The organism is Rhodococcoides kyotonense (genome assembly GCF_900188125.1).
In the GTDB taxonomy this organism is placed as follows: Bacteria; Actinomycetota; Actinomycetes; order Mycobacteriales; family Mycobacteriaceae; genus Rhodococcoides; species Rhodococcoides kyotonense.
This window is the reverse complement of record NZ_FZOW01000002.1, coordinates 57,158-113,606: the sequence shown is the minus strand read 5'-3', so window position 1 is coordinate 113,606 and position 56,449 is coordinate 57,158. Positions and strand designations below refer to the sequence as shown.

The following is a 56,449-nucleotide window of genomic DNA, read 5'->3' as shown; positions in this document are numbered from 1 at the left end:
CCTCGTGGATCCGCAGGCCTGCCTTCTCGGCGATGACGAGAAGTTCGGTGTCGAAGAACCACCCGGTGTCTTGAACCAGCGGAAGGAGCTCCCGCGCGACGTCGGTGCGCATCGCCTTGAAGCCGCACTGGGCGTCGGAGAAACGGGCACGAAGCGACGTACGCAAAATCAGGTTGTAACTGCGGGAGATGAACTCGCGCTTGGCACCACGCACGACGCGCGACGACCGAGCGAGCCTGGATCCGATCGCCAGATCCGAGTGTCCCGACATCAGAGGCGCGATCAACGGCATCAACGCGTTCAAATCGGTAGACAGGTCCACGTCCATGTACGCCACGACATCGGCTTCCGACGCCATCCACACTGCCTTCAGTGCTCGACCACGGCCCTTCTCCTCGAGGTGGTGCACGTGCACACCATCGATCTCGGCGGCCAGCCGATGCGCGACGTCGAGAGTGCCGTCGGTGCTGGCATTGTCGGCGATGGTGATCCGGGACCGAAACGGGATGGCCTCGTCCAGATGTGCGTGCAGCCGGCGGATGCATTGTTCCAGGTCGGCTTCCTCGTTGTAGACGGGAATGACCACTTCGAGCGTGGCGGCCTGAACCGAGTTGGGCTCGCGGCCGGCAGCTCGGAGTAGCGAGTTCGATGTCATGGGATCAAGACTCGACCCGTCCCCTGCGACCACCCTGGATCCGAGCTGGCAGTTTGCTGTATGCGGCAAGCCACCCGTGCGCGCATGGTGACAGCGGGCGCCAACTATGCGCGCACAGGCGGTGCAGCCGCATACTGTGTCAGTCATGGCATCCGTGTTCAGCAAGATCATCAGCGGCGAGATCCCCGGACGATTCGTGTGGGAGGACGACGACGTCGTGGCGTTCCTGACCATCGCACCGGTGACGCAGGGCCACACCCTGATCGTCCCCCGCGAGGAGATCGACCAGTGGCAGGACATCGACGGCGCGGTCTTCGGCACGTTGACGGCCGTCGCGCAGAAGGTCGGTCAGGCGGTGCGCGCAGGATTCGACGCGCCCCGCGCCGGATTCCTGATCGCCGGACTCGAAGTTCCACACCTGCACCTGCACGTGTTCCCGGCCTATGACATGGGCAACTTCGACATCTCGAAGGCCGATCCCAACCCGTCCGCCGAATCACTCGACGAGGCCGCGTCGAAGATCAAGGCAGCTCTCACCTACTTGGGCTACGGGGCGAACGTCCCTACCTGATCGGCTACCGACCATGACCACCACCGATCCAGCTGTGCTGCAGAGACGTTCCCTGTGGATTGCCGCCGCAGGCACCCTGCTCACGCTCGTCGCGTTCACGGCACCGCTCGCGACGATCAATCCGACTGCAGCCACGCTCGGCAGTGACGCATCGGGCAGAACGTGGATCCTCAGTTCGATGAGCATCGGCCTCGGTGCGGCACTTCTGACGGCGGGCACGGTCGCCGACGACTTCGGTAGGCGTCGCACCTTCGTCGTCGGCGCTGTCGTTCTCGCACTCGGGTCGCTCCTGAGCGCCGTCGCACCGAACACCGTCGTGTTCGTAGCTGCACGAGTTCTCCAAGGCCTCGGCGGCGCGGCACTCGTCGCGTCCAGTTTGGGCATCATCGCGCACACTCACCCGGCCGGCCCTCTTCGGGCCCGCGCGAGCGGTATCTGGGGCGCAAGCGTCGGCGCCGGGATTGCCCTTGGCCCACTCGTGTCCGCTGGATTCGATCGAATCGCGACATGGCGCGACGCCTACATCGTTCTCGCGATCGGAAGCGCCGCCCTCGCCGTGGCTGCGCACCGACTCGTCGCCGAATCCAGGACCGACACCCCACGCGGCCTCGACCCCGCAGGCGCCGTACTGCTCGGCCTCGGAGTCAGTGCATTTCTCGCCGCGCTCACCGAGGGGAGGCAGGGATGGACCGACCCGTTGCCGATCGGATTGTTCGCCGCGTCCGGCGCCCTGCTCATCGCGTTCGTGGCCCTCGAATTGCGCAGCAAGGCAGCGATGTTGGACCTGACGCTGTTCACCGCACCCCCGTTCGTCGCCGCGACGTTCGCGGCATTGACGACCGGTTCGGGAGTGATCGCGCTGATGTCGTTCATGCCCGGCTTCCTCGGAAACGCCTACGGCATCACTGCTGTGGGAGCAGCATTCCTACTGTTCGCATGGTCTGGTACGTCCGTCGTTGCCGCCCTGCTCGCGCGTCGACTTCCGACACGCATCTCCGGACGCACTCAGCTGGCGGCAGGTCTCGTGGGAGTAGCTGTCGGGCAACTGTTTCTACTCGGCCTGTCCGAAACCTCGACGTGGACAAGGCTTCTTCCTGGTCTTCTGCTCGCGGGTGTGTCGAGCGGAGTTCTCAATGCGGCACTGGGCCGGGAAGCAGTCGCCAGCGTTCCACCGGGCCGTGCCGGAATGGGGAGCGGCGCCAACAACACCGCCCGCTACGTCGGATCGGCTGTCGGCGTGACGATCGTTGCGGTACTTGCCGTTCCGACCGGTACGCCCACCGTCGCGGGCCTGGTCCAAGGATGGAACAGCGCGGTCCTGTTCACCACGGCGGCGTCGATCGTCGGCGCCTTGGTGGTCCTGGCGACGAATGCTAGACGACCCTCGGCAACTCCACGCGAAAAGTAGCTCCTTCGCCGGGGACGCTGTCCACGGTCACCGACCCGTCGTGCGCCGCAACCAAAGCCGCGACGATGGACAGACCGAGCCCGCTGCCTCCGCTTTCTCGCGTACGGGAGTTGTCCGTTCTGTAGAACCGCTCGAACACGTGCTCGGACTCGTCGATGGACAGACCGGGGCCGGTATCGCGTACTTCGAGCAACACCGACGTGTCGGTCGTTCCGACACAGATCTCGATGGACGCAGTCGACGGCGTGTGCCGAATCGCATTGCCCACCAGGTTGGCCAAGACCTGTCTCAGCCTGGCGTCGTCGCCGACCACTTCTGGTATCCCAGGCCCCGGCAGCACTTCGAGCGATATGTCCCGTTCCGGAGCAACGGCTTTGGCGTCGTGCACCGCGTCGGCGGCGATCGACAACACGTCGACGGGCTTCGTCTCGAGGGGACGCTGCGCATCGAGACGGGCCAGCATCAGCAGGTCTTCGACGAGCAGCCCCATGCGGGCCGATTCGCCTTCGATGCGGTTCATCAACAGCGTGATGTCGCTCATCGCACCCTGCCGATACAGCTCGGCGAAACCGCGAATCGTCGTCAGCGGGGTGCGCAGTTCGTGACTCGCGTCGGCGATGAAGCGTCGCATCTTGTTCTCCGACGCGCGAGCCGCCTCCTCCGATGCCTCGCTGGCTGCGAACGCACGCTGGATCTGAGACAGCATGCCGTTCAATGCCAACGAGAGCTTGCCGATCTCGGTCCTCGAACCTCGCTCCGGAACCCGCTCGTGCAGATCACCTGCAGCAATCGCGGCGGCGGTCTCCTCTACCGCGACGAGGGGCCTCAGACTCCGCCGGACGACGAAGTACGTGAGGACGGCAAGTACGCCGAGAACGATTGCGCCGATGACCACTTGCAGAACGACCAACCGGTCGACGGTGATCTTCGTCGGCGTCAGACTCTGCGCGACGACGGTGGTTCCGTCGGCGTTGCTGACCGTGATCGCGCGCCATTGCGTATCGCCGCCGTCGATCGATCCGACCGTCACCGGACGCGTGGAGTCCAACCCGTCGACGTCCGGGGTGTCGTTGCTTGCGTTCTCCTGGAACTCGACGCCACCCGAACTGTCGGTCGTCTTGACATAGAAGTCGCTCGGCGGCCTTCGAGACTCCGACTGAGGCGGCAGAGGCAAGTTGTGCGGCTCGGCCCACCCGCGGGACGCGTCGAACAGGCTCTTGTCGACGCGGTCGACGAGCGAGCGCTCGAGCGCCGACGTCACCGCGACGCCCGACGCCAGCAGACCGGCCGCGACGAGCAGTAGCAGCGCGGCGACGAGCGTCCATCGCAGCGGAATGTTGCGCAGGGAAGGGACTTTCACCGTGGTTGACGCATCACGTAGCCGACACCGCGGAGGGTGTGGATGAGCCTGGTCTCACCGGTGTCGACCTTACGACGCAGGTACGACACGTACGATTCGACGACGCCGACCTCACCGCCGAAGTCGTAGTGCCACACGTGATCCAGAATGCGTGGCTTGCTCAGCACGGTTCCTGCATTGACCATGAAGTAGCGCAGCAGCGTGAATTCGGTGGGCGACAACGACACCGGCTCGCCGGCCTTCCAGACCTCGTGGGTGTCGTCGTCGAGTTCGATGTCCGCGAACGCGATTCGCGACGGCGCCGTCTCCTCGGTCTTCCCCGACCGACGTAGTATGACGCGCAGTCGCGCGACGACCTCTTCGAGGCTGAAGGGCTTGGTGACGTAGTCGTCGGCGCCGAGCGTCAGGCCCGACACCTTGTCCTCGACCGAATCACGCGCCGTGAGGAACAACGCGGGTGCATCGACGCCGTCGGCTCGCAGCCGACGCAGCAGTCCGAACCCGTCCATGCCGGGCATCATGACGTCGAGAATCAGCGCCTCGGGCCTGAAGGTCCGCGCCTTGTCCAGCGCTTCGGGTCCGGACGACGCGGTCTGCACGTCGAAGCCCTGGAATCGCAGGCTGACCGACAGCAGTTCGACGATGGTCGGCTCGTCGTCGACTACCAGTACGCGGGCCTCAGGTGTTTCGCTCACAAAACCATCATGGACCCTGTCCCTGCCCACTTGCTGGATCCTCCCTGTGAAGTTCCTGCGAGCTCCGTGCATGATTGGGGGCGATGGTGGAGACGCAGCGGCCCGCGCGTCCTCGCATCCCCATCACTTCCATGCATGTATTCGCACTTCTGCTCGTGTCGGCGATCGTGTTCCGAGAGCAGCTCGTGTCGTTCGTCGACTCCGTACCGGACGTGCGCACGGGCGCGACCATCTTCCTCGGCGTGTTCGTGCAGGCGACGCCTTTTCTGGTTCTCGGTGTGCTGGTCAGCGGGGGCATCGCGGCGTTCGTGTCCCCGCGAGTGCTGCGACGACTGCTCCCGTCCGACGAGAAGGCAGCCGTCGGCGTCTTGGGGCTGGCAGGCATGGCTCTGCCGGGCTGTGAGTGCGGTGCTGTTCCGGTCTCACGTCGATTGATGGATCAAGGCGCGCCGACGTCGGCAGCTCTCGCGTTCTTGCTGTCGGCGCCCGCGATCAATCCCGTCGTCCTCGTCTCGACGGCCGTCGCATTCCCCGGCGAGCCGCGCATGGTTCTTGCCAGGTTCGTCGGTTCGCTGGCGACGGCGTGGGTGATGGGCTGGCTGTGGGCGCGCATGGGCAAAGCGGAGTGGATCACCGCGCGGCTCGTCGACCATCACCCAGGCGACCGATCGAAGTGGGAAACGTTCTCCGAGGCAGCCCGCCACGACTTGCTGCAGTCGGGAGCGTTCCTCGTGTTCGGCGCCGGCGCCGCAGCCGTTCTGCACGTCGTCGTGCCCGACTCCGTCCTCGACCACCTCGCCGGCCAGATGCTGCTGGCCGTACTCGTGATGGCGATTCTGGCCGTCGTACTCGCGTTGTGTTCGGAAGCCGACGCGTTCGTCGCGGCGAGCATGTCGATGCTTCCGTTGCTGCCGCGGCTGGTGTTCCTGGTCGTCGGCCCGGCGGTCGACGTCAAGCTGATGGCGATGCAGGCAGGCAGCTTTGGACGTGGGTTCGTCGCACGGTTCGCCCCGGCCACGTTCGTCGTCGCGATCGTCTGCGCAACGGTCTCCGGCTACCTGATCCTCGGCGGCGCTCGATGAAGCGCGAAGTACAGAACGTCCTGCTGCTGCTCCTCGGCGGAGCGATACTGCAGATCTCGTTGAACGGCAGCTTCGTTCGCTACGTCAAGCCGAGTCTGCAACCGTTTCTGGTGGTCAGTGCAGTGTTCATCCTCGTTCTCGCAGCGACCGCAATCGGCAGGGATGTACGACGCGGCGGCCCGGGTCACGATCACTCCCACAGCAGCCGTCCGTATTGGATGCTGCTGGTCCCGGCTGCGCTCATCCTGTTCGTCGCGCCCCCTGCACTGGGTGTGTCGTCGGTGTCCGACCGGGTGGTGACGACCGAAGCACTCGAGAAGACGGCCTTCCCGCCCCTGCCCGACGGCGATGCGCCCGAAGTACCGATGCTCGACGTCGTCCAGCGTGCCGCGCGCGACAACACCGGCAGCCTCGACGACCGAGAGATCACGGTGACGGGTCTTGCCGTGGCGAACGACGACGGCAGCGTCGACCTCGCACGGATTCTGATCATCTGTTGCGCGGCGGACGCCCGGTCGATCCGGATCCACCTCGACAGACCGATCGACGGTGAGTGGATGCGCGTGCGAGGCGTCGTCGGCGCATCGTCCCCGGATAGCGGGAACATCCCGACGATGACGGTGACGGGCGTCGAGCACATCCCGGCGCCGGAGAATACGTACAGCTATTAGGGGCTTCGCCCATGTGCATAGAAGTACATAGCGGACTATGTATTTCTATGCACATGGGAAGTGGTACTCTAGTACCAGTCTCGATGACTAGCGGACGAGCGCACCGTACCCGGCCAGCGACAAGACGGTGCATGGGAGTGTTTTCTCATGGCGTGGGTCATTCTTGTCATCTCTGGAATCCTCGAAGCAGTCTGGGCAACGGCCCTCGGCAAGTCGGAAGGCTTCACCCGCCTGAGTCCGACGATCGTGTTCGGCGTCGCACTCGTGGCCAGCATGGCCGGTCTCGCGTATGCGATGCGCACCCTTCCCATAGGTACCGCCTACGCGGTGTGGGTCGGTATCGGCGCTGCACTGACAGTCGCGTACGCGATGCTCACGGGCACCGAACCCGCGTCCTGGATGAAGATCGCCCTGCTGATCGGCATCGTCGGCTGCGTCGTGGGGCTGAAACTGCTGCACTGATCGGACAGGCAGTTACAGTAAGTTCCATGAACTGGGTGTCAGCGATCACATTGCCTGTGCGCGCCGGGATCGCCGTCGCCGAGACTGCACTGTCGGTCACCGAGATCGCACTCTCGACGACGCGACTCGCACTCGAATCCGGAGCAAACCCTGCCAGCATCGCCACGCTCGCCAACCCCAAGGGCGGCACGATGCAACTGCTCGCGCAGCTCGGGCAACTGACATCCGACGACCGGGCACTCGGCAACGCTCTTCGTGAAGGCGGGCCTCTCGATCGTCTGTTGGCGCCGGGAGGCGTCGTCGACCGGTTGACGTCGGACGAGGGAACACTCGAACGACTTCTCTCCGAGGGTGGCCCGGTCGATCGCATCACCGCAACAGGCGGCCCGCTCGACCGACTCCTCGCCGAGGACGGGCCGATCGAGCGTCTGCTCGCGGAGGGTGGCCTACTCGATCGCATCACCGCCGTCGACGGACCACTCGAACGGCTGACAGCCAAGGACGGTCCGCTCGAACTGTTGACCCGCGAGGACGGCATCCTCGAGCGCGCGATCCAGGACGGCGGCCTGCTCGAACAACTGTTGGCCGAGGGCGGCGCGATCGAGCGTCTCACCGCAGAGGGTGGGCCGCTCGATCAGTTGGTGAACCTGTCGCAGACGTTGTCCTCGCTGGCACCCAACCTCGAACGCATGGGCGTCAGCATCGACATTCTCCAGGACAGCGTGGAAGTGCTTGCGGCAGCGGTCAATCCGCTCGGCGAGCTGGTCGGCCGACTACCGAACCGGTGGCTCAAAGGCGGGAAGCAGGTACACGAGCTTCACTAGCCCTCGTGAGCGAAAATGTGCACTCCTCTATACATTTTCACTCACGACCGGAGACTGCGGGCGATCACCAGTCGCTGAATCTGGTTGGTGCCCTCGAAGATCTGCGTGATCTTGGCGTCGCGCATGTACCGCTCGACGCGGAAGTCACGGGTGTAGCCGTAGCCGCCGAACACCTGGACCGCGTCGGTGGTCACCTTCATCGCAGCATCGGTGGCAACGAGCTTCGCGACGGATGCGTTCCGCGAATAGTCGAGACCGGCGTCGCGTCGTCGGGCAGCGTCGATGTACGTCGCACGAGCCGAATCGACGGCCGCAGCCATGTCGGCCAGCAGGAAGCCGAGCCCCTGGTGATCGACGATCTTCTTACCGAACGTCGTGCGCTCGTTCGCGTAGGCGACCGCGTCGTCGAGCGCGGCCTGAGCGATGCCGACGGCCACTGCTGCGATGCCGAGACGTCCGGAATCGAGTGCACTGAACGCGATCTGGAGCCCCTGGCCTTCGGTTCCGAGACGGCGCTCGGCCGAGACGAACGCGTCGTCGTAACTCGCCGACGTCGTCGGGACCGCGTGCAGTCCCATCTTCTCCTCCGGCTTGCCGAACGACAGGCCGTCCTGATCCTTCGGAATCAGGAAGCAGGACACACCTTTCGAGCCTTCACCCGTGCGGGCGAACAGGTTGTAGAAGTCGGCGATGCCGCCGTGCGTGATCCACGCCTTCGACCCGTTGACGACGTACCCGTCGTCCTTGGGCGTCGCCTTGCACGCGAGTGCGGCGGCGTCGGACCCGGCCTGCGGCTCGGACAGACTGTAGGCGCCGATGAGGCTGCCGCCGAGCATGTCCGGCAGCCACCGCTGCTTCTGCTCGTCGGTACCGAAGGCCAACAGCGGCGAGCACGCGAGGCTGTGCACGCTCACGGCAACGGCAACCGCTGCCCACCTGGACGCCAGCTCCTCGAGCACCTGAAGGTACACCTCGTAGGGCTGACCTCCGCCGCCCCATTCCTCGGGGAACGGAAGGCTGAGCAGACCGGCCTCGCCGAGCGTCGAGAAGACGCCGTCGGGATAGGTCTCGTTCTTCTCGTGCTCGTCGACGATCGGGTCCAGCACCTTGTCCGCGACATCGCGGGTGAGCTGGATGAGGTCACGGGCTTCTTCGGTGGGAAGCAGACGATCGACAGGCACTTCGAACTCCTTACAGTACTGACGGACTCTCTACAGTACTATTGCACGGGTGACCGCCCACGCAACAGCCCGACGTGCTGAACTCTTCGACCACCTCGTCGATCTGCTGCTGTCCGAGGGGTTCGCGCATCTGACTCTCGACGACATCGCCGCACGCCTGCGATGCAGCAAGTCGACGCTCTACACGTTGGCAGGAAGCAAGGAACAGCTGGTCAGAGCGGCGACGGTGCACTTCTTCCGCGGTGCGACCGATCGGGTCGAGGCAGCGATCCAGGGCATCGACGGTTGTGCAGCACGGCTCACCGCCTACCTGTCCGCAGTCGGTGTGGCGCTCCAACCTGCGTCGCGTCAATTCATGGACGATCTTGCTGCGTTCGCACCCGCCCGTGAGGTCTACGAACAGAACACGGCATTCGCCGCCACACGCGTACAAGAACTGATCGACGACGGCACCTCCACGGGTGAAGTCCGCACTCTCCATGCGGCTTTCGTCGCAGACGTCGCCGCGTCGACGATGGCCAGAATTCAAAGCCGCGAGGTCACGCACCGCACTGGACTCGACGACTCACAGGCCTACGCCGAGCTGGCCGCACTACTGACGACGGGCATCACCGGCGGGCGATCCTGAGCTGCAGTTCGATCAACACCCGCTCGTCGGGGTCACCGAGATCGACTCCGAGAATGCCCTCTACCCGTTTGATCCTGTACCGCAACGTGTTCGGATGCACCTGCAATTTTCCCGCCGCCGCTCTGACGTCACCGAATTCGGCGAGGTACGCCTCCAGACTCTGCCTCATCACACCGTCGTTCTTGTCGTCGTAGCGTTGCAGCGTCGCGATCCTGGGGTCGATCAGCTGATCGTGATGAGCGACGAGTTCGACGATTTCCCCGAGCAACACGGTCGTCCGCGATTGCTCCAGAGTGGTCACTCGACTGTCGCCCGACGTACGATCGAGCACCCGGTCTACCTCGAATCTCGCTGCGGCAGCGTCGGACAACGTAGGCACCGAGCCCGCGACGACGGCACGCAGCGCGACGCCGGTGCCGTTCTCGACCCGCGTGACGACCTCGCGCGTCCAGGACTCGAGAGCGATGTCCGACGTCGGACCAGGGAACAGAACATACACTCGGTCGCCGATGGCCGTCGCCAACGACGATCGGTGAAATGCACTGGCGTGCAGCCGAAGAGAGGACGTCAGCCCTTTGCGCGCATCACCGATCGGTTCGAACCCTACGACGGCAGCAGGCTGCACTGCCGAAATCGACAGTGCCGCAGCCAATGCCGGAACATCGACGCCGCCGCCACGCGCACCGAGCAATCGTTGAATCTGCACAGCCTCGTTGGTCGGTGCATCTCGAATACGTGTGACGAGTCTCGCGGCAACCGACGCCGCTCCACGTAGAACACCCTCCGAGTCGGACGAAAAAGGGTGCTGCCCTTCCTGAATCCAGATCGACCCGAGAACGGTCGCCTTCCCTGCGTCGTCGGGGATCGATCGGACACCGACGACGAGGCGCCGCCTTATCCCGAGGTTCTCGTCGGGAGGCACCTCCACGACGTCGTCGCTGCGCTCGATGCGATCGAACACGCCCATCTCGCGCAGTCTGCGCAGATAATCACGCGGACCTTCCCGTCCGAGGATCGACAGTGTCCGGAGTTCGTCGGCGGCGTCGTCGGACGCCGAATAGGCCAGCACGTGCGACAATTCGTCCTCGATACTCACCATGCCCTTCGTCAACGAGGCGACAGTGCGCGCAAGTTCGTACAGGTCGGTGTCCTCTCCCACAGGCTCGAGCTGCCGCTGCGACCGGTCGAGAACGCTCCTGATCATCGACAGCAACCGTTCCCACCGCGCTTGAGGGTGCACCGACGCCAGCGCCACCCCGCTGTGCCGTGCAGCCTGCCGCAGTGCGGGTGACACGGCAGTCGTCTTCGTCATCACAGCGCGAGGCAAGTCGCGAGCGAGGGCGCGATCGTCCAACCACGTCACCACCTGAGCCTCCGGGACGCCGACAATCAGGCACAGGTCGGCATCGATGTGAGCAGACAGGTCGTCGGCGTCGATCAGCGCAACAGATCGAATCTGCACCTCACCCGTCGGCGGTGCGACGACCAACTCCACGACTGCGCCATGCACTGCCTCGAGCACTACTTCGAGCGATGCTCCCTCGTTCACCTGAACAAGTACAGCACAGATTCGTTAGCCGATCGGCCGAATACTCGCGTGAAGGATTCGGCTTCACTGAGGACACCCACCACCGACGAAGGAGGTCACCATGGACGCCGTCACCTCGGTCCCGACGCCATCGAACGAGCCCGTCAATTCCTACGCTCCCGGCAGCGCAGAACGACTACGACTGCGCACTCAGCTCGACGCGCTTCAGGCAGCGCCGGTCGAGATCCAGCAGGTCATCGGCGGTCGACACCGCAGTGCCGACGGCACACGCGACAACGTCGTCCAACCTCACCGCCATGCCGCAGTGCTCGGTACCTTCACGCCCTCGACCCACGCCGACGTCCAGGATGCCGTCGATGCTGCGTGCTCCGCGGCCCCCGAGTGGCGCTCGCTGCCGTTCGACGACCGTGCCGCCGTGTTCCTACGCGCCGCTGACCTTCTGTCCGGTCCGTGGCGGGAGAAGATCGCCGCGGCCACCATGCTCGGGCAGTCGAAGTCCGCGTATCAGGCCGAGATCGACGCGCCGTGCGAACTCATCGACTTCTGGCGCTTCAACGTCTCGTTCGCCCGGCAGATCCTCGCCGACCAGCCGGTGTCGTCTCCCGGCGTCTGGAATCGCGTCGAATACCGACCGCTCGAGGGATTCGTCTACGCGATCACGCCGTTCAACTTCACCGCGATCGCAGGCAACCTCCCGACAGCTCCGGCGCTGATGGGCAACACCGTGCTGTGGAAGCCGTCGCCGACACAGTCCGTCGCGGCGTATCTGACGCTCCAACTGCTCGAGGCGGCGGGACTGCCACCGGGCGTCATCAATCTCGTGCTCGGCGACGGAAAAACCGTGTCCGACGTCGCATTGGCCGATTCCCGTTTGGCCGGAATCCATTTCACCGGATCGACGGCTACGTTCCAGCACCTGTGGCGCGAAGTCGGCAACAACATCACCCGGTACGACGCCTACCCGCGCCTCGTCGGCGAGACAGGCGGCAAGGACTTTGTCGTCGCACACAGTTCGGCCGACCCAGAAGTGTTGACCACAGCCCTGATTCGCGGCGCGTTCGACTATCAGGGCCAGAAATGCTCCGCTGCGTCGCGCGCCTTCGTCCCCAAGTCGGTCTGGTCGAAGATGGGAGATCCTTTCGTGGAACAGGTTTCGCAGCTCAGCTACGGCGACGTCACCGACCTGTCGCACTACGGCGGAGCCGTCATCGACCGTCGTGCCTTCGATCGCAACGCAGCTGCACTCGACCGCGCGAAATCCACGCCGAGCCTGACCATCGCGACAGGCGGAACATGTGACGACACGGAGGGGTATTTCGTCTCTCCCACAGTTCTTCTCGGCGACGACCCGACCGACGAGGCGTTCAGCACCGAATACTTCGGCCCGATCCTGTCGGTTCATGTGTACGACGATTCCACTCCCGGCTCGTTCGAGGAAGTGCTACAGAAAGTGGACTCGGGCTCGAAGTACGCGCTCACCGGAGCCGTGATCGCAGCTGACCGTGCCGCAATCACGCAGGCGCATAATGCTTTGCGATTCGCAGCTGGCAACTTCTACGTCAACGACAAGCCGACGGGAGCCGTCGTCGGGCAGCAACCGTTCGGTGGCGCACGGGGTTCGGGAACCAACGACAAGGCGGGCTCGCCGCAGAATCTTCTGCGTTGGGCGTCGGCCCGGACGATCAAGGAGACCTTCGTCCCGCCGACGCATCACCTGTACCCACACCAGGACGGCGAGGGTCAGCGATGACTGTCCTGACCAACCCGATGCGTCCTGCCTTGTTGGCGGCCGCCCGGTCACCGCGGATCGGCGCGACGATGAGCAAGATGTGCGTCACCAGGCAACTCGTCGAACGTTTCGTCGCAGGTGAAACCGAGCCCGACGCCGTCGCCGCAGTGCGTGGGTTGCTCGAGTCCGGCAGGTTCGTCTCGGTCGACTACCTCGGCGAGGGCACCACCGATGCCGGCCGGGCAGCTGCTACCGTCGACGCCTATCTGTCTCTGCTGCAGGCATATTCGTTACTGAACGCGCGCCCTCGGTCGTTGGAGGTGTCGATGAAGCTGTCGGCGCTCGGGCAGGGCATCGACAGGTCGTTGGCACTGGCGAACGCCCGCGTCGTGTGCAGGGCCGCCGAACGGGCAGGTGTGTGGGTGACCATCGACGCCGAGGACCACACGACGACCGACTCGACACTGTCGATCGTGCGGGAACTCAGGGAGGAGTTCCCGAACCTCGGCACGGTTCTGCAGGCGTACCTTCGGCGTACGGAGGACGACTGCAAGACACTCTCGGGGTCGCGCATTCGACTGTGCAAGGGCGCCTACAACGAACCCGCTTCGGTCGCGTTCCAGAAGCCCGCCGAGGTGTCGGCGTCGTACCTCCGCTGCTTGAAGGTGCTCATGGAGGGCGACGGGTACCCCATGGTCGCCTCGCACGACCCCGAGATGATCGACGCGGCAGACCGATTCGCTTCCGAAGCAGGGCGAGACGTCGGCAGCTACGAGTACCAGATGCTGTACGGCATCCGGGACGCCGAACAAGCGCGCTTGGCCGCCGAAGGCAAGCAGGTTCGCGTCTACGTGCCGTACGGGGATCAGTGGTACGGCTACTTCATGCGTCGACTCGCGGAGAGGCCGGCGAATCTCATGTTCTTCGTGCGGTCCCTGGTGTCCAGGCAGTGAACAACGCGTGACCTACTTCCGCCGATACAACCGCTCCGGCCGCCCGACGTTTCCGTAGTCGAGGGACACCTCCACCTTGCCGATGCCGACGAGGTATTCGAGGTACCGACGCGCACTCGACCTGGAAATGCCGGAGCGCTCGGACATCTCGGTCGCCGAGACCGGCCCGTCCACGTCGCGCAACCTCTCCTCGACCAATTCCAGGGTGACGCGGCTGAGCCCTTTCGGGAGGTCGACTCCCGTGCCCGTCAGGCCGAATGCCTTGTCCACCGCCGCCTGTTCGGCTTCCTCCGACGCCCCGAGACCCTGGCGACTGGTCCGATATTGTTCCAGACGTTCTTGCAGCGCAGAGAATTTGAACGGTTTGATCAGGTAGTGCACGACGCCGCTGCGCAACGCCTTCTGCACCGACGCGACCTCGCGCTCGCTCGTGATGACCAGCACGTCGACGTCGGGGACCGATTCACGGAACTTCGCGATGAGGTCGAGCCCGCTCGCCCCTGGCAGATGGACGTCGAGCAGCACCAAGTCCGGCCGCAGCACGGCAACTGCTTCGACTGCGGCCTCGGGGGTGTGCGCCACGCCGCACACGTCGAAACCTGCCACCTTCGAGACGAATCCGGAATGGACCTTCGCCACCATGAAATCGTCGTCGACGACCAGAACCCGTATCACTCCCGCTCCTCCAGCACCGCTCGAAACACTGTCCAGCCATCGTCCGACAAAACAGACACATCCCCGTGCCGCCGCCTGCACACCAGTCGCACCAACGCCAGCCCGAACCCATGACCGGTGTTCGCGGAGCCGCGGGTACTCCAGCCTTGCTCGAAGATCGAGTCGCTGTTCGGCACGCCCGGACCGTCGTCGCGCACCTCGATCTCGATGCTCCCGTTCTCGCGCAACGAAATGAGCACCCTCCCCGAACAGGCAGCAACCGCATTGTCGACGAGATTGCCGAGCACGGTACACAGGTCACGCGACACCGTGCCGTCGTGATGACGCAACGACGAGCCGGGCACGATCTCGACCGACACCGAACGATGCGCCGCCGCACCGATTTTCGCGATCAGCAACGCAGCGACGCCGACGTCGGACACCGAGTCGGTCACCACCGACGTCGCACCCTCGCGGCGGGCGGTCAACCCGTCGACATAGCGCACCACCTCGTCGTACTCCTGCAGTTGGACGAGCCCCGAAATGGTGTGCAGCTGGTTGTCGAACTCGTGAATGTGCTCGCGCAGTGCCGTCGAACTGGTCTTGGTGACTCCCAGCTCCTCCTCGACGTCGGTGAGCTCGGTGCGGTCGCGGAACGTCGTGACGGTACCGACAGCTTTGCCGCGCAACACGATCGGGACCGTGTTGAGCACCAGCACCCGGTCGCCGACGAGAACGATCTCGTCGGGCGCCGAGGCAGTACCGAGCAGCACGTCCCTCAGTCGGTCGGTGACGCCCAGTTCGTCGACGGTCCGTCCTTTGCTTCCGTGCGAGATGTGCAGCATCTCGTGCGCACTCTCGCTCATCAGCAACACCCGCCCGGCGGGGTCCAGCGCGATGACACCCTCTTTCAGGCCGCGCAGCATCGCTTCGCGCTGCCCGACGAGATCGAGGATCTCACTCGCCTCCATGCCGAGAGTCTGACGCTTCACTCGCCTCGCGAGCAGCACCGACCCCACTCCCCCGAGCACCGACGCGGCTGCGAGATAGACCAGTAGGTTCGGTGCTGCCTGGAGAAAACGATCGAGCGCGGACGGATACCGATCGCCGACGACGGCAGTTCCGACGAGCGTGCCTGCGTCGTCCAGCACGGGCACGTTGGCTTCGACGGCCTTGCCGAACGTCGTGTCGGTGAGGCCGACCCCCGATCCGTCGGCGGCCGAGCGCGTCGTCGATCCGACTTGTTCGGGCACCGTCGACAGGATGACGAAGCCGTCGACGTCGGCCAGCTGGGCGTAGTCCAGGCCCGACACCGCACGAACGGACTCGACGGCACTTTGCAGGCCGGTCCTGATGCGGGGTTGCGCGGACGGCAGCAGCTGCCGAACGACAGGGTTGGCCGCGAGTGTCTCCGCCGCAGACTGGGCGCGACGGCCTGCATCGCGTTGGAATGCTGCCGACGACTGCGCGAGCGACAGGCCACCGATCGCGACGAGAACGACGACGACGATGAGCAGCTGCAACCTCAGCAGCTGGGCCGCCAACGTGGTTCTGCGCACGAAAAGACCCTACGTCCCTCCCGAGCGCACCAACCCCACATCGACGTGACCACAATGGACACAATTGAAACTGTGACCGCAAGGGTGACCCCAGTCACAAAGTGAGGTGTACTTCCCTGGTGCCCACGAACAGACTGCGAACAGCGACCAGCGCCTTGTGCGTCTCGGTCGCCGTTCTCGTGGGCAGTGGCACCACAGGCTGCGCATCGGAGCCTGCGGTGTTCTCCGGTCCCAGTGGCAACGAGCGTGTCCGATTCATCGTTCCCTCGGACGCGGGCGGCGGCTACGACCTCACCGCTCGCAACCTCACGCAGACCCTCCGCACCGACGACGTGGACTACGACGTCGTCGTGCTTCCCGGCTCGGGTGGCGTGGTCGGACTGGGGAGGCTCGATCTCGAAGTCGGCGATCCCGACCTCGCGATGGTGATGGGCCTCGGTCTCATCGGTGCTCTCGAAACGACGCCGTCCGCTCACTCGATCTCCGAGCTCACACCGGTCGCTCGCCTGCTCGAGGAGCCCGAAGTGGTTCTGGTACCGGCCAATTCGCCACTCCAGACCATGTCGGACCTCGTCGACGCGTGGCGTGGGGATCCCGAAAGCCTCACGTTCGCGGGCGGTTCCGCAGAAGGTGGGCCGGACGGGGTGTTCCGCATCCTGTTGGCACGAGCGATCGGTGTCGACCCGTCGTCGTCCACCTACCGGCAGTACGAAGGCGGTGGACAGCTGCTGCCTGCGTTGCTGACCGGGGATGTCGACGTCGCCACCACCGGCGTCAGCGAATACCTCGACCAACTGGCAGCAGGCACAGTCCGAGCCTTGGCAGTCAGTACGGACGCCCGAATACCGGTCGTCGACGCGCCCACTGCCCGCGAGGCAGGCGTCGACGTCGTCTTCGCCAATTGGCGAGGTCTTCTCGCGCCACCGGGCCTGTCGCCGGACCAGATCACCGTCTGGACTGACCGGATCCGCGATCTCGACGCCTCCCCGGCGTGGCGCGACGTGCTGACCCGAAACGGGTGGCAGAGCGCCGTTCTCACCGGTGACGCCTTCGCCGAATTCCTCGGCGAGCAAGCGACATTCGTGCACGAGACCCTCTCGGTCTCGTCTCACAGCTGAACAGATCAGCCACGTTTCCAGCTAGAAGGAGTACACCCATGCTCGTGATACTGGGCTTCCTCATGGTCGCCGTCTTCATGTATCTGATTCTCACCAAGCGCGCGACGCCCGTCGTCGCGCTGACGCTGGTGCCGGTCGCGTTCGGCCTGATGGCGGGAGCCGGCCTCGGGATCGGCGACATGATCACCGACGGCATCAAGTCACTGGCACCGACGGCCGCGTTGCTGTTCTTCGCGATCATCTTCTTCGGCATCATGATCGACGTCGGACTGTTCGATCCGCTGGTGAAGGGAATCCTGCGGGTCGTCCGCAACGATCCGATGAAGCTCGTCGTCGGTACAGCCGTGCTGGCGATGGTCGTCTCGCTCGACGGCGACGGCTCGACGACGTTCATCATCGTCACGTCCGCACTGTTGCCGCTGTATCTGAAACTCGGTGTGAGCCCGGTGATTCTGACCGTTGTCGCCGGTCTGTCGAACGCGACGATGAACATCATCCCGTGGGGTGGCCCGACGGTTCGTGCCGCGTCCGCACTCGGCATCTCGCCGTCCGACGTGTTCGTCCCGATGGTTCCGTCGCTCATCGCAGGCTTGATCATCGTGCTGCTGTTCTCGATTCACCTCGGCATCATGGAACGTCGTCGTCTCGGAAAGCTCGTGTACGAACCGGAATTGGTGAAAGCAGCATCGGGTGGATCCGGCGGCACCGGCAAGGCGGATGGTCCGAAGCCTCCCGCCACCGGCGGCGCGGGTGAATCCGGCAGCTTCATGGAGGGCGGACTCGATCCCGAGCGCGACACCCTGCGTCCTAAGTTGTTGTGGTTCAACGCAGCTCTGACCGTAGTTCTGCTCGTCGTCCTCGTCATGGACATCCTGCCGATCCCGGTTCTGTTCATGATCGCTGCGTCGATCGCCCTGACCGTGAACTTCCCGCGTGTCAAGGAACAGGGTGAAGCCATTGCGCGGCACTCGTCGTCGATCGTGTCGGTCGTCGCGATGGTGCTCGCCGCCGCAGTACTCACGGGAGTCTTCCAGGGAACCGGCATGGTCGAAGCCATGGCAGCGTGGCTGATGAACGTCATCCCCGACGCACTCGGCCCCTACCTGGCCGTCATCACCGGCGTGCTGAGCATGCCGTTCACGTTCTTCATGACCAACGACGCCTTCTACTTCGGCATCCTGCCGGTGCTGACGGAAACGGCTGCACAGTACGGAATCGAACCCGTCGAGATGGCTCGCGCGTCGATCACCGGTCAGGCGGTGCACATGCAGAGCCCGCTCGTGCCTGCGATTCTGCTGCTCGTCACGCTGGCAGGCGTCTCGCTCGCCGACCACCACAAGAAGGTGCTGTGGCGCGCTGCCGTCGTGTCACTGACGATGCTCGTCGTCGGTGTCGCACTCGGACAGATCCCCTTCGGCTGATCCACCACCCAGACAGGAGAAGACCATGACCGTCGCAGTCGTCCACAGTCAGTCCGACGAGGGACGCAATGCCCTGGCGGCAGGCGTTCGCGAAGCACGAACACGAGGCACCGAACTGGTTGTGCTGCATGCACTTTCCGGTTCCCCGGAACAGTCGGCCCGCGATCGTGAGGTCGGCGCCGTCGAATCCGCAGTACACGCTCTTGCTCCCGACGCTCGCGTCGAGGCGGCGGTACCCGACCCAGACTCGACGAGCACGCTGCTCGCGCTCGTCGACAAGGTCGACGCGGAACTCGTCGTCATCGGGACACGCCACCGCAGCGCCGTCGGCAAGTTCCTGATGGGGCAGCAGGTGCAGCGTCTGCTTCTCGAGATCCCGGTCGAAATACTCGTTGTCAAATCCAGGTAGAAGTTCGGACCTGGTGCGTGTGAGGCTTGCGCTGCTGACGTAAGCTACGGGTTCTTCAACGGTGAAGTCATCGCCGACAGTCCAAGTGCCCGGGGGCACTCGACCAGTGTGGTGATGACATGAAAGACACGTCGCGAGTCGATGACTCGGGCGCGTACACCGATTCGACGCCGCTGGACGCGTTTCGGGATCTACTGCGATCGCACGTACGCGTCGAGACTCTTCTGCAGAGCGTGGTGGAGCAGGTCGTCGCGGTCGTTCCCGGGGCAGACATGGCCGGCGTGACATTGCCGGGCGAACGCCCCGGTGAGACCGCGACGGCCGCATGCACGGACGGTCGCGTGTTCGCCGTCGACTCGGATCAGTTCCGATCGGGTGAGGGGCCGAGTCTCGACGCGGCCCGCACCCGATCCAAGGTGCGAGCCCGTCTGAGCGACATCGCGGTTCGGTGGCCGACGTTCGCGGCCGATGCCGCCGACGTCGGCGTCCGCAGTTACCTGTCGGTGCCGATTTCGGTGGATACCGACCGGATCGGGTCGCTGAATATCTACAGCTGGACCGACCACGGCTTCAGCGACACCGACGAGATCCTGCTCAGCGTGTTCGCGGCCGCCGTCGAAAGCGCCGTCTGGAATTCGCGACGCGCGCTTGCGGCCCAGACCGAGCTCGACGGTCTTCGTGAGGCGATGCGGACGCGTGCAGCGATCGAACAGGCCAAGGGCATCGTGATGGCAATTCGAGGTATCGGTCCCGACGATGCCTTCGACGTTCTCTCGATCCAGTCGCAGAGCGAGAACGTGAAGTTGTCCGAGATCGCGCGTCGTGTCGTGTTGTCGGTACGCCGAGACACCTGAGAGCGACGATCCCGCGGGCTGTCTTTTCAACCCACGGGATCTGGCGCAGATGACGTCCGGACGGCACCGGCGCCTCAGCTGGCCATGCCCCGTGGACACTCACGCGAAACGCGGGGCGGCGTTTCGGTTGGGACTCGCCTGGGCATGCACGCCAAGACCGCGAGCGCAGCGACCGGATGGGGCGAACGATGGCAACCGAATTGGAGACCGAGGCCACGACCGAACAGGTGTGGAACGTCCTCGCCGACGGCTGGAGCTACGCAACGTGGGTGGTGGGCGCGTCACGCATCCGAGCCGTCGACGAGAAGTGGCCGGCGCAAGGTAGTCGGATACATCATTCGGTCGGCGTCTGGCCACTGGTACTCAGCGATCACACACGTTCGGTGAGCGTGCACGAAGGCCGCGAACTCCGGCTCGAAGCCCGGGCACTGCCGTTCGGAAGCGCGAGCATCACGCTTCGCCTTCATCCGCTGACAACGGGCTGCCGCATCGAAATGATCGAGCATGCGCTGACCCCACCTGCGAACCTCGTTCCCGACTCCGTGCAACATGTTCTGGTGCACCCACGCAACCGGGAGTCACTCCGACGGCTCGCATTCCTCGCCGAAAGGTCGGCCTCACCCGAATGAGCACCACCACAGCGGACGCCGTCGTCATCGGCGCTGGACACAACGGCCTCGTCGCTGCGGCAGCGCTCGTCGATGCTGGGTGGGACGTCGTGATACTCGAGGCCGGTGCCGAGCCCGGTGGCGCGGTGCGAAGTGCAGAACTCGTCCCCGGTTACTCGAGTGATCTGTTCAGTGCCTTCTACCCGCTCGGCGCGTCGTCACCCGCGATCACATCGCTCGAACTGGAACGCCACGGCCTGCGATGGGCTCGTTCCCCTGCGGTCTACGGGCACGCACGGTCGTCGACCGACGAGAATGCGCCCATCGTGTACGACGACGTCGCCGACACCGCGGCAGCGCTCGCCGACTACGACCGACGCGACGGTGATGCTTGGCTGTCGCTGTTCGAGAACTTCACGCGCATCAAGAAACCGCTGCTCGACGCGTTCTTCGGTGGCCCGTTCCCGCCGGTCCGCGCCGGTGCATCGCTGGCGAAGACATTGGGTCCGGCAGAGATGCTGCGTTTTGTCCGATTCATGGCGCTGCCCGCACGCGTCATGGCCCACGAGACCTTTCGCAGCGACGCCGCACGGTGTCTGTTGCTCGGCAACGCGATGCACGCCGACGCCCCGGTCGATGCGTCGGCCAGCGGAGCAATGGGCTATCTGCTGACCATGCTCGGCCAGGACGTCGGATTCCCGGTTCCGCGAGGTGGCGCAAGCGAATTGATCGCCGCGATGGTGCGACGCGCGGGCAAAGCCGAACTTCGGTGCGACAGCCAGGTCAGCCGCATCGGCGTCGAGAACGGCAGGGCGACGACGGTTCACACCGAGTCCGGTGACACCGTGCGTGCCCGTCACGCGATCATCGCCAACGTGTCGGCGCCGTCGCTGTACCAGACGCTTCTGCCCGAGAACGCTCTTCCCCGCCGGATCCACGACGACCTGGAGAAGTTCGAGTGGGACACTCCGGTCGTCAAGATCAACTACGCGCTCGACCGGCCGATCCCATGGCGATCGAAGAGCCTGTCGCAGGCCGGGACCGTCCACTTGGGCGCCGACGACGACGGTCTGCTGCGGTGGATGACGGATCTGACGACGAACGTGTTGCCGAAGCGGCCGTTCATGCTGTTCGGGCAGATGACCACCGCAGATCCGTCGCGTTCTCCTGCCGGCACCGAAAGCGCTTGGGCGTACACGCATCTCCCTCGCGGCGTGACGGACAACGAGTCCGCGGACACCATCGCCGATCGCGCGCACGAGGTGATCGAGGAGCATGCACCCGGATTCGACGCATCGGTCGTGGGCCGCGTCGTGCAGCGCCCGAGCGATCTGGTCGCCGCGAATGCCAACCTGTACGGGGGCGCCGTCAACGGTGGTACGGCACAGATCCAGCAGCAGTTGATATTTCGGCCGACTCCGGGCCTGGGACGGCCGGAGACACCGGTCGAAGGGCTGTTCCTCGGAAGCGCGTCGGCGCATCCGGGCGGTGGAGTGCACGGAGCTGCCGGAATGAACGCGGCACGCGCCGCCCTCGGCCAAAAAGGACTGCTCGGCCCGCTACGCAAACGAGTGACCAGTTCGTTGCTCGAACTGGTCACTCGGTGAACTCCGTGTGTGTCAGACGACCGCGTCTGCAACCGCAGTGAATCTCTGCACCGCGGGTACTGCATTTGCGGCTTCCAGCAGCCGGTGCACCGGATGGCCTTCTACGAGGCACCAGGTGGTGCCTGCTGCGGCAGCGGCGTCATCGAGGGCTGCGAAAACGCGCAACCCTGCGATGCCGAAGAAGTCGACACAGGACAGATCGAGTATCAGGCGTACACCCTGCGCAACTCGTGCGCCTGCGTAGTCGGCGAGGATAGGCGCGCTGCGCATATCGATATCGCCATGCACCGAGACCACCAACGATGCCTCACCTGCTGGTGATGCGTTGAAAATGGCGCCGGTCTCGGTAACGGACACCGAACTGGACCTCGCCGATCGTGCCTCTAGGCCCCCGCCGTTCAACCCCTGTGGAGTAACAGTCATAGCCATCCCATCGTTTGAGCGATTGGGAGGGAAACTGCCCTGATACGAATGAAAAACCGTTGACGGTTGGGATCCATCCGGGCGTCTCCCCCGACGGCTGTTATCTCAACCTGGTCCAACCCTACGGCAACGAACCTCGCACGTATAGTCGCGGCGGTTTCGCCCAGGACTCCGCGGGGCATTCGCCGGATCGAGGGGGCGAACCGACAGCAAGGAAGGCGGCGCCATGAAGGCAGTTACGTGGCAGGGAAAACGCAAGGTCAGTGTGGACACGGTGCCCGATCCCACGATCGAGAAACCGACCGACGCGGTCATTCGTGTGACGACGACGAACATTTGCGGATCGGACCTGCATCTGTACGAGGTGCTCGGGGCGTTCATGAACCAGGGCGACATTCTCGGACACGAGCCGATGGGCATCGTCGAGGAAGTAGGTTCGGAGGTCACGAACCTCGCGGTGGGCGACCGCGTCGTCGTTCCGTTCCAAATCTCTTGCGGCAGTTGTTACATGTGCAATTCGAGTCTGTACACACAGTGTGAGACGACGCAGGTGCGCGAGCAGGGCATGGGCGCGGCGATCTTCGGCTACTCGAACCTGTACGGCGCGGTGCCGGGCGGCCAGGCGCAATACCTCCGCATCCCCCAGGCCCAGAACACTCACATCAAAGTCCCTGTCGGACCGGATGATTCGCGATTCGTGTACCTGTCGGATGTTCTTCCGACGGCATGGCAGGCAGTGGACTACGCCGGCATTCCGGATGGAGGCTCGGTCACCGTGCTGGGTCTCGGGCCGATCGGCGACATGGCGGCACGAATCGCTGCGCACAAGGGATATCGGGTCATCGCCGTCGACCGTGTCCCGGAACGCTTGCAACGCTTGGCCGATCGCGGCATCGAGGTACTGAACCTCGACGACCACGGCAAGAACCTGGGCGACGCGATTCGTGACCGAACCGACGGCCGCGGAACGGATTCCGTGATCGATGCCGTCGGGATGGAAGCGCACGGATCGCCCGTGTCGAAACTGGCACACGACATCACAGGACTTCTGCCCGACGCGATCGCCGGCCCGTTCATGCAGAAGGCAGGCGTCGACCGGCTCAGTGCGTTCTACAGTGCCATCGACATCGTGCGCCGCGGCGGCACCATCTCGCTGATCGGTGTATACGGCGGCATGGCCGACCCGATTCCGATGTTGACGTTGTTCGACAAGCAGATTCAGCTGCGCATGGGTCAGGCGAACGTCAAGAAGTGGGTGAACGACATCATGCCGCTTCTGACCGACGACGACCCGCTCGGCGTCGACGATTTCGCGACGCACGTGCTGCCGCTCGACCAGGCACCGCACGCGTACGAGATCTTCCAGAAGAAGCAGGACGGCGCAGTGAAGGTTCTTCTGAAGCCATGACACGCGTTCGCATGATCAAAGGCGGGCCCCTCATGATCGAGGGGCCCGTCGAGATCGAGATGCCCGACGGCACGGTCGCCGAATCGGACCGAGTCATGGTGGCGCTGTGCATGTGTCACCGCAGTGCGAACTACCCGTTCTGCGACACGAGCCACCGCAAGAAGCGTTAGGCGTTCCAGCGCCGAATCATGGCGTCGGCGAAGCGTTCTTCGACGAAGTCGAGTGCCCGCATTCCGAACACGACGTCCTTCTCCAGTTCGGGCTCTGCGGCGATCAGCGTTCCGACGACGTCGTGCCGCAGGATCTGCTCGTGCACCGCGTCGGCTTCGACGTGCTCGGCGTAGAAGTGCACGCACGGCTCAGGTGCACCGAGGCGCTTCATACCGTCGACGAGCCTCGCCGCGCCAGGAGACGACGTGATCTCCGTGGCCGCGAAATGTCCCACTGCCGCTCCTCGCAGCGAACGATGCAATCCGAACAGCGACATGACGTTCACGACGGCCAACATCTCCGCGGCCGAGGTGTCGATGTACGCCAGGTAGGCGGTGTCCATGTCCGCAGCGCGCATCGCGTCGGCGAACAGCTGCTGGTGCAGTCGATTGCCTTTGCCTGCACCGTATTCGTCGTATTCGACGGCCACGAACGATGCCTTGGCCTGCCCTGTCAACCGAGGAATGGCGAACGCGTGCGGGTCGGCTTCCTTGAGGTGGTACAGCGACCTGTTGGCCAGGTACTCCTGCATCTGCGCCCACGACGCATGATCGCGCAGGTACCACGAAGGACCGGTTCCGCTCTTGGGCTCGATCGACAGCGCGTCCATCTCTGCGACCGCGTCGTCACCCGGCTCGACGAAAGCCCTGAGGCACGAGAGAAATCGGCGTTCCAGCACGCGACGGAAACCGAGGATGTCGGTGTTCCACTCCCAGTCGTCGTCCACGCCGTCGAAACCGCGGTAGTGCAACTCGTAGCAGACGTACAGCGCCAGCTGAGCGTCGCCGCCGAGAGGGTCGACGTCGTCGACCATGACCGGAAAGGTGATCGACGTCGCCGGATCACCACGCAGCGCATCGACGACGGCTTCGGACAGAGGGCCACGCGGAGTCGGAAGTTTGCCCGGACGCGTGAAATCGGTCGAATCGACAACGGGTGCTGTGGACGTCATTCGTCGCGGTTACCCCTGCGGCCAGGGTACGAAACGGTGTCCGGGCGCAGCTCGTCGTGGTGGATGCGCATCGCGTCGATCAGCACCGAGAACACCCGATGAGCTGCGGCGAGATCCGCGTCGGGCAGATCCGCGAGAGCGGAATGGGTCTTGGCTCCGAGCGGGCCGAAGAAGCCGCGCGCGACGTTCATGCCGTGGGTGTCGTAGCGGAGGATGACCTTGCGTCGATCCCGTTCGTCCTTCTCACGCCTGATGTGGCCCGACGCGATCATGCGCTCCACGAGGTACGTCATCGCCGCCGACGTCAGTCCCAGCTGGGCCCCGAGTTCACCCGCCGTCAGCGGCTTGCCGTCGACGTCGGCGACCATGATGAGCAGAAGTGCCCGAAAGTCGTTGGGCCGCAATTCGTGCAGCGCTCCGAACGCACGCCCGATCTCCTCGGACACCGACGAGAGCGCACGGACGTCCGACGAGATGAGGGACTCCAGTTCGCTGCGGTCGGGCACGACGCACACACTATCGCGCTGCGGACGACTCACATCTCTCAGTTGCTTAATAGTTAAGTTGATGAGATTGTTGGCGCGTGAACTTCTGGATCCGATTTGCCCGATTGGTCACCTCGCGCCGATCGTGGGCACTCTCTCTCGTCGTCGTCCTGCTGTCCCTCGGCTTCATGGCCGCCGTCGGCGAGAACGATTCCGCCGGAAGCGCACCCTCGTCGGTGCCATCCTCGGCCGAGTCCACGCAGGTCACCGAGCTGCTTGCCCAGTTCCCCGACGCGGATACCGCGCCCGTCATCGTCGTCGTGTCCAGGACCGACGGCGAGACCCTCACCGACTCCGACACCGCCGCAGCCCAGCAGGTACTGGACCGAGTCGGTGACGCCTCCCCTCTCGTACCCGCTCCCGACGGCAAAGCAACCCTCGGACTGGTCCCGATCGATGCGTCGTTGTCCGGTTTCTCGCTGAACGACCTCGTCACCTCGATGCGTGACGCCGCCGTCGACGGTCTCCCCGACGGCCTGCATGCTCAGGTGACCGGCGGCCCCGCGTTCGGCGCCGACATCGCGAACTCGTTCTCCGGAGCCAACTTCACACTGCTCGCGATCACCGCGCTCGTCGTGGCGATCCTGCTGATCGTGACCTACCGGTCCCCGATCCTGTGGCTCGTGCCGCTCGTCGTCATCGGACTCGGCGACCGCGTCGCGACGTCGGTAGGAACGGCGCTCGCGGACCTCACCGGACTGTCGTTCGACGGCTCGACGTCGGGCATCACGAGCGTCCTCGTGTTCGGTGCAGGCACGAACTATGCGCTGCTGCTGATCTCCCGCTACCGCGAGGAACTTCGGCGAACAACACTTCATCGAGTGGCTCTCGAACGCGCTGTCCGCCACGCAGGCCCTGCGATCCTGGCCAGCAACGCGACCGTCGTCCTCGCGCTGCTCACGTTGCTGCTGGCTCTGCTGCCGAGCACACGCAGCCTCGGTGCGCTCGCCGCGGCAGGACTCGTCGTCGCAGCAGTATTCGTTCTGGTCGTCCTGCCCCCGCTGCTCGCGTTGTGCGGGCCGAAGTTGTTCTGGCCGTTCGTTCCCGGGCCCGACGACAAAGACACGTCGACGTCGGGTGCATGGTTCCGCGTCGCCGCCTCCGTGTCACGACATCCGATCCGCACGGCAAGCGTCACGATCGTCGCGCTCGTCGGTTGCGCCGCAGCACTTCTCGGAACCGGAATCGGACTGTCGCAGACAGAGCAGTTCCGGGTCACGGCCGAATCCGTCGAAGGATTCGAGACCTTGTCGGCGCACTATCCGGCAGGCTTGGCCGACCCGACGACCGTCGTCGCGCCCACCTCTTCGGCCGCCGAAGTCGAAGGCGCGCTCGACGCGTCACCGAGAATCGAATCCTTCTCTCGCGTCGCGGACTCGGGCACCGGCCTGACGCGATGGTCGGTCGTCACCGACACCGCTCCGGCGTCCGACGACGCATTCGCCGCAGTCACCGATCTACGCGCGTCGTTCGACGGCATTCCCGGCGCACTCGTCGGCGGTAGCGATGCCCAGGCCCTCGACACGTCCGACGCGGCCGCGCGTGACCGGTTGGTCGTCGTACCTGCGATTCTCGTCGTCGTACTCGCGGTGTTGATCGTGCTGCTGCGTGCCGTCGTCGCGCCGATTCTCTTGGTCGCCACCACAGTTCTCAGCGCTCTCGCCGCCCTCGGAGTCGGTAGTTGGGTCAGCTCGGAGGTGTTCGGATTCCCTGCACTCGACGACAACGTGCCGCTGTACGCGTTCCTGTTTCTCGTCGCGCTCGGCGTCGACTACACGATCTTTCTCGTCACGAGGACCAGGGAGGAAACACCCGGTCACGGCACACGAGCGGCCATCGTGCGTGCCGTCGGCGCGACGGGTGGCGTCATCACCAGCGCAGGCATCGTCCTCGCCGCCGTGTTCTGCGTGTTGGGCGTTCTTCCGCTCATCACGCTCACACAGCTGGGAATCATTGTCGGACTTGGCATTCTGCTGGACACGTTCGTCGTACGCACACTCGTGATCCCAGCCCTGTTCACCCTGATCGGCCCGGGGATATGGTGGCCGAACCGAATCGATTCGAACAGTTCGGAATCGACAGCACAGAAGGAGCGCGTCTCATGAAAGTACGGTCGATGATCACCCGCACGGCAGTCGCGGCAGCATGCGCAACGCTGATGGGCGCGGGCGTCGCGCAGGCGGCACCGCCGTCGGGATCAGCAGGATGGGAACCGCTCACCCCGGTCCCGTCGCTCGACGTCGAACGGTATCTCGGCACGTGGAATCAGGTCGCGGCGATTCCGCAGCCGTTCAACCTGGAATGCGCTCGTGACACGCAGGCGAACTACCAGTTGATCGATCCGTCGAACATTCGAGTCGAGAACACGTGCACCACATGGACGGGCGGGACCAACGGCATCGTCGGCAACGCACGCGTCAATGACACGGTGACGAATGCCCAACTGCACGTGAGCTTTCCGGGAGTTCCGACGCAGGAGAGCCTCGACGGCCCGACCAACTACATCGTCGCGTACATCGCGGACGACTACTCGTGGGCGCTCGTCGGCGATCCGCTGCGGACGAGCGGCTTCGTGCTGTCCCGCTCCCCCGAGGTGAGTCCCGAGAAGTTCGGCGAGATCCGCGCGGTCGTGCAGTCGAAGGGTTACAACCCGGCGACCCTGCTGACCTCCCCGACGCCGGGCGGCGCGACGGATATCCGGCCGCTCTAGGCGCTTCGCGCATGTGCACGAAAATGCATAGCGGGCTATGCATTTTCGTGCACGTGCGGCGGAGCCGCCTCATTCGACATTGAACGCCACCTTGCGCAGCAACCCCGACAAGGTCTCGAGCTCGTCCGCATCCAGACCGTCGAGAAACTCGCGATCCCGTTCGAGGCGGACAGGAAAGACCCGGTCGACGAGGTCGCGCCCGGCCTCGGTCAGCTGCAGCAGCACCACCCGCGCGTCGCGCTCGAAACGCAACCGCTCGACCAGACCCTCCTTGACCAGACGCTCCGAGATCTTGGTGGTCGACGCGCCGCTGAGCATCGTCACCGACGTCACCTCGCTGGCACGTAGCGCTCGATCGGCGCGACGCAGCGCACTGAGGACGTCGAACTCGGCACGCGAGACGCCCATCGGAGCCAGCGTCGCGTCGAGCAGATGATTGGCCTTCGCGGAGATCCGACCGATGCGGGCGAGCACCTCGATCGGTGAGGTGTCGACGTCGGGAAAAGTCGTCGACCATTCGCGTCGGATGTGGTCGACGAAATCTCCGCCCGATTTCTGCGCCGGAATCATGCCCGCAACCCTACGACGCCACACTTTAATTTACTAGTGAAATACATGTAAACTAGTCGGGTGACCGCGACACTCGACAGACTTCGACACTCCCGTTCCGCGCTCGCCCATGCCGTGTCCCGCAGCACGTGGAGACAGGCAGCGCGCATGGGCCGCGCCGACGCGTCGGTCGCTCCGGCCGTGCGTGTCGGCCTCGCTGTCGGTGTCGTGCTGATCGGCGGAGGACTCCTCGGTCACCCGGAATTCGCCGGTTTCGCCGCGCTGGGCGCGTTGGTCTCGGCATTCGGTCGGTACGAGCCGTACCCACGCCGCGCAGGGAAGTTGACCGTCGTCGGCGTACTGATCGCCGTCTACGCGACGTTCGGCGCAGTCCTCGGAGCATCGACGACGTCGTTCGCCGTGCAGGCATCCGCGATCTCGGTCGCCGCAGGCATTGCGGCTCTCCTTCTCGCCGCGTTCGAGATCACCGGACCGGGCCCGGTCATTCTCATCTTCTCCGCGACGGCCGGTGTCGGCTTCGGCCACGCGGCAACGGACGTCGCAGCCGTCTTCGCGGCAGTCGTCATCGGCGCTGTCATCGGATGGGTCGCGGCAATGCTTCCCGCCCTGCTCCACCCGGTCGGTCCAGCGCAGCTCGCCGTCGCACGCGCACTCGCGGCCGTCGACACGCGGCAACAGACCCCCGCACGCGCCGCGATCGCGCGGGCGCGCACCGTCGTAGCCCTGAGCAACGGCCGCCGCCCACGCGAGCACAGCCTCGGTCTCGTCACGCTCCTCGACGACGCAGAAGCCCTTCTCGATGCCTGGGCTCGCGGGGACGAGGCGTCGCATGCACAGGACGTTCTGGCACACGAACGTGCACTGAGAAAGATGCGGCGTTACGACGCGTTGCCGGTCCGGGCCGCGGAACTGTCGTCGCGCCCCAAGAGCTTCTTCACGACGGGGCTCGAGCGCCTGACGTCGAAGTCGTTGCTGCTGAACGCTGTTCGCATTGCCGCAGCTGCCGCTACCGCTGCGTGGTGCGCAACCGCGTTCGGATTCGAGCACCCTTTATGGGCGACGATGGGCGCACTCGCGGCCATGCAGGGCATCACGTTCCACACCACGGTTCAGCGCGGCATTCAACGATTGCTCGGAAATGTCGGCGGCGCGGTGGTCGCCGCGGGTCTCATCGCTCTGTCCCTCGGGTACTGGCAGACGACGGTCGCGATCGTCGTCTGCCAGATCGCCGCGGAGCTTCTGGTCATGCGGAACTACGCGCTGACGTCGCTCGCGATCACCCCGATGGCACTGATGATGACGGGTCTGGCCGGACACCTGTCACCGTCGGTCGTGATCGACCGCATCGCCGACACGCTCATCGGAGTGCTCGTGGGCGTCGTGATCGCGGCGGTCACCATCGAGGCCGGGGACCGTCAGCACGTGGTGCGCTAGCGCAGGATCGACGCGACCGGTGTGGACGCACGACCGATCAGCTTCTGCAGATCGCCCGAGTCCGTGTCGAGGTCACCGCGTGAGATTCCGGCGTCTGCGCTGGCCAGCATCTCGGCGACGAAGTCCGGCAGACCCGCGCCTTCCAGGATGCCGCGGTACTCGGCTTCGCTGACGTCCTTGTACTGCACGGGCTTTCCCGCGTTCTCCGAGATGACGGCGGCCAGCTCGGCCAACGTCAGGTGCTCGTCGCCGCCGAGCTCGTAGATCTTTCCGCCCTGGTTCTCGGACAGAAGTACGACGGCAGCAGCAGCGGCGTAGTCGGCACGCGACGCGGCAGCGATCTTGCCGTCTCCGCCCGCGCCGAGCAACGTGCCACCCTCGACGGTCTGCTGCAGCGACGCGGAGTAGTTCTCCCAGTACCACCCGTTGCGCAGGAACACGGCGGGCACGGAGGACTCGGCCAGCAGCTTCTCGGTCGCGAGGTGCTCGGTGGCCAGCGTCACGCCGGACGTGTCAGCCGCGAGGATGCTCGTGTAGGCGATCAGAGAGACACCGGCGGACTCGGCCGCATCGATCACGTTGGCATGCTGAGCAACCCGCTGCCCGACGTCGGATCCCGACACCAGAAGCAGCTTGTCGACGCCGGTCAAGGCCGCCTTCAGGGCATCTGCGTCGGAGTAGTTCGCGACTCGGACCTGGACGCCGCGGTCGGCCAGCGATTCCGCTTTTGCCGCATCACGCACGACGGCGACGATGTCGGCTGCGTCGACTCCGCGATCCAGAAGCTCCTCGACGACGAGTGCTCCGAGGTGTCCGGTCGCACCGGTTACTGCAATGGTCATGGCTTTTCCTTCGGCTAGAACTTCTCGGTCGCGACCCACTATGCACTTACTTTTCGTACAGTGCAACCCATTGGATAAGCGATTACTGAAAGTTATGCGCTAACATCGGACCCATGGACAACCTCGAAGCCGATGTCTTCGCGCGCAACTGCGGCTCACGCGAAGCGCTGCAGAACGCGACGAGCAGGTGGGGCATCCTCGCTCTGGCCGCACTCGCCGAGGGTGACTATCGGTTCAACGCGCTGCGCCGCCGAGTGGACGGCGTCAGCGAACGCATGCTGTCGCAGACTCTGCAGACCCTGGAACGCGACGGCATGGTCATCCGCACCGTCCTCGAATCCATCCCACCGAAGGTCGAATACAGCCTGACGCCCCTGGGCCGCCAGGTCGCCGAACACCTCATCGGGCTCATCGAGCTCGTCGAGTCCTCTCTGCCCGACGTCGTCGCATCGCGCGAGAGGCACGACGCAAGCCAGTGACGCCAGCCAGTAGAGAGGAGTGGGAGCCTGCGGAATGCCCCGAAAAATCAGCAGTGCGCTGCTAGCGTGCTGCCGGTGTCAGGAATCCGTAGAAGGTCCTTTCTCGCCGCGTCCGGTGTGACGGCGCTCGGAACGTTCGCACTCGGGTCCGGCACCGCCTCGGCGACGCCGACGGGTCTGGCCGTCGGCCGCGGCATCGGTGACATGACGGGCGAGCCCCTCGGCGCCGGGATGAACGGTTACGCGGTTCTCGAACAGTCCTCGGCAGGGCTGCATCTTCGGCAACGGGCGCGTGCGTTCGTCTTCGTCGACGACGCGTCGCAGCAACGGCTCGTGCACGTCACGTGCGAGGTCGGCCTGATGTTCGAGAGCATCTTCGAAGAAGTACTGCGACGCCTGCACACTCGATACGGCGACACCTACCACCGCGGCAACGTTCTTCTGTCCGCGACGCATACACACGGGGCCCCGGGCGGCACCGACGGTCACCTCCTCGTCGACATCACCACCCTCGGATTCCGTCCGGTCACGTTCGAATCCAACGTCTCCGGAATCGTCGACGCCGTCACACGTGCTCACGACGACGTGCGGCCGTCCGCCGTGTCTATCGCGTCGGGTTCGTTGACCGACGCCGGAGTCAACCGCTCGCCCGCGGCGTTCGAGCGAGATCCCGACAAGGCCGAGTTTCCGGGCGGCATCGACCCACGCACCGTCAACCTCCAGGTCTCCCGCGGTGGTGATGTCGTCGGAGTCATCAATTGGTTTGCGACACACGGCACATCGATGAAGGCGACCAACGTGCTGGTCAGCACCGACAACAAGGGCTACGCAGCATGGCACTGGGAACGTGAGATCGAAGGAGTCGACTATCGAGATCCCAGCTTCGTCGCCGCATTCTGCCAGAGCACTCCGGGCGACATCACCCCCAATCTCGACAGGCAACCCGGTACCGGCCCGACCACCGACGAATTCGAGAACACTCGCATCATCGGACTCCGCCAGTTCGACGCGTCCCGCACACTCACCGAAGATACTGCGCCACAGCTCGATTCGGGAATCGACGTTCGCTGGGTGTACGTCGATTTCTCACAGGTCACCGTCCGCCCCGAATTCACCGGCGACGGCCTGACACACACAACGAGTCCCGCAGCGCTCGGTGCCGCATTCGCCGCATCCAGTCAGGAGGACGGCGGAGGTGTTCCCGCGCTCGGCCTGCAGGAGGGTGAGCGCGGCGGCAATCCTGCACTGGCAGCACTGAGTTCGGTGATCATGCCCCAGTGGTTGCGCGACGCCCAGGCTCCGAAGGACGTGATTCTGCCGGTCGGGCTCATTCCCGGAGTCGTCCAGCAGATTCTGCCGTTCCACCTTGCCCGCCTCGGTAGCTTCCACCTGTTCACGTGCCCGTTCGAGCCGACGATCGTCGCGGGTTCACGCCTTCGGACCGCACTCGCCGACGCCCTCGGCGTAGACCGCGAACTCGTCGTCGTGCAGGGATACACCAACGGCTACGGCCACTACGTGACGACGCCCGAGGAATACGATCACCAGGATTACGAGGGCGGCGCAACAGCTTTCGGGCGCTGGCAGCTACCGGCGACGATTCAGGTCGCGGTGGATCTGGCGTCGGCGATGCGCGACGGCCGTCCCGTCGACAGCGGAACGTCTCAGCGCGACCTGACCGGATCCATCCCGAGTGCGCCGACCGGAAACCCGTTCGTCGATCTCCCCAGTCCTGGAAAGATTTTCGGTGACGTGCTCGTCCACCCAGCACCGAGCTATACCGTCGGGCAGCAGGTGGTGGCGCGGTTCTGCGGAGCGAATCCCAACTCGAATCTACGACGCGACGACACCTATCTCGCCGTCGAGCGCGCCGACGGTACCGGATTCACGCGGGTCTTCGACGACGGCGACTGGTACACGAAGATCCTGTTCGACAACGTCGGCCCGTTCACCGAAACCACGGTCACATGGGACATTCCGACATCGCAGCAGCCGGGTCGATACCGCATCGTCTACTTCGGCGACACTCGATCCCTCGACGGCAGTCTGACGCCGTTCACCGGTATCACCGCCGAGTTCGATGTCGCCTGAGCGCCGCGCCGTCGCGTTGATGGCCGCCCTGACGTTCACGACCGGCATCGCCGACGCGGTCGGGTTCCTCGCGCTGGATCGGATCTTCGTCGGCAACATGACGGGCAACGTCATCGTCCTCGGCATGGGGGTCGCGGGCGGTGACGATCTGCCCGTGTTGGGGCCGGTCATCGCGCTCGTGTCGTTCACGTGTGGTGCTGTCGCAGCGGGTTTCGCTCTTCGCGGACACCCAGGTCCCTGGACCGGTCGCACGACGGCATTGCTGGCCGGGGGCGGTCTCGTACTCGCCGCTGCTGCGGCCGCGATGTTCTTCCTCGACACCGAGACCGACACCGACGACGGCACCGGCATCCGGACCATTCAGATCGCCGTGGCGGCCGCGTCGTCACTTGCGATGGGCATTCAAGCCGCGGTGGCACGCAGCGTCGCGGTCCGCGACATGCCCACGGTCGTCGTGACCTCGACGCTGACGTCGTTCGCCAGCGAGTCGGTGACGAAGCCGAACACCGGGACAGCCCGTTTCCTCGACCGGCGCATCGGCGCCGTCGCCGCCATCTTCGTCGGTGCCGTCGTCGGGGCTCTTCTGCTGCTCGTGCACCCGGGAGTCGCACTGCTGACGGCGGCCACGGTGACGCTGGCCGTAGCGGGCGTCGGACATCGTTCCGTGCGACCTTGGACACGTCCGGCGACGTAGGCAGTGCACATAGTAAAGCACTTGTATAGTTTCTTCACTCGTGAGCAATCTTCTGGTCAAGAGATCCGCGGTCGCCGCCCTGACAGTGGTGGCCCTCGCGGGATGTAGCGCCACGGCAGCCGAGGAGGCACCGAGCACCGCCGAGATGCGGACCGTCGAACATCTCTACGGCACCACCGAGATCCCGGTCGATCCGCAGCGCGTCGTCGTTCTCGACGCGGGTGGCGTACTGGAATCGGTTCTGGCGCTGGGAGTGACGCCCGTTGCGACCGTCGTTCCGAAGAGTACGGGAACCTGGCCGGACTTCATCGCCGAGAAGCTGCCCGACGACGTTGCGAGCGTGGGCAATTCCGAGGCCGACGTCAGCGTCGAGGAAGTCATCAAGGCCGATCCGGACCTGATCGTCGTCACGAGCGAGGACGCGTCGCAACGCGAGTTCTACGACAACGTCAAGGACGTCGCGCCGACCGTTGCCGTCGGCGACGTGGCCAACGAATGGAAAGAAACTCTCACGATCCTCGGCGACCACCTGGGCAAGCAGGATCAGGCTGCGCAGTTGCTGGCCGGCTACGACGCTCGTGTCGACGCCGTACGCGGTCAGCTGGGTCCGAATCCAGGAACTGCCAGCGTGATTCGCGTTCGCGCGGACAAGCTGAACTACATGGGCCAGGAGGGCGCGTTCATCTGGACGACGCTGCGTGAGGTCGGTCTCCGCGCCCCGACGACCCAGAGCATCGGCACTGCCGAGGATTCGTTCTTCGAGGTCAGCCTCGAACAGACCAATCTCCTCGACGCCGACCGCATCTTCGTCGTCACCGACGGAGCGGCTGCGGAACCGGGTCAGTTCCTCGAGACCGTGCGGTCCAATCCGCTGTTCGGCCTCCTGGAGGGGGACATCGAGTATCTGCCGTCGAACGCCTATCTGTTCGGCAGCATCATGAAGGCCGAGGCGATGCTCGACGTCCTCGAGTCAGGAACTCAGTAGCGTCTCGAGCATCGCGCCGGTCAACCGCACCACCTCGTCCGGATCCGCGTCGGACAGCGTCTCCAGCGTTCCCGCGGACCGGGCGAGAGCGATACCGGACAGGGCTGCGACCGCGAGTTGCGCTCGAAGCCTTGCCGATTCGACACCTCGGTCGGACAGTCGCCTTTCCAGGCCCTCGGTCATACGCTTCTCGACGCGTGTCGACGCGGCAGCCTGCACGGCGTCGTCGTCGTGTCTGCGGATGACCGCATGCAGCACGGGACCGGGCCCGAGACCGGCAACGCGGCGCAACGTCTCCTCGATCCGGCCGGGGTCGAGAATGTCCGCCAGATCGGGACCGGTGTCGTCCGTCGGCAACGTCGCGAGGTAGAGCGCAGCCTTGTTGCCGAAGTACCGGGCGATCAGGGCCGGGTCCGCGCCTGCGCGTTCACCGATCTCTCGGATGGTCGTGCGCTCGTAGCCTCGGGTTCCGAAGAGTTCGGTCGCCGCGTCCAGGAGATCCTGACGCGTTCGGCCGGCATTGCGGGATCGCGTTTCCGTCATCACCTGTCCCCTACGGATTCGGTTCTACGCGAGTCGATCTCGTAGGCGAACCCGCCCGTCACCGCCAACTCGACACTGTCGTCCACCACCTGCTTCGACGCCCGGCGTCGCGCATACGGCAATCCTAGAGCGAGCAGTGCCGTCACCACCCACAGAACGATGCCCGCAGTGGCCGCCGCCGAGTAGCCGTCGTCGGACGGGTAGGTGGAACCCGGGAGCGTGTACGCCGCGAGGATCGTGGCACTGAGCGCACTTCCGACCGCACCGCCGACGGTGCGTGTCACCTGGTTGACGCCGAGCGCACTGCCGGTTTCGTGTGCCGGGACCGCGCTGACGATGAGGGTCGGCATCGCTGCGAACGTGAACCCGACGCCGAGGCCGGCCACGCCCATGACGACGAAGACGACCCACAGTTCCGAACGTCCGATCAGCAACACGATCAGTGCGACGACGAACGCCCCCGCTCCGAGCGGCATGACGAGGTTCTGAGGGACCCACCTGCTCGCGAACGGGAGAAGCCGGTTGGCGACGACGCTGGCGAGCGAGAACGGAACGAGGACCAGTCCGGCGATCACCGCGGACTTGCCGAGCCCGTATCCGGTATCCGTCGGCGTCTGGACCAATCGGATGACCGTCGACGACAACACGAACATTCCGATGCCTGCGAGCAGCCCTGTGACGTCCGCGGTCAGCACCATTCTGTTGCGGAGCAGCGACAACTGCACGAGTGGATACGCGCAGCGCAACTCGTGACGGGCCCACAGCGGAAGAATCACCACGCCCACCGCGACGGAAACGAGCAGCTGCCACGACGTCCAACCCCAGGATCCGCCGGTGCTCAGGGCCAGCAACAGGGCTGTCAGTCCGATGCCGAGAAGGATCGCGCCGACAACGTCGAGAGGATGTCGCGCCAGATGCCCGCTGCTCGGCACCACCGGAATGGAGACGAGCAGAACGGCCGTCGTAGCGATCGCCGCGACGACGAAGCATGCGTGAAATCCCCAGTAGTGCGCAATGACGCCGGTGAGCGGATAGCCGAGTCCGATTCCGGCAACAGCCGTCACCGACAGGGCCGCGACACATTTGCGCGCGGCTGCGGGCGTGAGGTGATCACGCGCGACGGCCATCGCGAGCGGCATCAATCCGAGGCCGATCCCCTGCAGGGCGCGGCCGAGGATCAACATCGCGAAGTTGCCGGGGACGGCCGCGAGCACGCATCCGAGCGCAACGACGGCGAGTGCGCCGACCAGGGCCTGCTTGCGATGCGGACCGTCTCCGAGCCGTCCGAGAATCGGGACGGTGACGGCGCCGACGAGCATCGCGATCGTCAGGGACCACTGCGCGCTGGTGAACGAGACACCGTAGGTATCGCCGACCGTCGGGATCAGCGGTGCGCCGACACTGCTGACGACGGCGACGACGGTGCAGATGGACACCAGCACCGGGACCAACGCACGTCCGGTATCGGTGCGCGGCCTGTCATCGGTTGATGTCATCGCTTGATGATAAGCCACGGATCGGGCCTCAGCCGAGGGATACCTTCTCGCGCTCCGCTTGTCGCGACCGTCGCGCACGGAGCGCGAGAAACATCTTGGCACCGAACGGTGCTGCGAACAGCATGATGACCAGACGCACCACCTGCACCGCCGCGACGAACGTGACGTTCGCGCCACTCGCCGCGGAGACCGCGAGCACCGCCGACAGACCACCGGGCGTCGTCGCGAGATAGCCCTCGAGGAGGGAGATCCCGGTGGTGTGCGACAGCAGCAACCCGAGCAGCGCACACAGAACGCCGAGGACGACGATCAGCCCGATCGCCCAGGGCATCACACGCCCGACGGCACGCACGCTGTCGCGCGTGAACGCGAGACCTGCTTGCCAGCCGATGACGACGAAGGCGATGGGGAGCAGAATCGTCGGCGCCGACACGGAGTCGATCCAGCCGGACAGTTCGAGGGCGATCGACGCCGCGAGAGGACCGAGTGTCGCGGGTGCGGGCAACCTGATCAGACGTGCAACTCCGATGCCGACGACGATGGCTCCCGCGACAACGAGAAGATCGACATACCAAGGGCTTTCGCCACTTCGACTCGCGACGGCGCCACCACTGCCCGCACCGAACACGACCGTCGCGACCAACGGCATCGTGACGATGATCAGCCCGACGCGCAGATATTGGACGACGGCCACCATTCGCTCGTCGCCGCCGAGTTCGCGACTGACCGCGACGAGACCCTGCGCGCCACCGGCGATCATCGACAGTGCCCCGGTCAGAGCATCGACGTCACGATGTAACGCGAGAAGAAATCCTGCGGCGATACTGACGACGAGCGTCGCGACGCAGACGCCGAGAGCAGGTAGCCAGCTGGATCCGAGAGCGGACAGCGTTTCGGTGTCGACCATGAGCCCGATGCTGACGGCGAGGATTCCCTGCGCGAGCATGCCTGCCGGTCTGGGAACACGGTCGGGACCGAGGCCGCGGACTGCGAATATCGCAGCGACGACGAGGGACGCGAACAACGCCGCAGCGGAGAGTCCGAGAGCGGCCAGAGCCGCCCACACCACGATCGTCACAGCCAGGAGGGCAATCCAACGCATCATGGTTTTTCGCACACGATAAGGCTACTCTTATCATTCTGATCGTCAAACCAGACGAAACTGGCAAGAAAGATACTGCTGTGCGTACTAATTGCGTACCGGGGAGGGTTCGACATGAGTGCAACGGAGTTGCGGGAGGCAATGCTCGCGCTGACGCGGAGGCTGCGACGGCAGCGCCCACAGCATTATCTGACGCCGAGCCAGATGCAGATTCTCGGCGACGTCGAACGCAGCGGCGGGTCGAGCGCCCCCGTCGACCTCGCGGCGTTGCAAGGAGTTCGCATTCAGTCGCTGACGAGCAACCTCAACGCATTGGAGGCAGAAGACCTCGTCACGCGAACACCGGATCCCGGTGACCGCCGTCGCCTGTTGATCCGCATCACCGACAAGGGCACGGCTCTCGTTGCCGCCGACCGAGAACAGCGGGACCGTTGGCTCGCCGATGCGATGGCCGAACAGTTGACCCAACTCGAACGTGACGTCCTGCATCTCGCGGCACCGATCCTGTGGAAATTGGCGAGGCGCCCGGATCATGCCGAGACTGTTGACCTTTCCGACCGTTCTGATGGAACATGAATCGCGCACACCCCTTCTGCGGCGGCGGCCGCACCGTGAAACAGGAGTAATGAGCTTCGATGATGTCCTACCTGCTGTACGACGCGCTTCTCCCCCAGCTCGGCCACGATGCAGCGACGTACTGGGCCACGTTGCTCGTCGTCAATCCCTTCTGAGCCACCCACAGACGAAAAGGGCCGCACCGATTCTCTCGGTGCGGCCCTTCTCGTCTGTTCCAGCCGACTAGGTCGCCGCTGCGGCGGCCACGGGCAACAGCCTCGACAGCACGTCCGACAGCGTCACGACTCCCAGGGTTCGGTCGCCGTCGACCACCAACGCCAAGTGGCTGCTCGTCTCACGCATCGACGCCAACGCGACGTAGACCGGCGTGTCCACCTCCAGGGTGAACACCGGACGCGTCACATCCGCCAAGGCGACGTCGTCGGCGAGCGTGTCACGCACGTGCACGACGCCACTGACGGTCTCGCCGTCGCGAACCAGGATCCGCAGGTGGCCGGACTGCAAGGACACCGCGCGAACGTCGTCGAGCGTCGCCGTCGATTCCACCGACGTGGGAACGCCGTGCACCTGCAGCAGGTCCCCGACCACGAGGTTCTGCAGTTCCAGAGCTCCCGCGATCTGCATCGAGTAACTCGCGTCGAGAGCTCCGACGTTGACGGAGTGTTCGACGAGCTGGCGCAGATCCTCGGGATTCTGACCCGACGCGACCTGGGCGGTCGGTTCGACACCGACGCGTCGTAGCAACCAGTTCGCCATCTCGTTCATGGCGACGATCACGGGCCTGGTCAAGAACATGAACGCACGCATCGGAAGGGCCAACATCGTCGCCGACTTCTCCGGATGAGCGATGGCCCAGGACTTCGGAGCCATCTCACCGACGACGAGATGCAGGAACGTGACGATGATCAACGCGAGGACGAAGCCCGCGACGTCGGCCACCCAGTACGGGATGCCCCACGACTCGAACAGCGGCGTCAGGGCGTAGTGCACGGCAGGCTTGGTGGTCGCACCGAGAGCCAACGTGCACAACGTGATTCCGAGCTGCGAGCCCGCGAGCAGAACCGTCAGTTCGCTCGAACTACGCAGCGCCGCACGCGCCGACCGACTGCTGGCGGCGGCATCCTCCAGTCGGTGCCGCTTGGCCGCGAGCAACGCGAATTCGACGGCGACGAAGAACGCACTGGCCGCGATGAGGGCGACGGTGACCGCGACGACTATCCAGGGATTGCTCATCGGTGGTTGTCCATTTCTGTGTTCTCGTCCTGCTCCTCGCGCGTCGAGCGCTCACGCTGCCCGAGTTCGAGTCGCACGGACGACGGAACATAGTTGTCGATCTCCAGCACCTCGACCGCGACGTACCTCTCGGGCACCTCGTCGTCGTCGGCGATCAGATCCTCCGATTCCGCGGGCAGATCGACCTCGATGCGCGTTCCGATGTCGGGCAACGAACCATGATGCGCGATGACGAATCCGGCGATCGTCTCGTAGTCACCGGCCGGTAGATCGTGGTCGATGGACCGCTCGACCTCGTCGATGTGGATCTCGCCCGCCATCGTCCACGTGCCGTCCTCGCCCACGATCGGGGTCTGGTCGACTTCGTCCTCGTCGTGCTCGTCGGTGATCTCGCCGACGAGTTCCTCGGCAAGATCCTCGATGGTGATGACACCGGTGAGGCCGCCGTATTCGTCGATGACACAGGCGAGCTGGTTCTTCGACGTCCGCAGCTCCACCACCGCGTCGGGCAGAGCCTGCACCTCGGGAAGGATCAGCGCCGGGCGCACGAACTCGGCGATCTTCGCGTCGGGACGGTCGCTGACCGCCAGGATGTCCTGCAGATGCACGACTCCGACGATGCCGTCGTCCTCGTCGAGCACCGGGTAGCGCGAATGCTCCTGCCCCATCAGCGCTTTCACCTCGGCGAGCGTGTCGGTGGCACGCACCGTCGCCGAACGCGAGCGCGGAATCATGGCGTGTTCCACTGTGCGCGTCGGGAAATCGAGAATTCGATCGAGCAGATCGGACAGCTCGTCGGGCAGATCACCCGAGTCCTTCGACTCGGCGACGATGTGTTCGAGGTCGCGCGGAGTCGCCGAATGCTCGACGTCGTGCACCGGCTCGATCTTCAGCGACTTCAGCAGCAGGTTCGACGCGTGGTCGAAGATCGTGATGAGCCACCCGAACAGCTTCAGGTAGATGGTCGTCGACAGCGACAGCCACCGGGCGACGGGCTCGGGACGTGCGATGGCGAAGTTCTTCGGGAACAGCTCACCGAACAGCATCTGCACGAACGTCGAGAACAGCAACGCGAGGACCGCGCCGATGCCCACGCCGACGGCCGTCGGAACGCCGACGCCACCGAGAATGGTTCCGAACGATTGTCCGATGAGGGGTTCGGCCACATAACCGACGAGCAGGCCGGTCACGGTGATACCCAACTGGGCACCGGACAGCATGAACGACGTGCGTTTGGTGACCTGCAATGTACGACGGGCACCTGCGTCTCCGGCTTCGGCGCGAGCCTTGAGCCGGGAGCGGTCCACAGTCATGTATGCGAATTCCTGAGCCACGAAATAACCCGTGGCCACGGTGATCAGGAAGACGACGAGGACGCCGAGCAAGAGGGTGAGAATCACACTCATTCGCCGGACACCGCCTCGCAACTAGTCGACATAGTGCGGGGGGCCGTGTCCGGCCCGGGTTTATCGCTGTCCATGAATCCTCTGCTTGTGGGGGGTGGGACGGTGATGTCCGATTCTAGCGGGTGCCCGAACCTTCTGGTGACTTCACTACGAGAACCGGCACCGGGCTGTCCAGAAGCACTCGTTGCACGGTGCTTCCCATCAGGAATTTCCCGACGGCGGAGCGTCGGCGAGAGCCGATCACCAACAGCGTCGCGCCGGTGTCCGCGACGAGATCCACGATGGCGCCGGCCGGGTCCCCTGCGTCGGGTTCGACGCGCACCGTCAACTCGGCATCGGAGATTCCGCGACTGTCGAGGATCTGCTTCGTCGCGAGAGTCGTTGCCTCCCGGTCTTCTTCGGTCACCGTGTTGGAATCCACGACGGCCAGTGCGACCAACTCGAGGCCGCGCAGCTTCGCTTCCTCGACCGCACGCACCAGTGCCTCGCGACCTTCTGGCGAATCGCTTGCGACTACGGCTACCGACATCTGTGTTGCGCTCCTTCGATTGATTGCTGATTGGACTATTCGGACAAAGCGTATCTACTGTGTCGCTGTGACACATCACACGAAAGGTACTTGATGGGGGTCTCACCCACTCTGTCCAGATCTCTTCTCGCGGTCGCCGTCGTCGCCGCGGTCGCCGTAGCCGGTATCGATGCAAGCAACAGCCAGAGCGGATCCGACGCCCGTTCCAAACTCACGATGATCGCGCCCGCCGCTGCCGGTGGCGGATGGGATCTCGTGGCCAGGGAAGCTCAGCAGGCACTGCGTTCGGACAACATCGTCAACAACGCGCAGGTGGTCAACGTCCCCGGTGCGGGCGGCACGATCGGGCTCAGCCAGCTCGGCAGCCTCGCCGGGCAGCCGACGACGGTGCTGATCACCGGCACGGTCATGCTCGGCGGCATCGCGATCAACAACTCCGAGACGACGCTTGCCGACACGGTTCCGATCGCCAAGCTGGCCGAGGACTTCGAAGTATTCGTCGTCCCGAAGGATTCGCCGTACCAGAATCTCGAAGACATGATCGCCGCGTGGCGAGCCAACCCCGGCGGACTGCCGATCGGCGGCGGGTCACTCGGAGGCATCGACCACATCGTGGCCGGCCAACTCGCGCAGGAAGCCGACATCGATCCGGCCGCGATCAACTACATCGCGTACTCCGGAGGCGGTGAGGTGCTGACGGCTCTGCTGTCGAACACCGTCGGCGTCGCCGTCAGTGGGTACAACGACTTCCGCGACCAGATCGAAGCAGGCAACGTTCGCGCGCTCGCCGTCGCCGCACCGGAGCCGGTGGACGGCATAGACGTCGAGACATTCGTCGAACTCGGCTACGACGTCGACCTCGTGAACTGGCGTGGAATCGTTGCGCCACCGGGCATTTCGGACGAGGACCGCGAGACGCTGATCGCCATCGCATCCGAGATGCACGACACCGAACAGTGGCAGGGCGCCGTCGAACGCAACCGATGGAAGGAGTCCTTCCAGACCGGTGACGAGTTCGGCGACTTCCTCGACACCGAACAGGCCCGCATCACAGACATTCTCCGAGAGCTGGGGCTGGTATGAGTACGACCACAGAAGTCCCTCGATCGTTCTGGACTGGACGCAGCGGTCTGATCGTCCCCGCGTTGCTGGTGGCATTGGGGGTGTTCCTCGTCTACGGAACAGTGACGATGGACGTTCCCGCCACCGCGACCTCGCCCGGACCGCAAGTATTTCCGTCGATAGTGGCAGGCGGCTGTTTCATCGTCGCCATCCTCGTCACCGGCCAACTTCTGATGAAGCCCGACATCGTCGACCGTGGCACCGACGAGGACGGGACGCCGAATACCGGCACTGTCAGCAACTGGCGCACACTCGGCATCACCGTCGGATCCGTTGCGTTGTTCATCGTTCTGCTCGATCCGCTCGGCTGGGTACTGGCCGGAGCTCTGCTGTTCTGGGGAGTCTCCATCGGATTGGGTAGTCGCCGTTACGTGTTCGACGGCGCCATTGCATTGTTGGTGTCGTCGGCCGTGCAGCTCGCGTTCTCGGCAGGCCTGGGCTTGACGTTGCCCGGCGGACTTCTGGCGCAGGTGTTCTGATGGATTCGCTGAGTAATCTCCTCGACGGCTTCGGCACCGCGCTGACGCCGATGAACCTGGTCTGGGTGCTCGTCGGCGCCGTTCTCGGTACCGCGGTGGGCGTGCTGCCCGGCCTCGGTTCGGCAATGGCCGTCGCACTGCTGTTGCCCGTCACGTTCACGCTCGATCCGACCGCGGCGCTCATCATGTTCGCCGGTGTCTACTTCGGTGGACTGTTCGGAGACTCGATCTCCGGCATTCTGATGAACACGCCCGGCAACTCCACTGCCATCGCCGGCACCTTCGAAGGCCACCGGATGGCCAAGAACGGCCGTGCGCCACAGGCTTTGGCGACGTCGGCGATCGCGTCGTTCATCGGTGGCATGATCGCGACGACTCTCGTCGTGTTCTTCGCCCCGACACTGGCGTCGCTCGCCACCAACTTCGGGCCGGCAGAGTATTTCGCGCTCGCGGTGTTCGCGTTCATCGCGACGTCCGCGGTGGTGTCGGACTCCGCGTTGAAGGGCCTGACCGCGCTGTTGATCGGCTTGACGCTCGCCGTCATCGGCATCGACGGCCCCTCGGGTGCGTCACGATTCACGTTCGACGTGCCCGAGATCTTCGACGGCATCCACATCGTCGTCATCACGGTCGCGATGCTCGCGCTCGGTGAGGTCATTCATGTCGCGTCGAAGATCGGCCGGCCCGAGGACAATTCGCTGATCGTCTCGAAGGGCAGGCCGTTCCTCAGCCGTTCGGAGTTCCGTGAGGCACTTCCGGCATGGTTGCGCGGCACCGCATTCGGTGTGCCGTTCGGTGTCATACCCGCAGGTGGCGCCGAGGTACCGAGTTTCCTGGCGTACGGCACCGAGCGCAGGCTGGACCGTCGTCGCACGAACCCGATGTTCGGCAAGGGCGCGATCCGCGGTGTCGCCGGGCCGGAAGCCGCAGGAAACTCGACGGCCGGTACGGCGATGGGCGCGCTTCTCGCTCTCGGTCTTCCGACGTCGGCAACGGCAGCGATCCTCCTCGCGGCCTTCCAGCAGTACGGAATGCAGCCAGGACCGTTGCTGTTCGAGCGCAGCGGCGACATCGTCTGGGCATTGATCGCCAGCCTGTTCCTCGCGATGATCGTGCTGCTGATCCTGAACCTGCCGTTCGCGCCGCTATGGGCGAAGCTGCTGAAGATCCCGAAGAACTACCTGTACGCAGGCATCTCGGTGTTCGCCGCGCTCGGTGTGTACGCATCCAGTGCGTCGATCGTCGACCTGATGTTCATGCTCGGACTCGGCGTCGTCGGATTCATGATGCGGCGCTACGGGATTCCGCTGGCACCGGTCCTGATCGCCGTCATCCTCGGCCCGCTCGCGGAGGATTCGCTGCGCCGCGCCCTGGCCGTCAGCGAAGGTGATCCGACCATCCTCGTCAGCAGCGGAATCACCATCACGCTGTACACGCTGATGACGATCGCGATCGTGTTCACGATCGTCGGCAAGGTTCGGTCGCGGTCGAAGGTCGATTTCTAGGCGCTTCGCGCATGTGCACGGAAATACATAGCGGGCTATGTATTTCCGTGCACATGGGGGCGCAGCCCCCCCCTACAGGATGTACAGCATTTCCTGGTATGTCGGGAGCGGCCAGAGGTCGTCGGCGATCACGCCTTCCAGCAGATCCGACGCCGAACGAACCGCCGCCATCGCGGGGAGCAACGCGTCCTTCGCGTGGGTTGCTTCGGCGAGGGCGTCGCCACCCGGGTCGCTGTCGAGCGCCGACTTCAGCGTCGCCAGAGCAGACTTCAACGCGGTGAGCGTCTCGGACACGTCGAGCAATTCACTCATGTCCGCATCGACACCCGCAGACTTCAGCGCACTCACGTTCTGCGCCAACTCGGTCTGGTACCGGACCGCAGCGGGCAGCACCGACGTCTTCCCGATCTCGAGCGTCAGCCGCGCCTCGACGCCGACAGTCAACGCGTATTGTTCGAGCCCGATCTCGTAGCGCGAGTGCATCTCTCGATGGTTGAAGACCTTGTACTTCTCGAACAGATCCATCGAGGATTCGGAGATGAGCTCGGGCAACGCGTCGAGCGTCGTGCGCAGGTTCGGCAGGCCGCGTGATTCCGCCTCGATCTGCCAGTTGTCGGAGTAGCCGTCACCGTTGAACACGACTGCACCGTGTTCGGTGATGATCTCGGTCAGCAAATTCTGTACGGCAGTGTCGAATTCGGTGCCGTTCGCCACCGCGGTCTCCAGGTTGGTCGCCATGTAGTCGAGCGAGTCGGCCATGATGGTGTTGATCGTGACGATCGGGACGCTGACCGTCTGCATCGACCCCGGTGCACGGAACTCGAACCTGTTGCCGGTGAACGCGAACGGCGACGTGCGGTTTCGGTCGCCCGGATCCGTCGGCAGAACGGGGAGCGTGTCGGCACCGATCATCATGGTGCCCTTGCCTTTCGACGACGTCGCCGCACCCTTGGCGATCTGATCGAACACGTCGGCGAGCTGATCCCCGAGGAAGATCGAGATGATCGCCGGAGGCGCCTCGTTGGCCCCGAGCCGGTGATCGTTGGTCGCCGACGCCACCGACGCGCGCAGCAGGCCACCGTACTTGTGCACGGCCCTGATGACCGCAGCACAGAACACGAGGAACTGTGCGTTGTCGTGCGGATTGTCGCCGGGAACCAACAGCGAACCCAGCTCGGCGTTACCGAGCGAGAAGTTGACGTGCTTGCCGGATCCGTTGACACCGTCGAACGGCTTCTCGTGGAACAGACATTCCATGCCGTGCTTCTTCGCGATGGCCTTGAGCGTCGTCATCAGCAACTGCTGGTGGTCGGCGGCGATGTTGCCGCGCTCGAACATCGGCGCGATCTCGAACTGGCCGGGCGCGACCTCGTTGTGCCGCGTCTTCGCCGGGATTCCGAGCTTGAACAGTTCCCGTTCGGTGTCCATCATGAAGCCGAGCACGCGCTCGGGAATCGCACCGAAGTAATGGTCGTCGAACTCCTGGCCCTTGGGAGGCTTCGACCCGAACAACGTGCGACCTGCGTTGAGCAGGTCGGGGCGCGCCAGAAAGAAGTGCCGGTCGACGAGAAAGTACTCCTGCTCCGGTCCGCAGAACGAGACGATGTTCGAGACGTCCTCGTGGCCGAAGAGGGCCAGGATCCGTTCGGCGTGTGTGCCCATCGCCTGTTGTGAACGCAGCAGCGGAGTCTTGTGGTCGAGGGCCTCGCCCGTCATCGACACGAACACCGTCGGAATGCACAGCGTGTTGCCGTTCGGATTCTCCAGCACGTAGGCCGGACTCGTGACGTCCCATCCCGTGTACCCGCGTGCTTCGAACGTGTTGCGCAGGCCGCCGTTGGGGAAGCTCGACGCGTCGGGCTCGCCCTGGATGAGCGTCTTTCCTGCGAACTCCGCGAGCGCGGAGCCGTCACCGACGGGATCGAAGAAGCTGTCGTGCTTCTCCGCGGTCAGGCCTGTGAGCGGGTAGAACACGTGCGCGTAGTGGGTCGCGCCCTTCTCGAGCGCCCAGTCCTTCATCGCCGACGCCACCGCGTCGGCCACCATGGGATCGAGAGGCTTGCCCTCATCGATCGTCGCCATCACCGACTTGTAGACCGACTTCGGCAGACGCTTCTGCATGACGACCTTGCTGAAGACGTTCTCGCCGAAGATCTCCCCCGGCTTCTCCTCGCCCGAGTAGCTGACTGCAGGGGGCACATAGGCCTCGACGTCCTTGATCGCCTGCAGACGGACCGCATTCCCGCTCATACACACACCCCTCGGCCTCGAGCCCCGCAGCTTTTTCGCGGAGCCAACCAGCGAAATGTAGGTGCAGATCGTGGCAAACGTGTTTCGTGCCGGTATCGAGTGCGTGCCGAACTCGATCAGCAGAACTCCTTGTGGACAAATTTGCAGATTTGTCTAGACAGTGGACATTTTCGGAGTATTGTCATCCATGCAGTGACTCACACCACTTCATGGACAGTCCGAGGAGGACTCACGTCATGGCAACCCAGACGACCCCACAGCCGGGCACACCGGTCGACGAGTGGCACGACAAGAAGCGATACCTGTGGTTGATGGGCCTCATCCCGCCCACGGCCGTGTTCCTGGCACTGGGCTTGATCTGGGGTTTCAATCAGCTCGGATGGAACGCCGTGTCCCCGGTCTGGTGGTGGATCGGACCGATCCTCGTCTACGGACTTCTCCCCGTACTCGACCTGTTCTTCGGGCCCGACGGCCAGAACCCGCCCGACGAGGTGATGGAACAGCTCGAGAACGACAAGTACTACCGGTACTGCACGTACATCTACATTCCGTTCCAGCTCGCCAGCCTCGTCATCGCCTGCTACCTGTGGACCGCGGACAATCTGAGCTGGCTCGGCATCGACGGCGGGCTGGGCTTGGTCTCGAAGATCGGGCTCGCCCTCAGCATCGGCGTCATGGGCGGCGTCGGTATCAACACCGCGCACGAAATGGGCCACAAGAAGGACAGTCTCGAACGGTGGTTGTCGAAAGTCACTCTGGCACAGACGTTCTACGGACACTTCTACATCGAGCACAATCGCGGCCACCACGTCCGCGTCGCCACGCCCGAGGATCCGGCGAGCGCGCGATTCGGTGAAAGCTTCTGGCACTTCCTTCCCCGTAGCGTGTGGGGCAGCCTGAAGTCGTCGTGGCATCTCGAGAAGGCGCGCATGGATCGGCTCGGCAAGTCCACGTGGAACATTCGCAACGACGTACTCAACGCCTGGCTTATGTCGATCGTTCTGTTCGGCGTACTGACGGCGGTCTTCGGACCGAGCATCCTGCCGTTCCTGATACTGCAAGCGGTGTACGGCTTTTCACTGCTCGAGACGGTCAACTACCTCGAGCACTACGGATTGCTCCGCGGCAAGACGGCCCGAGGTCGATACGAGCGCTGCGCGCCCGCACACAGCTGGAATTCCGACCACATCGTCACCAACATCTTTCTGTACCACCTCCAGCGACACAGCGACCACCACGCCAATCCCACCCGTCGGTACCAGACACTGCGCAGCATGGACGGCGCCCCGAACCTGCCGGGCGGTTACGCGAGCATGATCTCGCTCGCCTACTTCCCGCCGATCTGGCGAAAAGTCATGGACCACAGGGTGTTGGAGCACTACCACGGCGATATCGAGTCCGTGAACATCCAGCCGAGCAAGCGCGAGAAGATACTGGCCCGCTACGGCACGAGCGCCCGCTGATGGCCAGTTACGAATGCCCGGTCTGCAACTACGTCTACGACGAGACGACAGGCGCACCGCGAGAAGGATTTCCAGCGGGCACGGGGTGGACGGACATCCCCGACGACTGGCCATGCCCCGACTGTGGGGTGCGAGAGAAAATCGACTTCGAACAGAAAGCAGGATGAGATGTCCACCGATTTCAAGCTCTATCAGTGCATTCAGTGCGGCTTCGAGTACGACGAGGAACTCGGCTGGCCCGAGGACGGCATCGAACCGGGCACCCGGTGGGAAGACATTCCCGACGACTGGAGCTGCCCCGACTGCGGTGCCGCGAAGGCCGATTTCTTCATGGTCGAGATCAGCAGACCGTGACCACCACCTGGGGCGGGTCATTCCTGCAGGCTCCACTCCCGGGGGCTGCAGATAGACTGGCCGACGTGACGAGTCAGCCGGTCAGCCCGTACAAGAGCGCGGCGTCGAACCTGATGCGGACCACGATCCTGGACAGCCTGCACGATCTGCTGCTCGAGCGCACCTGGTCGACGGTCAACATGGCCGACGTCGCGAAAGCCGCGGGCATCAGCCGTCAGACGCTCTACAAGGAGTTCGGAACCCGCAAAGGTCTTGCCCAGGGGTACGCACTGCGCCTGACCGATTCCTTCGTCACCGCCGTCGACGACGCCGTCTACTCCAACGAAGGTGACGGCCTTCAGACGCTGTACGTGTCGTTCACCGAGTTCTTCGGACGCAGCGCACAGGATCCGCTGGTGATGTCGATGCTCACCGATGATCCACCACCGGACCTACTGAGGCTCGTCACCACCGAGGCCGGAATCCTCATCGAACACGCGGCTTTTCGCCTCGCACAGACGTTTCAGCGCAGTTGGCTTCACGCGTCACCACACAATGCGGACATTCTGGGTCGCGCGGTGGTGCGGCTCGCGATCAGCTACATCTCGATGCCGCCGTCGAATTCGGCAGACGTCGCCGCTGATCTCGCGTCGCTGCTCACTCCGTTCCTCGACAAGGTCCAGGGCACGGCCTGACTGCGGCGTATGCCAGAGTGGCACTCATGAGCCAGCTTCACCACGCACCGTTCGCCGACCTCAGCGGCCATGAGGTGTACTCCCTCTGCAGATTGCGCGTCGACGTGTTCGTCGTCGAACAGAATTGCGCGTACCCCGAGCTCGACGGCGCCGACGAGGACGACGGCACCATCCACTTCTGGCACTCCGAGGACGACCGGATCGTCTCGACGCTGCGGCTCATGCGCCGCAACGGGGAAACTCGAATCGGCCGAGTCTGTACAGCCGAGGATGCTCGTGGGCGTGGGCTGAGCGCACAACTGATGCAGGCGGCGATCGAGCAGGCAGCTACCGAGACCATCGTCATCGGCGCTCAGACTCAGCTCGAAAAATGGTACGGCGGATTCGGATTCGTACGTAGCGGTCCGGATTACGACGAGGACGGCATCCCACATCTGCCGATGCTCAGGACACCAGAGTAACGGCCGCGTCGACGATTCGATCTTCCGACAGCAGGACGTGCAGCGCCGCGCCGCCCAGCGGGATGACACTGTCCTCGCTGGCGACGCGCCCGATCTTTCCTGAATACCCGGCGTCGACAAGGGCTGCGATCACGCCCTCGCTGACGCCGCCGGACCGCCGGGTCTCGTCGACGACGAGTACACACGAGGCCGCGTCGGCGAGGATGTCCTCCACCGGAAGCGGTGCAAGCCACCGCATGTCGACGACGCGAACATCGATGCCGTGCGCCTCGAGCCGCCGCGCGGCGCGCAGACTCATCGGGACGCCGTTGCCGAACGTCACGATGGTCAGGTCAGTGCCGTCGCCGTAGATGCGGGCGCTGCCGATCCGCACACTGCCGACATGGCCGCCGGACAGCCACCCGCCGTCGCCCTCCTCGTGTAGGTCCCGAGTGTGGTACAGCGCAATGGGTTCCAGGAAAATGCACACAGCACCGTGCTCGACGGCTGCCGACGCACATGCCCCGAGCATCGCGGCCGCGTCGTCGCCACGAGACGGCGACGCGACGACGATCCCGGGGATATCCCGCAGTGCGGCAACGGCATTGTCGTTGTGGAAGTGCCCACCGAAGCCTTTCTGATAGCCGTAGCCCGCTATGCGCACGATCATCGGATTGCGGTACTGGCGGTTCGAGAAGAACTGCAGCGTCGACGCCTCGCCGCGGATCTGGTCCGCCGCGTTGTGCAGGTACGCGAGGTATTGAATCTCCGCAATCGGCAGTAGGCCGGAAACCCCTGCGCCCGCGGCCAATCCGAGGATCGACTGCTCGTCGAGCACGGTGTCGAACACACGAGCCGGCCCCGCGGCATCGGCGAGCCCTCGCGTGACGCCGTACACCCCGCCCTTGCGTGCGACGTCCTCCCCGAACAGGACTGCCTGCGAATACTCGTCGAGGATGCGCCGCAGTGCGACGTTGATGGACTGCGCAAGAGTCGAACCTGCCGGTAGGTCGAGGGCGGCAGACGTCGTGGACGACACCGCCGATGCCACGTCGGTCAAAGGCCGCATGACGGCGGATGCAGAAGTCAGCTGCGGGGCGTCGGCGATCTCCTTGGCTGTGTTCATCACCTCGGTGCGCTTGGCCTCGTACAGTTCCACCGCTTCGGCGGGCGTGAGTACGTTCGCGGAGATCAACAGTCGTGCGGTGCACAGTACCGGGTCGCGTGCGTAATCAGCGACGATCTCGCGCGGCGTGCGGTACGACGACTCGACGTCGGACCCCGCATGGCCCATCAGCCTGACGGTGTCGATGTGCAGGAAGGCCGGACGGCGATGGCGTCGAACATGATTCACGGCTTTCACCGCCTGCTCGAACGTGTCGACGACGTCGCTCCCGTCGGCGTGGAAGTACTCCAGCCCCGGCCGTGACTCGAAGTTCGAGGCGATCCACCCACGCGGCGTGGGCACGCTGATGCCGAGACCGTTGTCCTCGCAGACGAACAACAACGGCAGCGGAACGCCTCGATACGCCGAATGCACGCCAGTGTTGATGGCTCCCAAGGCCGTCGAATGGTTCGCCGACGCGTCGCCGAAACTGCAGACGGTCACGGCGTCGGCTGGCCACGGGGACTCCACCCCGAGTTTGCGCGCACGGACGGTCGAGAATGCGACGCCTACAGCCCGTGGCAGGTGCGACGCGATGGTGGACGTCTGCGGGATCACCGCCAGGTCCGCGCGCCCGAAGACCTTGTGCCTGCCGCCGGAGATCGGTTCGTCGGCGGCTGCGACAAGACCGAGGAGGACATCTCGGATGGGGTCACTGCCGCTGCCCTGCCGTGCACGCTCGAGAAAGAATGCACCCGAACGATAGTGCAGCAGAGCAGGATCCGTCACCCGAAGGGCTGCCGCGACAGCGGCATTGCCTTCGTGGCCGGACGAGCCGATCGTGTAGTACCCCTTGCCCTGGGTTCGAAGCCACCGGGCAGCCAAGTCGAGGTGGCGACTACCGAGTTGCGCGTCGTACAGCTCGAGTGCACGTCCTGGTGTCAGCGAACCCAGCGGCCGCTGACCCGAAGGACCCCCGACATGTTCCAGAAAGTACTCGTCGATCGATCCGGCCATGGTGCATTATGCGCCTCCGGCGACCGTGCTCGCATAGCCTGTGTTGGCGCTAGCTGTGCGAACACGGGCACCGAAGACGCATATCGCCAGCGCACAGGCCAGCGACGCCGAGACCGTCACGTACGACGCCAGCTGAAACCCCTCCAACGACGCCGCTTTCATCGCGTACACCAGATCGGCCTTCTGAGTCGCGAAGATCGAACTGGTCGGAGCCTTCACGATCTCGATGACGCTGACGACGGTCTCCCGGGCGAAGGCTTTCTGATACGGCTCCATGAGTGCGTCCGGAATCGCGTCGATCTTCGGCGTGACCCTAGCGGTATAGATGGATGCGACGATGGACCCGAGCACCGCCACACCGAGCGTCCCGCCGACTTCACGCGTGGTGTCGTTGACGGCAGACCCTGCGCCGGCCTCGTCGAGCGATACCGACGACATGATCGACTCGGTGGCCGGACCCTGCACGATCGCCAACCCGAGGCCCATCAGCACCATCGAGATCAACACCGGCCCCAGATAGGGTGTTTCGACCTTCACCTGCCCCGCGATGAACATGCCTACGCTCATCACGACGAGTCCGGTCGCGATCACCGGAGTGCTTCCGATCCAACGTGCAATCAGGGTGGCCATCGGCGCGCCGATCGCAATCGACACCGCGAACGGCAGCGAATGAATCCCGAATTGCAGTGGGCTGAGTTCCATGACGCCCTGGAAGTACTGCGTGATCATGAACAAGAAGCCGAACATGCTGAAGTACGCGACGGCAATTGCCAACGCCGGCAAGGAGAACTGCCGGATTCGGAACAGTCTCATGTCGAGGACCGGGGACGGAGTGCGCAGCTCCCACCACACGAACGCGCCGAGGCACAGGAGCCCGATCGCGTATGCCCCGAGACTGACGGCCGACAGCCAACCCTGGTGCGGCGCCTCGATGATCGCCCACACCAGAACGGTGATGCCGACGAGCGACAGACCGATCCCCACCGGGTCGTACTTCCCGACGTGCGCCGCCTTGGATTCCGGCACGAACACCAACGCGGCCACGAGCACCACGACGGCAATCGGGACGTTGATCCAGAACACCGAATGCCACGAGAAGTGTTCGAGCAGAAAGCCTCCCGCTGTCGGCCCGATCGCAATCGCGAACCCTGCCATCGCTGTCCATGCGGCGATCGCCAGAGCTCGTTCACGCGCGTCGGAGAATATGTTGATGATCAGCGCCAGCGTTGCCGGAAACACCGCTGCCGCACAGACACCCATCGCTGCCCGTGCGGCGACGACCTGCCCGAGGTCCGCAGCGACTGCCCCACCGATCGACATCACCGCGATGCCTGCGAGTCCGATCGTCATGACGCGGCGGCGACCGTACCGATCACCCAGATGCCCGAACGCGAGGAGCAGACCGGCAAACGTCAACGTGTACGCGTCGACGACCCATTGCAGGCCACTGATGCTCGCGCGCATCTCGAGACCCATCGACGGCAGCGCGACGTTGACGACGGTGTTGTCGAGGACCACCAGCAATTCGGCGGCGCAGATGACGGCGAGCGCGAGATATCGATGTCGAGCGTCGAGCGATCGAGACATGGGATTCCCTTCGACTATGACGGCGTGCATAGTGGAAAGTATCCGTAACCGAGAGTTATAGCAACAGCTCAGTCGCTCAGCTCGATCTCGACCCATCGCAGAAGCTCGACTTCCACGCGATCCAACGCACGGGTGTCCCGCTGTGCTTTCGCAACGATCAAGGCGCCCTCGACTGCCGCGATGGACGTCGTCGCCAGACCACGCGCTCGCTCTCGGTCCATACCGTGCTGCCACAGGGCTGCGGCGATCGTGTCCTCCCAGAACCCGAATGCCTCCCCCGCTGCGGCAACAGCACCCGGGGCATTGACCCCGTCGAGGGCAGCCGGTGCGACCGGGCAGCCGGCGACGAAGTCGGTGGCCGTCAGCTCGTTCCTGAATCCGTCGATCAACGCACGCAGCGTCACCGCTGGGCCGTTCTCGGCCAACCCCGCCGAGATCATCGACCCCATCAGCACGCCTGCGGTGCGCGTCGCCTCCTCCACCAACTGCGGTTTCCCTCGCGGAAAGTGGTGGTAGATCGACCCACGAGGTGCACCTGCAAGTTCGACGACGTCCACCAACGACGTCGCCTCCACGCCTCGCTCGCGAAACAACTGGGCCGCGCTGCGCAGCATGTCGTCGCGCGTCGACTTCCTGGCCACCGAGCCTCCTACATCCATCGTTGACGTAACCGCCGGTAACGCTTATGGTCGACGGAAACTATGTCGTACAGCATAGATCGAAAGGCATCATGATGAACGACGGCCCGCACGGACTCGGCTCCCCTCTCGCCCTCGCCTGCGGACAGGTCCTCCCCAACCGCCTGATGAAGGCGGCACTCAGCGAAGGCCTCGGGTCCACGTCGCATGCGCCGGACGATCGACTGACCCGCCTCTACACCCGCTGGGGTGCCGGCGGCTACGGCTTGGTGATCACCGGCAACGTCATGGTCGACCGAACACATCTGGGTGAGCCCGGCAACGTCGTCATCGAGGACGACCGCGACCTCGACGCATTGTCGACCTGGGCGAAATCCACGAAGGACGGCGGCGCTCCGATCTGGATGCAACTCAACCACCCCGGGCGTCAGGCGAATCCCCTTGCTACTCGGGCCAAACCCGTCGCACCGTCCGCAGTGGCGTCCGGCGTGCCGGGACTGCCCGCACCGCGTGCGTTGACGGAGAGCGAGATCCTGGAGATCGTCGACAGATTCGCCACGGCGGCGTCGGTCGCCGAATCCGCCGGATTCGACGGCGTGCAGATCCACGGCGCACACGGCTACCTCGTCTCTCAGTTCTTATCCCCTCTGTCCAATCGGCGAGACGACAGATGGGGTGGAGATCTCGACGGCAGAATGCGATTCCTCATCGAGGTCGTGCGCGCGATCCGCGGCGCAGTCTCGCCTGGATTCGCCGTCGGCATCAAGCTCAATTCGGCCGACTTCCAACGCGGCGGTTTCAGCGAAGCCGAGTCTCGCGACACCGTCGAACATCTCGCGGGTGAGCACATCGACCTCATCGAAATCAGTGGCGGCAGTTACGAATCGCCTGCCATGATGGGACGCGCTACCGTCGCCGCCAGCACCGCGGCACGCGAGGCGTACTTCCTCGAGTACGCGCGTGAGGTTCGCTTCGCCGCAGGCGATGTCCCCCTCGCGGTCACCGGCGGATTCCGCACTCGTCAGGCAATGAATCTTGCTGTCCTGCAGGGAGAGTGCGACGTCGTCGGACTCGGGCGCCCCACCACCGTGATGCCCGACGCCGCCCAGCAGCTGATCGACTCCGACGTCGACCGCCTCGATTCTCCTCGCATCACACTCGGGCTGCCCGGCGCACTGGCGACGCTCCCCGCGCTCAAAGCACTCGACGGCGCCCTCGACCTCCAATGGCATACGGACCAACTGCACATCCTCGGCGGCGGCGGTGAGCCGGATCCGAAGCGGAAGGCCTGGCGCACCGCGGTGACGATGATCGAACGCAACGGTATCGACGCATTCCGGAGCCGGCGGGGCTGACGCTCGTCAGCTCGCCATCTCGCCCGACGCAACCAACCGATCCAACGCGCGTTCGGCGACGGCAGCGATGGTCATCGATGGATTGCACGCGGCGGAGTTTCCCGGCATCAACGCACCGTCCAGCACGTAGAGCCCCTGCTGGCCCAACACCCGCCCTTCGAGATCGCACACCGATCCCATGTTTGCGCCACCCAACGGGTGCCACGTCGATGGGACAAGCGCATTGGTGTCGAC

57 protein-coding genes and 1 riboswitch (2 of these 58 cut by a window edge) are annotated in these 56,449 nt (G+C 64.7%); of the genes, 34 read left to right on the top strand and 23 right to left on the bottom strand.

Annotated features, from left to right (window positions below):
• A protein-coding gene (locus tag CHB96_RS03390; RefSeq protein ID WP_089243191.1) for a bifunctional glycosyltransferase family 2/GtrA family protein crosses the window boundary here: on the bottom strand, positions 1–655 show its 5' portion. 575 nt of this gene lie to the left of the window's left edge; only the first 655 of its 1,230 coding nucleotides appear in the window; it begins with the start codon at positions 653–655; its stop codon lies beyond the left edge, outside the window.
• A 145-nt stretch (positions 656–800) separates the two neighbouring features.
• Here CHB96_RS03390 and CHB96_RS03385 point away from each other — a divergent pair, with 145 nt between their 5' ends.
• On the top strand, positions 801–1,226 hold the full coding sequence (locus tag CHB96_RS03385; protein WP_089243190.1) for an HIT family protein: 426 nt from the start codon (positions 801–803) through the stop codon (positions 1,224–1,226).
• Between the two features lie 13 nt (positions 1,227–1,239).
• Positions 1,240–2,634, top strand: coding sequence for an MFS transporter (locus CHB96_RS03380; RefSeq protein WP_089243189.1), 1,395 nt, complete (start codon positions 1,240–1,242; stop codon positions 2,632–2,634).
• Here CHB96_RS03380 and CHB96_RS03375 read toward each other — a convergent pair.
• Positions 2,600–3,994, bottom strand: a complete 1,395-nt coding sequence (locus CHB96_RS03375) for a sensor histidine kinase (RefSeq protein ID WP_245865205.1) — start codon at positions 3,992–3,994, stop codon at positions 2,600–2,602. The genes CHB96_RS03380 and CHB96_RS03375 overlap by 35 nt on opposite strands.
• Positions 3,991–4,689 carry a response regulator transcription factor gene (locus tag CHB96_RS03370; protein ID WP_089243188.1) on the bottom strand — a complete coding sequence of 233 codons (699 nt, stop codon included), beginning with the start codon at positions 4,687–4,689 and terminating at the stop codon, positions 3,991–3,993. The genes CHB96_RS03375 and CHB96_RS03370 overlap by 4 nt, the downstream gene beginning before the upstream one ends.
• Positions 4,690–4,820: 131 nt before the next feature.
• Between CHB96_RS03370 and CHB96_RS03365 the strand changes: the two genes are divergently transcribed.
• From CHB96_RS03365 to CHB96_RS03350, 4 genes are all read left to right on the top strand, one after another.
• Positions 4,821–5,771 carry a permease gene (locus CHB96_RS03365; protein ID WP_245865203.1) on the top strand — a complete coding sequence of 317 codons (951 nt, stop codon included), beginning with the start codon at positions 4,821–4,823 and terminating at the stop codon, positions 5,769–5,771.
• Positions 5,768–6,442 (top strand): TIGR03943 family putative permease subunit, encoded by a 675-nt coding sequence (locus tag CHB96_RS03360; protein ID WP_089243186.1) that lies wholly within the window; start codon positions 5,768–5,770, stop codon positions 6,440–6,442. The genes CHB96_RS03365 and CHB96_RS03360 overlap by 4 nt, the downstream gene beginning before the upstream one ends.
• 72 nt (positions 6,443–6,514) lie before the next feature.
• Positions 6,515–6,576, top strand: a riboswitch (guanidine-III (ykkC-III) riboswitch).
• Between the two features lie 13 nt (positions 6,577–6,589).
• Positions 6,590–6,904 carry a DMT family transporter gene (locus tag CHB96_RS03355; protein WP_089243185.1) on the top strand — a complete coding sequence of 105 codons (315 nt, stop codon included), beginning with the start codon at positions 6,590–6,592 and terminating at the stop codon, positions 6,902–6,904.
• A 26-nt stretch (positions 6,905–6,930) separates the two neighbouring features.
• Positions 6,931–7,728, top strand: coding sequence for an ABC transporter (locus tag CHB96_RS03350; RefSeq protein ID WP_089243184.1), 798 nt, complete (start codon positions 6,931–6,933; stop codon positions 7,726–7,728).
• 41 nt (positions 7,729–7,769) lie between these two features.
• Here CHB96_RS03350 and CHB96_RS03345 read toward each other — a convergent pair whose 3' ends face one another.
• Complete coding sequence (locus CHB96_RS03345) at positions 7,770–8,909, bottom strand: acyl-CoA dehydrogenase family protein (protein WP_089243183.1); 1,140 nt, start codon at positions 8,907–8,909, stop codon at positions 7,770–7,772.
• 49 nt (positions 8,910–8,958) lie between these two features.
• Between CHB96_RS03345 and CHB96_RS03340 the strand changes: the two genes are divergently transcribed.
• Positions 8,959–9,537: a TetR/AcrR family transcriptional regulator gene (locus CHB96_RS03340; RefSeq protein WP_089243182.1), complete on the top strand. Its 579-nt coding sequence runs from the start codon at positions 8,959–8,961 to the stop codon at positions 9,535–9,537.
• On the opposite strand, the gene CHB96_RS03335 is transcribed toward CHB96_RS03340, so the two are convergent.
• Entirely contained in the window at positions 9,518–11,086 is a 1,569-nt protein-coding gene (locus CHB96_RS03335) for a PucR family transcriptional regulator (protein WP_176444119.1), read from the bottom strand. The two genes, CHB96_RS03340 and CHB96_RS03335, sit on opposite strands and share 20 nt — an antisense overlap.
• A gap of 100 nt (positions 11,087–11,186) precedes the next feature.
• On the opposite strand from CHB96_RS03335, the gene pruA reads away from it, so the two are divergent.
• Together pruA and CHB96_RS03325 are read left to right on the top strand one after the other, a co-directional pair.
• Positions 11,187–12,836 (top strand): L-glutamate gamma-semialdehyde dehydrogenase, encoded by a 1,650-nt coding sequence (pruA, locus tag CHB96_RS03330; protein WP_089243181.1) that lies wholly within the window; start codon positions 11,187–11,189, stop codon positions 12,834–12,836.
• On the top strand, positions 12,833–13,768 hold the full coding sequence (locus tag CHB96_RS03325) for a proline dehydrogenase family protein (RefSeq protein ID WP_089243180.1): 936 nt from the start codon (positions 12,833–12,835) through the stop codon (positions 13,766–13,768). The genes pruA and CHB96_RS03325 overlap by 4 nt, the downstream gene beginning before the upstream one ends.
• Before the next feature lie 12 nt (positions 13,769–13,780).
• Here the strand turns inward: CHB96_RS03325 and CHB96_RS03320 are convergent, their stop codons facing one another.
• Positions 13,781–14,443, bottom strand: a complete 663-nt coding sequence (locus CHB96_RS03320) for a response regulator (RefSeq protein WP_089243179.1) — start codon at positions 14,441–14,443, stop codon at positions 13,781–13,783.
• Positions 14,440–15,981, bottom strand: coding sequence for a sensor histidine kinase (locus CHB96_RS03315; protein ID WP_089243178.1), 1,542 nt, complete (start codon positions 15,979–15,981; stop codon positions 14,440–14,442). Before CHB96_RS03315 ends, CHB96_RS03320 begins: the two co-directional genes overlap by 4 nt.
• A 119-nt stretch (positions 15,982–16,100) precedes the next feature.
• On the opposite strand from CHB96_RS03315, the gene CHB96_RS03310 reads away from it, so the two are divergent.
• The 6 genes from CHB96_RS03310 to CHB96_RS03285 all read left to right on the top strand — a co-directional run bounded on the left by CHB96_RS03310 (position 16,101) and on the right by CHB96_RS03285 (position 21,998).
• Positions 16,101–17,099 carry a Bug family tripartite tricarboxylate transporter substrate binding protein gene (locus CHB96_RS03310; protein ID WP_245865202.1) on the top strand — a complete coding sequence of 333 codons (999 nt, stop codon included), beginning with the start codon at positions 16,101–16,103 and terminating at the stop codon, positions 17,097–17,099.
• A gap of 38 nt (positions 17,100–17,137) precedes the next feature.
• A complete protein-coding gene (locus tag CHB96_RS03305) occupies positions 17,138–18,520 on the top strand; it encodes a CitMHS family transporter (RefSeq protein ID WP_089243176.1) in 1,383 nt (460 codons plus the stop codon).
• Between the two features lie 25 nt (positions 18,521–18,545).
• Positions 18,546–18,929 carry a universal stress protein gene (locus CHB96_RS03300; protein WP_089243175.1) on the top strand — a complete coding sequence of 128 codons (384 nt, stop codon included), beginning with the start codon at positions 18,546–18,548 and terminating at the stop codon, positions 18,927–18,929.
• A 119-nt stretch (positions 18,930–19,048) separates the two neighbouring features.
• On the top strand, positions 19,049–19,783 hold the full coding sequence (locus tag CHB96_RS03295; RefSeq protein WP_089243174.1) for an ANTAR domain-containing response regulator: 735 nt from the start codon (positions 19,049–19,051) through the stop codon (positions 19,781–19,783).
• A 188-nt stretch (positions 19,784–19,971) separates the two neighbouring features.
• Positions 19,972–20,412, top strand: a complete 441-nt coding sequence (locus CHB96_RS03290; protein WP_089243173.1) for an SRPBCC family protein — start codon at positions 19,972–19,974, stop codon at positions 20,410–20,412.
• The gene (locus CHB96_RS03285; protein ID WP_089243172.1) at positions 20,409–21,998 is read left to right on the top strand and encodes a phytoene desaturase family protein; all 1,590 of its coding nucleotides are present in this window, start codon (positions 20,409–20,411) and stop codon (positions 21,996–21,998) included. The genes CHB96_RS03290 and CHB96_RS03285 overlap by 4 nt, the downstream gene beginning before the upstream one ends.
• Positions 21,999–22,010: 12 nt before the next feature.
• Here CHB96_RS03285 and CHB96_RS03280 read toward each other — a convergent pair whose 3' ends face one another.
• Positions 22,011–22,355 (bottom strand): STAS domain-containing protein, encoded by a 345-nt coding sequence (locus tag CHB96_RS03280; protein ID WP_245865200.1) that lies wholly within the window; start codon positions 22,353–22,355, stop codon positions 22,011–22,013.
• Positions 22,356–22,647: 292 nt separating this feature from the next.
• On the opposite strand from CHB96_RS03280, the gene CHB96_RS03270 reads away from it, so the two are divergent.
• Positions 22,648–23,829, top strand: a complete 1,182-nt coding sequence (locus tag CHB96_RS03270) for a zinc-dependent alcohol dehydrogenase (protein ID WP_089243169.1) — start codon at positions 22,648–22,650, stop codon at positions 23,827–23,829.
• Positions 23,826–23,999, top strand: a complete 174-nt coding sequence (locus tag CHB96_RS03265; protein ID WP_089243168.1) for a CDGSH iron-sulfur domain-containing protein — start codon at positions 23,826–23,828, stop codon at positions 23,997–23,999. The genes CHB96_RS03270 and CHB96_RS03265 overlap by 4 nt, the downstream gene beginning before the upstream one ends.
• Here the strand turns inward: CHB96_RS03265 and CHB96_RS03260 are convergent.
• A complete protein-coding gene (locus tag CHB96_RS03260; RefSeq protein WP_089243167.1) occupies positions 23,996–24,991 on the bottom strand; it encodes an iron-containing redox enzyme family protein in 996 nt (331 codons plus the stop codon). The genes CHB96_RS03265 and CHB96_RS03260 overlap by 4 nt on opposite strands.
• The gene (locus tag CHB96_RS03255) at positions 24,988–25,497 is read right to left on the bottom strand and encodes a MarR family winged helix-turn-helix transcriptional regulator (protein ID WP_089243830.1); all 510 of its coding nucleotides are present in this window, start codon (positions 25,495–25,497) and stop codon (positions 24,988–24,990) included. Before CHB96_RS03255 ends, CHB96_RS03260 begins: the two co-directional genes overlap by 4 nt.
• 167 nt (positions 25,498–25,664) lie before the next feature.
• On the opposite strand from CHB96_RS03255, the gene CHB96_RS03250 reads away from it, so the two are divergent.
• Positions 25,665–27,641: an MMPL family transporter gene (locus CHB96_RS03250; protein ID WP_089243828.1), complete on the top strand. Its 1,977-nt coding sequence runs from the start codon at positions 25,665–25,667 to the stop codon at positions 27,639–27,641.
• Positions 27,638–28,246, top strand: coding sequence for a lipocalin family protein (locus CHB96_RS03245; RefSeq protein WP_089243166.1), 609 nt, complete (start codon positions 27,638–27,640; stop codon positions 28,244–28,246). Before CHB96_RS03250 ends, CHB96_RS03245 begins: the two co-directional genes overlap by 4 nt.
• A 69-nt stretch (positions 28,247–28,315) precedes the next feature.
• Here the strand turns inward: CHB96_RS03245 and CHB96_RS03240 are convergent, their stop codons facing one another.
• Positions 28,316–28,816, bottom strand: coding sequence for a MarR family winged helix-turn-helix transcriptional regulator (locus CHB96_RS03240; RefSeq protein ID WP_089243165.1), 501 nt, complete (start codon positions 28,814–28,816; stop codon positions 28,316–28,318).
• 60 nt (positions 28,817–28,876) lie between these two features.
• On the opposite strand from CHB96_RS03240, the gene CHB96_RS03235 reads away from it, so the two are divergent.
• The gene (locus CHB96_RS03235; RefSeq protein WP_245865198.1) at positions 28,877–30,250 is read left to right on the top strand and encodes an FUSC family protein; all 1,374 of its coding nucleotides are present in this window, start codon (positions 28,877–28,879) and stop codon (positions 30,248–30,250) included.
• Here CHB96_RS03235 and CHB96_RS03230 read toward each other — a convergent pair.
• A complete protein-coding gene (locus tag CHB96_RS03230) occupies positions 30,247–31,092 on the bottom strand; it encodes an SDR family oxidoreductase (RefSeq protein WP_176444118.1) in 846 nt (281 codons plus the stop codon). The two genes, CHB96_RS03235 and CHB96_RS03230, sit on opposite strands and share 4 nt — an antisense overlap.
• Before the next feature lie 113 nt (positions 31,093–31,205).
• Between CHB96_RS03230 and CHB96_RS03225 the strand changes: the two genes are divergently transcribed.
• From CHB96_RS03225 to CHB96_RS03210, 4 genes are all read left to right on the top strand, one after another.
• The gene (locus CHB96_RS03225; RefSeq protein ID WP_089243164.1) at positions 31,206–31,571 is read left to right on the top strand and encodes a winged helix-turn-helix transcriptional regulator; all 366 of its coding nucleotides are present in this window, start codon (positions 31,206–31,208) and stop codon (positions 31,569–31,571) included.
• A gap of 75 nt (positions 31,572–31,646) precedes the next feature.
• Entirely contained in the window at positions 31,647–33,662 is a 2,016-nt protein-coding gene (locus CHB96_RS03220; protein WP_371828978.1) for a neutral/alkaline non-lysosomal ceramidase N-terminal domain-containing protein, read from the top strand.
• Entirely contained in the window at positions 33,652–34,356 is a 705-nt protein-coding gene (locus CHB96_RS03215; RefSeq protein ID WP_089243162.1) for a YoaK family protein, read from the top strand. The genes CHB96_RS03220 and CHB96_RS03215 overlap by 11 nt, the downstream gene beginning before the upstream one ends.
• 40 nt (positions 34,357–34,396) lie before the next feature.
• Complete coding sequence (locus CHB96_RS03210) at positions 34,397–35,341, top strand: ABC transporter substrate-binding protein (protein WP_245865196.1); 945 nt, start codon at positions 34,397–34,399, stop codon at positions 35,339–35,341.
• Here CHB96_RS03210 and CHB96_RS03205 read toward each other — a convergent pair.
• From CHB96_RS03205 to CHB96_RS03195, 3 genes are read right to left on the bottom strand one after another with little or no spacing between them, the layout of a single operon-like run.
• A complete protein-coding gene (locus CHB96_RS03205) occupies positions 35,327–35,884 on the bottom strand; it encodes a TetR/AcrR family transcriptional regulator (protein WP_089243161.1) in 558 nt (185 codons plus the stop codon). The two genes, CHB96_RS03210 and CHB96_RS03205, sit on opposite strands and share 15 nt — an antisense overlap.
• Positions 35,884–37,380 (bottom strand): MFS transporter, encoded by a 1,497-nt coding sequence (locus tag CHB96_RS03200; protein ID WP_089243160.1) that lies wholly within the window; start codon positions 37,378–37,380, stop codon positions 35,884–35,886. Before CHB96_RS03200 ends, CHB96_RS03205 begins: the two co-directional genes overlap by 1 nt.
• A gap of 28 nt (positions 37,381–37,408) precedes the next feature.
• Entirely contained in the window at positions 37,409–38,485 is a 1,077-nt protein-coding gene (locus tag CHB96_RS03195) for an AbrB family transcriptional regulator (protein ID WP_089243159.1), read from the bottom strand.
• A gap of 111 nt (positions 38,486–38,596) precedes the next feature.
• On the opposite strand from CHB96_RS03195, the gene CHB96_RS03190 reads away from it, so the two are divergent.
• Positions 38,597–39,058, top strand: coding sequence for a MarR family winged helix-turn-helix transcriptional regulator (locus tag CHB96_RS03190; RefSeq protein WP_089243158.1), 462 nt, complete (start codon positions 38,597–38,599; stop codon positions 39,056–39,058).
• A 222-nt stretch (positions 39,059–39,280) separates the two neighbouring features.
• Here CHB96_RS03190 and CHB96_RS03185 read toward each other — a convergent pair whose 3' ends face one another.
• The 3 genes from CHB96_RS03185 to CHB96_RS03175 all read right to left on the bottom strand — a co-directional run bounded on the left by CHB96_RS03185 (position 39,281) and on the right by CHB96_RS03175 (position 42,226).
• Positions 39,281–40,291 (bottom strand): hemolysin family protein, encoded by a 1,011-nt coding sequence (locus tag CHB96_RS03185; RefSeq protein ID WP_089243157.1) that lies wholly within the window; start codon positions 40,289–40,291, stop codon positions 39,281–39,283.
• On the bottom strand, positions 40,288–41,697 hold the full coding sequence (locus CHB96_RS03180) for a hemolysin family protein (RefSeq protein WP_089243156.1): 1,410 nt from the start codon (positions 41,695–41,697) through the stop codon (positions 40,288–40,290). Before CHB96_RS03180 ends, CHB96_RS03185 begins: the two co-directional genes overlap by 4 nt.
• Before the next feature lie 115 nt (positions 41,698–41,812).
• Entirely contained in the window at positions 41,813–42,226 is a 414-nt protein-coding gene (locus CHB96_RS03175; RefSeq protein WP_089243155.1) for a universal stress protein, read from the bottom strand.
• A 93-nt stretch (positions 42,227–42,319) separates the two neighbouring features.
• Between CHB96_RS03175 and CHB96_RS03170 the strand changes: the two genes are divergently transcribed.
• From CHB96_RS03170 to CHB96_RS03160, 3 genes are read left to right on the top strand one after another with little or no spacing between them, the layout of a single operon-like run.
• Entirely contained in the window at positions 42,320–43,309 is a 990-nt protein-coding gene (locus CHB96_RS03170; protein ID WP_089243154.1) for a Bug family tripartite tricarboxylate transporter substrate binding protein, read from the top strand.
• Positions 43,306–43,827: a tripartite tricarboxylate transporter TctB family protein gene (locus tag CHB96_RS03165; RefSeq protein WP_089243153.1), complete on the top strand. Its 522-nt coding sequence runs from the start codon at positions 43,306–43,308 to the stop codon at positions 43,825–43,827. The genes CHB96_RS03170 and CHB96_RS03165 overlap by 4 nt, the downstream gene beginning before the upstream one ends.
• A complete protein-coding gene (locus CHB96_RS03160; RefSeq protein WP_089243152.1) occupies positions 43,827–45,332 on the top strand; it encodes a tripartite tricarboxylate transporter permease in 1,506 nt (501 codons plus the stop codon). The genes CHB96_RS03165 and CHB96_RS03160 overlap by 1 nt, the downstream gene beginning before the upstream one ends.
• Before the next feature lie 72 nt (positions 45,333–45,404).
• Here CHB96_RS03160 and CHB96_RS03155 read toward each other — a convergent pair whose 3' ends face one another.
• Entirely contained in the window at positions 45,405–47,582 is a 2,178-nt protein-coding gene (locus CHB96_RS03155) for a glutamine synthetase III family protein (RefSeq protein ID WP_089243151.1), read from the bottom strand.
• 236 nt (positions 47,583–47,818) lie between these two features.
• Between CHB96_RS03155 and CHB96_RS03150 the strand changes: the two genes are divergently transcribed.
• From CHB96_RS03150 to CHB96_RS03130, 5 genes are read left to right on the top strand one after another with little or no spacing between them, the layout of a single operon-like run.
• Entirely contained in the window at positions 47,819–49,045 is a 1,227-nt protein-coding gene (locus CHB96_RS03150) for an alkane 1-monooxygenase (protein ID WP_089243150.1), read from the top strand.
• On the top strand, positions 49,045–49,212 hold the full coding sequence (locus tag CHB96_RS03145) for a rubredoxin (RefSeq protein WP_089243149.1): 168 nt from the start codon (positions 49,045–49,047) through the stop codon (positions 49,210–49,212). The genes CHB96_RS03150 and CHB96_RS03145 overlap by 1 nt, the downstream gene beginning before the upstream one ends.
• A 1-nt stretch (position 49,213) precedes the next feature.
• Entirely contained in the window at positions 49,214–49,399 is a 186-nt protein-coding gene (locus CHB96_RS03140) for a rubredoxin (protein WP_089243148.1), read from the top strand.
• 56 nt (positions 49,400–49,455) lie between these two features.
• On the top strand, positions 49,456–50,073 hold the full coding sequence (locus CHB96_RS03135) for a TetR/AcrR family transcriptional regulator (protein ID WP_371828984.1): 618 nt from the start codon (positions 49,456–49,458) through the stop codon (positions 50,071–50,073).
• A 26-nt stretch (positions 50,074–50,099) separates the two neighbouring features.
• Positions 50,100–50,534, top strand: coding sequence for a GNAT family N-acetyltransferase (locus CHB96_RS03130; protein WP_089243818.1), 435 nt, complete (start codon positions 50,100–50,102; stop codon positions 50,532–50,534).
• Here CHB96_RS03130 and CHB96_RS03125 read toward each other — a convergent pair.
• The 3 genes from CHB96_RS03125 to CHB96_RS03115 form a co-directional block, all read right to left on the bottom strand.
• Positions 50,518–52,635 (bottom strand): thiamine pyrophosphate-dependent enzyme, encoded by a 2,118-nt coding sequence (locus tag CHB96_RS03125; RefSeq protein WP_089243147.1) that lies wholly within the window; start codon positions 52,633–52,635, stop codon positions 50,518–50,520. The two genes, CHB96_RS03130 and CHB96_RS03125, sit on opposite strands and share 17 nt — an antisense overlap.
• Before the next feature lie 6 nt (positions 52,636–52,641).
• On the bottom strand, positions 52,642–54,222 hold the full coding sequence (locus CHB96_RS03120) for an MFS transporter (RefSeq protein ID WP_089243146.1): 1,581 nt from the start codon (positions 54,220–54,222) through the stop codon (positions 52,642–52,644).
• A 68-nt stretch (positions 54,223–54,290) separates the two neighbouring features.
• Positions 54,291–54,863 carry a TetR/AcrR family transcriptional regulator gene (locus CHB96_RS03115; RefSeq protein WP_245865191.1) on the bottom strand — a complete coding sequence of 191 codons (573 nt, stop codon included), beginning with the start codon at positions 54,861–54,863 and terminating at the stop codon, positions 54,291–54,293.
• Positions 54,864–54,952: 89 nt separating this feature from the next.
• Here CHB96_RS03115 and CHB96_RS03110 point away from each other — a divergent pair, with 89 nt between their 5' ends.
• The gene (locus tag CHB96_RS03110; RefSeq protein WP_089243814.1) at positions 54,953–56,215 is read left to right on the top strand and encodes an oxidoreductase; all 1,263 of its coding nucleotides are present in this window, start codon (positions 54,953–54,955) and stop codon (positions 56,213–56,215) included.
• A 6-nt stretch (positions 56,216–56,221) separates the two neighbouring features.
• On the opposite strand, the gene CHB96_RS03105 is transcribed toward CHB96_RS03110, so the two are convergent.
• Positions 56,222–56,449, bottom strand: the 3' portion of a protein-coding gene (locus CHB96_RS03105) for a GMC oxidoreductase (RefSeq protein ID WP_089243812.1). It continues 1,371 nt past the right edge of the window; only the last 228 of its 1,599 coding nucleotides appear in the window; its start codon lies beyond the right edge, outside the window; it ends in the stop codon at positions 56,222–56,224.

Bases quoted from the DNA above. Each gene is read 5' to 3' on its own strand.
- CHB96_RS03385 (WP_089243190.1), top strand. From the start codon at position 801: ATGGCATCCGTGTTCAGCAAGATCATCAGCGGCGAGATCCCCGGACGA.
- CHB96_RS03380 (WP_089243189.1), top strand. From the start codon at position 1,240: ATGACCACCACCGATCCAGCTGTGCTGCAGAGACGTTCCCTGTGGATT.
- CHB96_RS03365 (WP_245865203.1), top strand. From the start codon at position 4,821: ATGCATGTATTCGCACTTCTGCTCGTGTCGGCGATCGTGTTCCGAGAG.
- CHB96_RS03360 (WP_089243186.1), top strand. From the start codon at position 5,768: ATGAAGCGCGAAGTACAGAACGTCCTGCTGCTGCTCCTCGGCGGAGCG.
- CHB96_RS03355 (WP_089243185.1), top strand. From the start codon at position 6,590: ATGGCGTGGGTCATTCTTGTCATCTCTGGAATCCTCGAAGCAGTCTGG.
- CHB96_RS03350 (WP_089243184.1), top strand. From the start codon at position 6,931: ATGAACTGGGTGTCAGCGATCACATTGCCTGTGCGCGCCGGGATCGCC.
- pruA (WP_089243181.1), top strand. From the start codon at position 11,187: ATGGACGCCGTCACCTCGGTCCCGACGCCATCGAACGAGCCCGTCAAT.
- CHB96_RS03325 (WP_089243180.1), top strand. From the start codon at position 12,833: ATGACTGTCCTGACCAACCCGATGCGTCCTGCCTTGTTGGCGGCCGCC.
- CHB96_RS03305 (WP_089243176.1), top strand. From the start codon at position 17,138: ATGCTCGTGATACTGGGCTTCCTCATGGTCGCCGTCTTCATGTATCTG.
- CHB96_RS03300 (WP_089243175.1), top strand. From the start codon at position 18,546: ATGACCGTCGCAGTCGTCCACAGTCAGTCCGACGAGGGACGCAATGCC.
- CHB96_RS03295 (WP_089243174.1), top strand. From the start codon at position 19,049: ATGAAAGACACGTCGCGAGTCGATGACTCGGGCGCGTACACCGATTCG.
- CHB96_RS03290 (WP_089243173.1), top strand. From the start codon at position 19,972: ATGGCAACCGAATTGGAGACCGAGGCCACGACCGAACAGGTGTGGAAC.
- CHB96_RS03285 (WP_089243172.1), top strand. From the start codon at position 20,409: ATGAGCACCACCACAGCGGACGCCGTCGTCATCGGCGCTGGACACAAC.
- CHB96_RS03270 (WP_089243169.1), top strand. From the start codon at position 22,648: ATGAAGGCAGTTACGTGGCAGGGAAAACGCAAGGTCAGTGTGGACACG.
- CHB96_RS03265 (WP_089243168.1), top strand. From the start codon at position 23,826: ATGACACGCGTTCGCATGATCAAAGGCGGGCCCCTCATGATCGAGGGG.
- CHB96_RS03260 (WP_089243167.1), bottom strand. From the start codon at position 24,991: ATGACGTCCACAGCACCCGTTGTCGATTCGACCGATTTCACGCGTCCG.
- CHB96_RS03250 (WP_089243828.1), top strand. From the start codon at position 25,665: ATGGCCGCCGTCGGCGAGAACGATTCCGCCGGAAGCGCACCCTCGTCG.
- CHB96_RS03245 (WP_089243166.1), top strand. From the start codon at position 27,638: ATGAAAGTACGGTCGATGATCACCCGCACGGCAGTCGCGGCAGCATGC.
- CHB96_RS03240 (WP_089243165.1), bottom strand. From the start codon at position 28,816: ATGATTCCGGCGCAGAAATCGGGCGGAGATTTCGTCGACCACATCCGA.
- CHB96_RS03230 (WP_176444118.1), bottom strand. From the start codon at position 31,092: ATGACCATTGCAGTAACCGGTGCGACCGGACACCTCGGAGCACTCGTC.
- CHB96_RS03225 (WP_089243164.1), top strand. From the start codon at position 31,206: ATGGACAACCTCGAAGCCGATGTCTTCGCGCGCAACTGCGGCTCACGC.
- CHB96_RS03215 (WP_089243162.1), top strand. From the start codon at position 33,652: ATGTCGCCTGAGCGCCGCGCCGTCGCGTTGATGGCCGCCCTGACGTTC.
- CHB96_RS03205 (WP_089243161.1), bottom strand. From the start codon at position 35,884: ATGACGGAAACGCGATCCCGCAATGCCGGCCGAACGCGTCAGGATCTC.
- CHB96_RS03200 (WP_089243160.1), bottom strand. From the start codon at position 37,380: ATGACATCAACCGATGACAGGCCGCGCACCGATACCGGACGTGCGTTG.
- CHB96_RS03195 (WP_089243159.1), bottom strand. From the start codon at position 38,485: ATGATGCGTTGGATTGCCCTCCTGGCTGTGACGATCGTGGTGTGGGCG.
- CHB96_RS03190 (WP_089243158.1), top strand. From the start codon at position 38,597: ATGAGTGCAACGGAGTTGCGGGAGGCAATGCTCGCGCTGACGCGGAGG.
- CHB96_RS03185 (WP_089243157.1), bottom strand. From the start codon at position 40,291: ATGAGCAATCCCTGGATAGTCGTCGCGGTCACCGTCGCCCTCATCGCG.
- CHB96_RS03180 (WP_089243156.1), bottom strand. From the start codon at position 41,697: ATGAGTGTGATTCTCACCCTCTTGCTCGGCGTCCTCGTCGTCTTCCTG.
- CHB96_RS03175 (WP_089243155.1), bottom strand. From the start codon at position 42,226: ATGTCGGTAGCCGTAGTCGCAAGCGATTCGCCAGAAGGTCGCGAGGCA.
- CHB96_RS03170 (WP_089243154.1), top strand. From the start codon at position 42,320: ATGGGGGTCTCACCCACTCTGTCCAGATCTCTTCTCGCGGTCGCCGTC.
- CHB96_RS03165 (WP_089243153.1), top strand. From the start codon at position 43,306: ATGAGTACGACCACAGAAGTCCCTCGATCGTTCTGGACTGGACGCAGC.
- CHB96_RS03160 (WP_089243152.1), top strand. From the start codon at position 43,827: ATGGATTCGCTGAGTAATCTCCTCGACGGCTTCGGCACCGCGCTGACG.
- CHB96_RS03155 (WP_089243151.1), bottom strand. From the start codon at position 47,582: ATGAGCGGGAATGCGGTCCGTCTGCAGGCGATCAAGGACGTCGAGGCC.
- CHB96_RS03150 (WP_089243150.1), top strand. From the start codon at position 47,819: ATGGCAACCCAGACGACCCCACAGCCGGGCACACCGGTCGACGAGTGG.
- CHB96_RS03145 (WP_089243149.1), top strand. From the start codon at position 49,045: ATGGCCAGTTACGAATGCCCGGTCTGCAACTACGTCTACGACGAGACG.
- CHB96_RS03140 (WP_089243148.1), top strand. From the start codon at position 49,214: ATGTCCACCGATTTCAAGCTCTATCAGTGCATTCAGTGCGGCTTCGAG.
- CHB96_RS03130 (WP_089243818.1), top strand. From the start codon at position 50,100: ATGAGCCAGCTTCACCACGCACCGTTCGCCGACCTCAGCGGCCATGAG.
- CHB96_RS03125 (WP_089243147.1), bottom strand. From the start codon at position 52,635: ATGGCCGGATCGATCGACGAGTACTTTCTGGAACATGTCGGGGGTCCT.
- CHB96_RS03120 (WP_089243146.1), bottom strand. From the start codon at position 54,222: ATGTCTCGATCGCTCGACGCTCGACATCGATATCTCGCGCTCGCCGTC.
- CHB96_RS03110 (WP_089243814.1), top strand. From the start codon at position 54,953: ATGATGAACGACGGCCCGCACGGACTCGGCTCCCCTCTCGCCCTCGCC.